The organism is Streptomyces sp. NPDC006510 (assembly GCF_040611955.1).
GTDB lineage: Bacteria > Actinomycetota > Actinomycetes > Streptomycetales > Streptomycetaceae > Streptomyces.
The window spans coordinates 1-43,992 of the sequence record NZ_JBEXPH010000063.1; the positions used below are offsets into that span (position 1 = coordinate 1).

Annotated in this window: 37 protein-coding genes, 1 tRNA gene and 1 pseudogene; 22 read left to right on the plus strand and 17 right to left on the minus strand. The window is 71.1% G+C overall.

Going from position 1 to position 43,992, the window contains the following annotated elements:
* The coding region (locus ABZY11_RS20170) for a helix-turn-helix domain-containing protein (RefSeq protein WP_356480434.1) at positions 1-351 on the plus strand (351 nt) is incomplete at its 5' end.
* Between the two features lie 98 nt (positions 352-449).
* Here the strand turns inward: ABZY11_RS20170 and ABZY11_RS20175 are convergent.
* On the minus strand, positions 450-809 hold the full coding sequence (locus ABZY11_RS20175) for a VOC family protein (protein ID WP_356480435.1): 360 nt from the start codon (positions 807-809) through the stop codon (positions 450-452).
* Positions 810-1,031: 222 nt separating this feature from the next.
* Between ABZY11_RS20175 and ABZY11_RS20180 the strand changes: the two genes are divergently transcribed.
* The 4 genes from ABZY11_RS20180 to ABZY11_RS20195 all read left to right on the plus strand — a co-directional run bounded on the left by ABZY11_RS20180 (position 1,032) and on the right by ABZY11_RS20195 (position 4,719).
* Positions 1,032-1,421: a peptidase inhibitor family I36 protein gene (locus tag ABZY11_RS20180; RefSeq protein ID WP_356480436.1), complete on the plus strand. Its 390-nt coding sequence runs from the start codon at positions 1,032-1,034 to the stop codon at positions 1,419-1,421.
* A gap of 212 nt (positions 1,422-1,633) precedes the next feature.
* A complete protein-coding gene (locus tag ABZY11_RS20185) occupies positions 1,634-2,791 on the plus strand; it encodes an acyl-CoA dehydrogenase family protein (protein ID WP_356480437.1) in 1,158 nt (385 codons plus the stop codon).
* A 19-nt stretch (positions 2,792-2,810) separates the two neighbouring features.
* The gene (locus ABZY11_RS20190) at positions 2,811-3,686 is read left to right on the plus strand and encodes an acyl-CoA thioesterase II (RefSeq protein ID WP_356480438.1); all 876 of its coding nucleotides are present in this window, start codon (positions 2,811-2,813) and stop codon (positions 3,684-3,686) included.
* Between the two features lie 52 nt (positions 3,687-3,738).
* Positions 3,739-4,719, plus strand: coding sequence for a cation diffusion facilitator family transporter (locus tag ABZY11_RS20195; RefSeq protein ID WP_356480439.1), 981 nt, complete (start codon positions 3,739-3,741; stop codon positions 4,717-4,719).
* Here ABZY11_RS20195 and ABZY11_RS20200 read toward each other — a convergent pair whose 3' ends face one another.
* The 6 genes from ABZY11_RS20200 to ABZY11_RS20225 form a co-directional block, all read right to left on the minus strand.
* Positions 4,720-6,312: an NACHT domain-containing protein gene (locus tag ABZY11_RS20200; protein ID WP_356480440.1), complete on the minus strand. Its 1,593-nt coding sequence runs from the start codon at positions 6,310-6,312 to the stop codon at positions 4,720-4,722.
* A gap of 166 nt (positions 6,313-6,478) precedes the next feature.
* Complete coding sequence (locus ABZY11_RS20205; protein WP_356480441.1) at positions 6,479-7,264, minus strand: phosphatase; 786 nt, start codon at positions 7,262-7,264, stop codon at positions 6,479-6,481.
* A 75-nt stretch (positions 7,265-7,339) separates the two neighbouring features.
* Entirely contained in the window at positions 7,340-8,854 is a 1,515-nt protein-coding gene (locus ABZY11_RS20210) for a DUF6056 family protein (protein WP_356480442.1), read from the minus strand.
* 64 nt (positions 8,855-8,918) lie between these two features.
* On the minus strand, positions 8,919-10,388 hold the full coding sequence (locus ABZY11_RS20215; RefSeq protein WP_356480443.1) for a glycosyltransferase: 1,470 nt from the start codon (positions 10,386-10,388) through the stop codon (positions 8,919-8,921).
* A gap of 195 nt (positions 10,389-10,583) precedes the next feature.
* Positions 10,584-11,189 carry a TetR/AcrR family transcriptional regulator gene (locus tag ABZY11_RS20220; protein WP_356480444.1) on the minus strand — a complete coding sequence of 202 codons (606 nt, stop codon included), beginning with the start codon at positions 11,187-11,189 and terminating at the stop codon, positions 10,584-10,586.
* 33 nt (positions 11,190-11,222) lie between these two features.
* The gene (locus tag ABZY11_RS20225; RefSeq protein WP_356480445.1) at positions 11,223-12,437 is read right to left on the minus strand and encodes a DUF418 domain-containing protein; all 1,215 of its coding nucleotides are present in this window, start codon (positions 12,435-12,437) and stop codon (positions 11,223-11,225) included.
* A gap of 277 nt (positions 12,438-12,714) precedes the next feature.
* On the opposite strand from ABZY11_RS20225, the gene ABZY11_RS20230 reads away from it, so the two are divergent.
* Genes ABZY11_RS20230 through ABZY11_RS20245 form a run of 4 tightly spaced genes read left to right on the plus strand, consistent with a single transcriptional unit; the run spans position 12,715 to position 18,581 of the window.
* The gene (locus ABZY11_RS20230) at positions 12,715-14,322 is read left to right on the plus strand and encodes a carboxyl transferase domain-containing protein (RefSeq protein WP_356480446.1); all 1,608 of its coding nucleotides are present in this window, start codon (positions 12,715-12,717) and stop codon (positions 14,320-14,322) included.
* A gap of 13 nt (positions 14,323-14,335) precedes the next feature.
* Positions 14,336-16,447 (plus strand): biotin carboxylase N-terminal domain-containing protein, encoded by a 2,112-nt coding sequence (locus ABZY11_RS20235; protein WP_356480447.1) that lies wholly within the window; start codon positions 14,336-14,338, stop codon positions 16,445-16,447.
* A complete protein-coding gene (locus ABZY11_RS20240; RefSeq protein ID WP_356480448.1) occupies positions 16,444-17,385 on the plus strand; it encodes a hydroxymethylglutaryl-CoA lyase in 942 nt (313 codons plus the stop codon). Before ABZY11_RS20235 ends, ABZY11_RS20240 begins: the two co-directional genes overlap by 4 nt.
* Before the next feature lie 29 nt (positions 17,386-17,414).
* Complete coding sequence (locus ABZY11_RS20245; RefSeq protein WP_356480449.1) at positions 17,415-18,581, plus strand: acyl-CoA dehydrogenase family protein; 1,167 nt, start codon at positions 17,415-17,417, stop codon at positions 18,579-18,581.
* 644 nt (positions 18,582-19,225) lie between these two features.
* Here the strand turns inward: ABZY11_RS20245 and ABZY11_RS20250 are convergent.
* Positions 19,226-20,674, minus strand: coding sequence for an MFS transporter (locus ABZY11_RS20250; RefSeq protein WP_356480450.1), 1,449 nt, complete (start codon positions 20,672-20,674; stop codon positions 19,226-19,228).
* Between the two features lie 171 nt (positions 20,675-20,845).
* Between ABZY11_RS20250 and ABZY11_RS20255 the strand changes: the two genes are divergently transcribed.
* The 4 genes from ABZY11_RS20255 (at position 20,846) to ABZY11_RS20270 (ending at position 23,383) form a co-directional block, all read left to right on the plus strand.
* On the plus strand, positions 20,846-21,301 hold the full coding sequence (locus tag ABZY11_RS20255) for a MarR family transcriptional regulator (protein WP_356480451.1): 456 nt from the start codon (positions 20,846-20,848) through the stop codon (positions 21,299-21,301).
* Positions 21,302-21,419: 118 nt separating this feature from the next.
* Positions 21,420-22,061, plus strand: coding sequence for a GNAT family protein (locus ABZY11_RS20260; RefSeq protein ID WP_356480452.1), 642 nt, complete (start codon positions 21,420-21,422; stop codon positions 22,059-22,061).
* Positions 22,058-22,417: a hypothetical protein gene (locus tag ABZY11_RS20265; RefSeq protein ID WP_356480453.1), complete on the plus strand. Its 360-nt coding sequence runs from the start codon at positions 22,058-22,060 to the stop codon at positions 22,415-22,417. Before ABZY11_RS20260 ends, ABZY11_RS20265 begins: the two co-directional genes overlap by 4 nt.
* 105 nt (positions 22,418-22,522) lie before the next feature.
* The gene (locus tag ABZY11_RS20270) at positions 22,523-23,383 is read left to right on the plus strand and encodes a siderophore-interacting protein (RefSeq protein ID WP_356480454.1); all 861 of its coding nucleotides are present in this window, start codon (positions 22,523-22,525) and stop codon (positions 23,381-23,383) included.
* 71 nt (positions 23,384-23,454) lie between these two features.
* On the opposite strand, the gene ABZY11_RS20275 is transcribed toward ABZY11_RS20270, so the two are convergent.
* Positions 23,455-25,083 (minus strand): beta-N-acetylhexosaminidase, encoded by a 1,629-nt coding sequence (locus tag ABZY11_RS20275; RefSeq protein WP_356480455.1) that lies wholly within the window; start codon positions 25,081-25,083, stop codon positions 23,455-23,457.
* A 135-nt stretch (positions 25,084-25,218) separates the two neighbouring features.
* Between ABZY11_RS20275 and ABZY11_RS20280 the strand changes: the two genes are divergently transcribed.
* From ABZY11_RS20280 to glmS, 3 genes are all read left to right on the plus strand, one after another.
* Positions 25,219-26,178, plus strand: a complete 960-nt coding sequence (locus ABZY11_RS20280; RefSeq protein ID WP_356480456.1) for a DUF4429 domain-containing protein — start codon at positions 25,219-25,221, stop codon at positions 26,176-26,178.
* Positions 26,179-26,287: 109 nt separating this feature from the next.
* A complete protein-coding gene (locus tag ABZY11_RS20285; protein WP_356480457.1) occupies positions 26,288-26,563 on the plus strand; it encodes a hypothetical protein in 276 nt (91 codons plus the stop codon).
* Positions 26,564-26,606: 43 nt separating this feature from the next.
* Positions 26,607-28,436 (plus strand): glutamine--fructose-6-phosphate transaminase (isomerizing), encoded by a 1,830-nt coding sequence (gene glmS, locus ABZY11_RS20290; protein ID WP_356480458.1) that lies wholly within the window; start codon positions 26,607-26,609, stop codon positions 28,434-28,436.
* A 357-nt stretch (positions 28,437-28,793) separates the two neighbouring features.
* Here glmS and ABZY11_RS20295 read toward each other — a convergent pair whose 3' ends face one another.
* On the minus strand, positions 28,794-29,315 hold the full coding sequence (locus tag ABZY11_RS20295; protein ID WP_326765726.1) for a universal stress protein: 522 nt from the start codon (positions 29,313-29,315) through the stop codon (positions 28,794-28,796).
* A gap of 946 nt (positions 29,316-30,261) precedes the next feature.
* Between ABZY11_RS20295 and ABZY11_RS20300 the strand changes: the two genes are divergently transcribed.
* From ABZY11_RS20300 to ABZY11_RS20310, 3 genes are all read left to right on the plus strand, one after another.
* A complete protein-coding gene (locus tag ABZY11_RS20300) occupies positions 30,262-31,491 on the plus strand; it encodes a helix-turn-helix domain-containing protein (RefSeq protein ID WP_356480459.1) in 1,230 nt (409 codons plus the stop codon).
* A 9-nt stretch (positions 31,492-31,500) separates the two neighbouring features.
* Positions 31,501-32,103 (plus strand): oligoribonuclease, encoded by a 603-nt coding sequence (gene orn, locus ABZY11_RS20305; protein ID WP_356480460.1) that lies wholly within the window; start codon positions 31,501-31,503, stop codon positions 32,101-32,103.
* 126 nt (positions 32,104-32,229) lie between these two features.
* Positions 32,230-32,302, plus strand: a tRNA-His gene (locus ABZY11_RS20310).
* 379 nt (positions 32,303-32,681) lie between these two features.
* Here the strand turns inward: ABZY11_RS20310 and ABZY11_RS20315 are convergent.
* The gene (locus tag ABZY11_RS20315) at positions 32,682-33,515 is read right to left on the minus strand and encodes a TetR/AcrR family transcriptional regulator (protein WP_356480461.1); all 834 of its coding nucleotides are present in this window, start codon (positions 33,513-33,515) and stop codon (positions 32,682-32,684) included.
* Between ABZY11_RS20315 and ABZY11_RS20320 the strand changes: the two genes are divergently transcribed.
* On the plus strand, positions 33,497-34,084 hold the full coding sequence (locus ABZY11_RS20320) for a hypothetical protein (protein ID WP_356480462.1): 588 nt from the start codon (positions 33,497-33,499) through the stop codon (positions 34,082-34,084). The two genes, ABZY11_RS20315 and ABZY11_RS20320, sit on opposite strands and share 19 nt — an antisense overlap.
* Positions 34,085-34,145: 61 nt before the next feature.
* On the opposite strand, the gene ABZY11_RS20325 is transcribed toward ABZY11_RS20320, so the two are convergent.
* From ABZY11_RS20325 to ABZY11_RS20350, 6 genes are all read right to left on the minus strand, one after another.
* Positions 34,146-35,177 (minus strand): LacI family DNA-binding transcriptional regulator, encoded by a 1,032-nt coding sequence (locus ABZY11_RS20325; RefSeq protein ID WP_356480463.1) that lies wholly within the window; start codon positions 35,175-35,177, stop codon positions 34,146-34,148.
* A gap of 214 nt (positions 35,178-35,391) precedes the next feature.
* The gene (locus tag ABZY11_RS20330; protein ID WP_356480464.1) at positions 35,392-36,861 is read right to left on the minus strand and encodes a GH1 family beta-glucosidase; all 1,470 of its coding nucleotides are present in this window, start codon (positions 36,859-36,861) and stop codon (positions 35,392-35,394) included.
* Positions 36,862-36,996: 135 nt separating this feature from the next.
* A complete protein-coding gene (locus ABZY11_RS20335) occupies positions 36,997-37,914 on the minus strand; it encodes a carbohydrate ABC transporter permease (RefSeq protein WP_356480465.1) in 918 nt (305 codons plus the stop codon).
* 15 nt (positions 37,915-37,929) lie between these two features.
* Complete coding sequence (locus ABZY11_RS20340; RefSeq protein ID WP_356480466.1) at positions 37,930-38,928, minus strand: sugar ABC transporter permease; 999 nt, start codon at positions 38,926-38,928, stop codon at positions 37,930-37,932.
* A 179-nt stretch (positions 38,929-39,107) separates the two neighbouring features.
* The gene (locus ABZY11_RS20345; RefSeq protein WP_356480467.1) at positions 39,108-40,439 is read right to left on the minus strand and encodes an extracellular solute-binding protein; all 1,332 of its coding nucleotides are present in this window, start codon (positions 40,437-40,439) and stop codon (positions 39,108-39,110) included.
* A gap of 631 nt (positions 40,440-41,070) precedes the next feature.
* Positions 41,071-41,763 (minus strand): FCD domain-containing protein, encoded by a 693-nt coding sequence (locus ABZY11_RS20350; RefSeq protein WP_356480469.1) that lies wholly within the window; start codon positions 41,761-41,763, stop codon positions 41,071-41,073.
* Positions 41,764-41,936: 173 nt separating this feature from the next.
* Here ABZY11_RS20350 and leuA point away from each other — a divergent pair, with 173 nt between their 5' ends.
* Positions 41,937-43,703, plus strand: a complete 1,767-nt coding sequence (gene leuA / locus ABZY11_RS20355; protein WP_356480468.1) for a 2-isopropylmalate synthase — start codon at positions 41,937-41,939, stop codon at positions 43,701-43,703.
* A gap of 176 nt (positions 43,704-43,879) precedes the next feature.
* Positions 43,880-43,992: pseudogene (locus ABZY11_RS20360) on the plus strand (hypothetical protein); the annotation flags it as partial.

The following is a 43,992-nucleotide window of genomic DNA, read 5'->3' on the forward strand; positions in this document are numbered from 1 at the left end:
CTCGGCCTCGCCGACGACCAGGCCGCCCGGGCCCTGGGCCGCGCCGCCGCCACCCGCACCCCGCTGGCCCACCACCACACCGGCGGCGGGGCCGGCCTGGCCGCGCTGATCCCTCCCGACCGCGCCGAGGCGCACGCCCGCGCCCTCCTCGCCCCGCTCACCGAGCCGCTGACCGAGACCCTGCGGTGCTGGCTGAGCCTGCACGGCAGCTGGGACCGCACGGCCACGGCCCTGCGGATCCACCGCAATACGGTCCGCCAGCGCATCGCCCGCTGCGCGGCCCTGCTGGACGCGGACCTGGACGACATGGACGTACGAACGGAGCTGTGGTTCGCGCTGCGGGTGCGGTGAGCGGCGTCCGCTACCGAAGGCCGAGGCAGGACAGCCGGTCGCGCGAGGTGTCGTGGGTGGCGGTGAGCAGGGCGGCGAGGGCGCCCGGACGACACGCCCTACGGGCCTTCGATGCCGATGACCGTGCCGAACGGGTCGCGGAGCTGTGCGATGCGGCGGCCCGGCTCGATCGCCAGGGGCCCGCGGTGGTGCTCGCAGCCTGCGGCCAGCAGCCGCTCCCGGACCGTGTCGAGGTCGGCCACGTTCCAGTACACGACCGGGCTGCCGCCCCTCGGGTTGCGCGCGTCGTCGGCGGGGTGGAAGCCGAGCTCGACCCCGCCGGTCTCCACCCAGGCGTAGACCGCGCCCGTGTCGCCGACATCGACCCGCACCGGGACGCCGAGCAGCTCCCCGTACCACCGCGCGGACGCCTCGGGGCTGTCCGCGAAGACCATCACGGTGCGTACGCCCTCGAACATGATCCACCCCCGAAAAGGCTCACCCTATGCGCGCGACCCGGGGCGCCCGCGGCCGATCATGCCGGGCGGGCGTTCGCGCCGGTGTGCACGGGAGCGCCGCGATCTTCGCAGCGGGCTTCGAGCGCCCCCGATTCCGCCTGTCTGCGCAGGTCGCGGCCGTGCCACGCTGCTGATGACCAGGGCACGGAACCCTGGTCACCGTCAGGAGAAGAGGTTTCCGCCATGCATCGCATCAGCGCGCTCACCGTCACCTCGATCGCCTTGGCCCTGGGACTCGGCGCCGGACCCGTCGCGGTCGCCGCCGCCGAGAACGCCGCGGTCGGGGGCGCCAGGGCTTCCTACAGCTGCAGCCCCGGGTATTTCTGTATCTACAGCGACTGGAACGGAGGTGGCACCCGCTGCCAGTGGTCGGACAAGCGGCGGGCGAATACCGCCGACGACTGCTCCTTCATCCAGCGCGGCCAGAACGTCCGCTCCGTGTGGAACGCGACCGGGCACAAGGTGCAGTACTACACCCAGACCAACTACAACTCCCGGGTCGGATCCACCCCTGCCGGAAAGGGCGGCAACCTCCAGGGGAACTACCAGATCCGCTCCTTCAAGCCCCAGTAGACGGCGGCAGACACGACAGGAGTCCTTCCCGGCCGGTGGCCGGGGAGGACTCTTCGCGTGTCCGCGGCCGGACGGGCCGGACGGGCCGCGCGGGCGTGCTGCGCATCACCCTGGACAGCGCCGGTGACTCTTGGGTAACTTTTAAACCATCTGAGCAAGCGCTTAGCCAGTCCGGCCGAAGCCCGCCCGAAGCTGACCAAGGAGGCACCCCCGTGCGCCGTACGGTATTCAACGAGGACCACGAGGCGTTCCGGGAGACCATCCGCGCCTTCATCGAGGCCGAGGTCGCCCCCGTCTACGACGAGTGGTTCGCGGCCGGCCAGGTGCCCCGCGACTTCTACTACAAGCTCGCCGAGCTGGGCATATTCGGGATCGAGGTGCCGGAGGAGTTCGGCGGCGCCGGGGTCGAGTCCTTCAAGTTCGAGGCGATCATCTCCGAGGAGTGCGCCCGCGCGGCCGTCAACTTCGGCGGCTCCGGCGTGCATGTGCTGCTCTGCCTGCCGTACATCAAGGCGTACGCCACCGAGGAGCAGAAGAAGCGCTGGCTGCCGGACTTCGTCACCGGCAGGACGATGTACGCCATCGCCATGACCGAGCCGGGCACCGGTTCCGATCTGGCCGGCATGAAGACCACCGCCAAGCTCTCCGAGGACGGCACGCACTACATCCTCAACGGCGCCAAGACGTTCATCACCGGTGGCGTCCACGCCGACCGGGTCATCGTCTGCGCCCGTACCGACGCGCCCAGGGCGGACGACCGCCGGCACGGCATCTCGCTCCTCGTCGTCGACACCAAGGCCGAGGGCTACTCGGTCGGCCGCAAGCTCGACAAGCTTGGCCTGCGCACCTCCGACACCGCCGAGCTGGCCTTCGTCGACGTCAAGGTGCCGGTCGAGGACCTCCTCGGTGAGGAGAACAAGGGCTTCTCCTACCTCGGCCAGAACCTGCCGCAGGAGCGCCTCGGCATCGCCGTCGGCGCGTATGCCCAGGCCAAGGCGGCCGTCCGGTTCGCCCAGAGTTACGTGACCGAGCGCACCGTCTTCGGCAAGACCGTCGCGTCCTTCCAGAACACCAAGTTCGAGCTGGCCGCCTGCCAGGCCGAGGTGGACGCCGCCGAGGCCGTCTGCGACCGCGCCATCGAGGCCCACGACGCCGGCGAGCTGACCGCCGCCGAGGCCGCCTCCGCGAAGCTGTTCTGCACCGAGGTCGCGCACCGCGTCATCGACCGCTGCCTCCAACTGCACGGCGGCTACGGCTACATGAACGAGTACCCGATCGCCCGCCTGTACGCGGACAACCGGGTCAACCGCATCTACGGCGGCACCAGCGAGGTCATGAAGTCGATCATCGCCAAGTCCATGGGCCTGTGAGAGCGGCTACGTTCGTTCCATGAGCGCAGCACTCGACTCCCTGCTCGATCTGCTCGACCTTGAGCAGATCGAGCGGGACATCTTCCGGGGTACGAGCCGTTCGGCGGTCGTGCCCCGCGTCTTCGGCGGCCAGGTCGCGGCCCAGGCCCTGGTCGCCGCGGGCCGCACCGTCCCCGCCGACCGGACCGCCCACTCCCTGCATTCCTACTTCCTGCGGATGGGCGACCCGGGCGCGCCGATCGTCTACAGCGTCGACCGCATCCGCGACGGCCGCTCCTTCACCACCCGGCGGGTCGTCGCCGTCCAGCACGGCCAGCCGATCTTCCACCTCTCCGCCTCGTTCCAGACGTACGAGGAGGGCCTGGAGCACCAGGCGGCCATGCCGCCCGCCCCGGACCCGGAGACGCTGCCCACGGCGGCGCAGCTGCTGCCCCGGTACGCGGACCGCTTCAGCGAGCCGGGGGTCGTGGACCGGCTGATCGAGGCGCGGGCCGCGGTCGACCTGCGGTACGTGGACGCCCCGCCCTTCGGCAGCGTCGGCGAACCGCGCGAGCCCCGCTCCCAGGTGTGGTTCCGCACCAACGGCAAGCTCGCGGACGATCCGCTGCTCCATGTCTGCATGGCGACGTACGTCTCCGACATGACGCTGCTCGACTCGGTGCTCCTCGCCCATGGGCGCGGGGGCTGGACGGTCGGCGACGTGGTCGGCGCGAGCCTGGACCACGCGATGTGGTTCCACCGGCCGTTCCGGGCCGACGAATGGCTGCTGTACGACCAGGAGTCGCCGTCCGCGTCCGGCGGGCGCGGGCTCGGTCAGGCCAGGATCTACACGCAGGACGGCCGGCTGGCGATCACCGTCATCCAGGAGGGTGTGGTCCGCGTCCCCCGGGACTGACGCGCCCGGCGCCGGCGGGCCGCGGACCGCCGGTTCGGACATACTCCGCACCATGAACGACGAGACCACCAGTGTCCGGAAAAGCGGTGGCGGGGAGTCCACGTTCACGGTCATCGTCGCGGCGGCCGCCAATCTCGGCATCGCCGTGGCGAAGGCCGTCGCCGGGCAGATCAGCGGATCGAGCGCGATGCTCTCCGAGGCGGCGCACTCGGTCGCCGACACGGTCACCGAACTGATGCTGCTCACCGCGCTGAAACGCAGCGGGAAGCCCCCGGACGAGGAACACCCGCTGGGCTACGGCCCCGAGCGCTACATCTGGGCGTTGCTCGCCTCCGTGGCCACGTTCATCGGCGGTGCGGTCTTCTCCGTCCACGACGGCATCCACACCCTCACGGCGGGCGAGGAGCCGGGCGATCCGCTCGTCTCGTACATCGTGCTCGGTGTGGCCTTCCTGATGGAGGGCTACTCACTGCGCACCGGGCTCCGGCAGGTCCACGGCGAGGCCGCGCGGCTCCGGGTGCCCGTCCGGCGCTACCTCCGCCAGACGCCCGACACCGCGGTCAAGGCCGTGGTGATGGAGGACTCGGCGGCGCTGGCGGGTCTGCTGCTCGCCGCGGGCGGACTGCTCGGCGGCCAGCTGACCGGTTCCGGGGTCTGGGACGGCATCGCGTCGATCCTGATCGGTCTGCTGCTGGTGTACGTCGCCTGGGTGCTGGGCCGGTCCAACGCCCAGCTGCTGATCGGCCGTCCGGTGCCGAAGCCGGTGCGCGCCGGCATCCGTGAGGAACTGCTCTCCGTCCCGCACATCGTCGACGTACTGGAACTCACCACGCTCGTCCAGGGCCCGGCCGAGGTCCTGGTCGCCGCGAAGATCGACTTCCGGGACGCCTCGACCGCCGAGCAGATCGAGTGGGCGTGCGAGGAGGCGGACGAGCAGCTGCGGGAGCGCTATCCGTCGATCCGCCGGGTGTACCTGGACCCGACCCCGGGCCTGAAGCAGCGGCGGCGCGGGGCGGGCGGGGCCGGTACCTGATCAGTTCGACCGGGCCAGTGTCCGCAGTTCCTCGGCGGACATGCGCTCCGCGCGGGCGGCGAGGTGGTCCTGGACGGTCTTGTGCAGGAAGGCGTGGCCGTCCCCCGCACGGCGCATGATCGCCCGGTCGGTCGCGTAGTCGAGGAATCCCCGCTGGAGGTGGTTCACCACCGGCGACCCCAGGAGCGGGACGGGCGTCTGGGTGGCGCGGACCATGGCCCGATAGAACAGATTCGGCCTGCTGTCGGGGTTCCCCGCCTCGTACCCGCTCATCCACCGCATGGCGCGGAACATCCTGTACATCCATGACGGCAGGAGTTGCCTGACCACGTCGTCCGGTGCCTGAAGGACGACGTGCGAGGGATCGTGCGCGTAGTACACCGTCGCGTGGACCAGGCTCAGGGTCCGGGCGAGCCGCAGCAGATCGGCCAGCACCTGGCCGGCGGGGCGTTCCGGCGTGATCGGCCGGCCGCGCAGGGTCCGGTCGCGGTGGATCATGCGCTCGATGTAGGCGTCGAAGATGCGGCCCCTGCGCTCCCCCGCGTCGCCGGAGGCCGCGACCTCGTTCTCGTCCACTCCCTCGTAGGCGAAGACGGCGACGCCCAGCATGAGCGGTGTGGTCAGCAGCCGGGCCAGCACCGGATCCGCGGCCGCCGCTGCCGCCAGGCCGCGCAGCTGTCCGCCCGCGCTGTTGAGCAGGGCGTGCACGGCCGCGACTTCGAGGGGCTGTACGGAGACCGCGCCGTTGACGGTGAGCCGTTCCGCCAGTTCGTCGTAGTCGGCCGAACGGCACGAGACGGCGACCGGGCAGCGCGGGTACTGCTCGGCGGAGAGCAGCTCGTTGATCGCGCGGACGCAGTCGGCGCGCAGGTGCGGGGCGGCCTCGTCGAGCCCGTCCAGGACCAGGGTGATGCCGTTGTCCCGCAGCAGCGCGAGGCCGGTCGCCCGGGAGACCCGGTACCGGCTGTGCAGCTCGTCGAGGACCCAGCGCGCGAGCGGTCCGCCGTGCCAGTCCGTCAGCAGCAGGAAGGCCGGGACGGGTGCGGTTTCGTCCCGCTCGGCGGCCTCGACCAGCTTCTCGGTCAGTTCGAGCATCCGCGAGGTCTTGCCGGCGCCGGGGGCGCCCAGGACGAGAAGCTGAGCGTTGTGGCGGTCGAAGACCTCGTCGATCCGGGTCCCCGCGGCCAGCGGCACCCCGCTTTCCTGCCCGCCGGTGATGAGCCGGGGCGCGCCCCAGGGGTCGTGCACGGCCGCCTGCTGCTCGGCCAGGCCCAGCTCGATCCGCACCGACCGCTCCCAGCTCCGGTCCGCACCGTCCGTCCAGCTGCGGCGCACGGCGTGCAGCAGGGCCGCGCGCGCCCTGGTCCGTTCGTCGGCGCCCGGCTCGGGGGCCTCGTCCGTCGGCACCAGGCTGCGCAGATACACGATGTAGAGGAGCAGACCCACCAGCACGAAGGCGACGCCCGCGCCCACGACGAGCGTCCGGCGGTCCTCGCCGGCGAAGCCCTTGTAGATGTCGGGCAGCAGTCCGGCGGCGAGTTCCTGAAGAAGGAAGAGAGCCAGCAGGATGAACAGCCCGGCGAGAACCGACATCGGCCCGCTCCTGCGGGGCCGCTGCCCCGGTGTAAACATGCGCCCCCCACGACACTGGACATTCGTGGCGCAGAGTAGCAACTGTGCGGGCGGGTCGTGGAGTTACGGACCCGGGTCCGGGCCGGGGAACGCGCCCGGCCCGCGTCGTACGCCCGTACCGCCCGGATCAGCCCTGGCTCAGCCCCGCCGCGTCCAGCAGGTACTCCGTCATCGGGTCGTAGAACCGCGGGTCCAGCACATGGTCGTCCAGCGGGACGGCCACCTGGAGCGTCCCCTCCGCCTCGCCGAGGAAGAGCGCCGGGTCGTTGCAGTCCGCGTACCCCACCGCGTCCAGCCCGCGCTGCGCCGCGCACCCCGCCCAGCCGTGGTCGGCGACGACCAGGTCCGGCAGCGGGCGGCCCTCGCGCTCCAGGCCGTCCAGGATCGCGGCCATCGGGGCGGGCGAGTGCGTGTGCCAGAGGGTCGCGCCGCGCTCCTGCACCGCGACGTCCGCGAACTGGAACACCATGCCCTCGTCGGCGATCAGCCCCGAGGGGATCCGTACGATCTCGCATCCGGCGGCCCGCAGCGCGTCCGCGGTCTGCCGGTGCACATCGAGGAGCCCGCCCGGGTGCCCGGTCGCGAACAGCACCCGCTCCGACCCCGCCGCCGCCTTCCGCAGCCGCGCCGCCATCCGCTCCAGGGCGTCGACCGTCAGCTCCGGGTCGATGGTGTCCTGCCCGAACCGGTGCTCCGGGTCGTCGCTGACCCCGCAGCGCTCGGCCATCACCGCCAGCACGTCCTGCTCGTCGCGCCACCGGTCGCCGAGCTCCAGACCCAGCCAGTAGTGGCGGTCGCCGTTGGCGAGCTTGCGGTAGTGGGAGAGGTTGTTGTCGCGCGGTGTGGCGACGTCTCCCGCCACACGCGTGCGGACGAGGTGTTCGACGAGGGCGGCGCGGCTGGGTATCGGCATGAACCCATTGTGCCGTCAGGTGTGCGCAGTGTGCCGGGTGTCTCGCACGACGGACCGATCGGCCCGGCCCGCCGGTCAGGGCAGCCGGGTCGAATTCGTGATCTTCTTCAGGTGGTAGTACTGGGCGACGCACTGCGCCGGCCACGCCCGCCGGCCGTCGTTGCCGAACGGCTCCAGCATCCCGCTGACCGATACCGGCGTGTACGGGAGCACCTGGGCGCCGCGCGCCGCCCCGTCCCTCAGCGAGCGGTCCTGGCGGTCCCAGCGCTGGGCGCGCACGTCCATCTGCCGTTCCAGCCGGAGCAGCGGGACGGCGAGGCCGACGCAGGTCGCGGCGCACACGACTCCGGCGGCCGTCGCCGTCGCCGCGCGGATCCCCCACCTGCCGGCCCGCAACGCCCGTCCCGACAGTGCGCCGACGCCGACCAGGAGCAGCACGTACAACAGGAGGAAGTCGCCCCAGACGCGCGACGCGGTCCCCACGCTCGCCCCGAAGGCGGGGTAGGCGACGACGATGCAGAGGTAGCCGGAGACCAGGAAGGCGAGGAATCCGACGAGAACCAGGAGGAGCGGCCTGCGGCGCAGGGACCCGTCCGGCCCGTCCGTTCCCCGCTCGCCTCCGCGCACCAGCAGGCCCAGCAGCACGCCGACGGCGACCGCTCCCAGGTACTGCCAGGTCGTGAAGATCGTCCCCAGGACGTGCCCGAACGCCCGCAGCGTCGTGGTCAGCGCCTCCGGGCCGAACATGGAGGCGCTGTCGGCGCCGAACCGTTCACGCCGGGCACGTGCGCCGGGCGACAGGTACAGGATGGCCGTCCCGACGGCGACCCCGGCGAAGGCGACCACGCACCAGACGCGCGTACGGGTCCGGTCGGCCCCGGGAAGGGCCCACCGGCTCATCAGAAGGACGGCGGCAAGCACGACGAACGCGACGACCGACGTCTCCTCCGACAGGGTGCCGATGAAGATCCCCGCCAGGTACGCGACGCCCAGCGCGAAGTCGCGTCCCCGCCGTGTCCGTGCGCGCAGCAGCGGGATCACGGCGGCGCAGGCCAGCACCGGTGCGACGGTGTGCGAGACGGAGGAGGCGGGCCAGTAGAACGCCTTGTACGGGTTGGGCGACGCGAGGAAGAAGATCGCCGCCGCCGTCGCGCCCACCAGCAGCGCCAGCCCGCGTGGCGCGGTCAGCCCGGCCCTCTTGAGCGCGGCGGCGATCAGCGCCCAGAGGATGCCCAGCATGAGCACCCCGCTGACCAGGGCGAACCATCGGTGGCCCGGGACGCCGAAGGATCCGTACCCGATGACGAGCAGCGCGTTGGCGACGCGTCCGTTGTCGTGGAGGAAGAACTTCCCGATCATCCCGGAGGCGCCCTCGTCCCGTACGACCGGGAGGAAGCACCAGTCGTCCCCTCCCGGGCGGACCAGCCGGCCGATCCAGAAGGCCGCGCCGAGCAGGGCGAGCGGCAGCAGGGCAAGGCCCGACGTCCCGATCGCCGCCCACCGCCGCGCGGGGCCCGGACGGGCTTCCGGCTGGGGGGATTCCTCACTCTCCGCCTGTGTGCCGGCGGATTTCGACGTGTCCATGGTCATGTGCACTGGTGCCCTCCGTACGTTGCTCGCGTCCTGCGCGCCAAGAAGCTCAGGCGGTGTGGGTTCACGGTGTGGTGTGTCCGGTACTGCTCTCGGCCGGGCCGCCGCCCTGTCTGGCGAGGGCGGCACCGGAGTCGATGGCCCAGCGGGCGAGCAGGAACGAGAAGGGGGTGGCGAGGATCCCCGCGGCCACCGCGGCGATGTTCTTGTCCATGCCCAGCCCGCTCACGCCGAGGTAGAGCAGAATTCCGGTGAGTACGAGATTGACGACGCTCGACAGGGGATACCGGACGAAGGCGTGCCAGGTCGGCTTCGTGCGGCAGGTGATGCAGGAGTTGAGCAGGAATGATCCCACGACGCTGACCGCGTATCCGATGACATGCGCGGCCAGATAGGGAATCCATGCATTCAGCGAGGCGTATACCGCCAGATATACCGCCGTATTGATGATTCCGATCAACCCGAATTCGATGAACTGGCGTACGGTGCGCCTCCTCGATACCCCGAGCGCGGTCGCCCCGGTGCGTCGCGCCGACGATCTCCCGCCCCCGGGGGCGGACGGCCCCGAACACACCCCTGCCGGAATATCGACCGGGAGGACGTGCGGAGATTCGTTCGTCTCCCGCACCAGGTAGTGCGGGCGGCGTTTCGACTCGGAGTAGATCCGTCCCACGTATTCGCCGATGACGCCGAGCGTGGCGAGCTGGATTCCGCCGAGCGCCACGACGGCGGTCAGCAGGGTGGTGTAGCCGGGTACGACGACACCGTGGAGCACGACGCCGACGATGGTCCACACGGCGTATCCCAGTGCCGCCAGCGCGAGCGCGAGGCCGATGTGGATGGCCAGGCGCAGCGGATGACTGTTGAAGGAGATCAGCCCGTCGATCCCGTAGTTGAGCAGGCGTCTGCCGCCCCACTTCGAACGTCCCGCCGCGCGCTGGATGTTCCGGTAGGTGAAACCGACGGTGTCGAAGCCGATCCAGGAGAAGATCCCCTTGGAGAACCGGTTGGTCTCGGGCAGCGCGAGCACGGCGTCCACGGCGGTGCGCGACAGCAGCCTGAAGTCGCCCTCGCCGTCGACGACCTCGACGTCCATGCACCGGCCCATGGCCCGGTAGTAGAGGGCGCTGAGAAAGGTACGCAGGGCGCCTTCTCCCGCGCGGTCGCGCCGCGCGACGACCTGGTCGTAGCCGCGCTGCCGCAACTCCAGCATGCGGGGCAGCAGTTCGGGCGGGTGCTGGAGGTCGGCGTCCATGAGGACGACGGCGTCGCCGCGGGACATGCGCAGTCCGGCGAGCAGGGCGGCCTCCTTGCCGAAATTGCGGCTGAAGGAGGTGTAGCGGACCCGCCGGTCCGCGGTGGCGAGCGAGCCGATCCGGAGCCTGGTCCGGTCGCTGCTGCCGTCGTCGACATAACAGATCTCGAAGGTCCGCCGAGTCGGTTCGAGGGCGGAGATCAACGCACGGTGGAATACCTCGATGACCTCGTCCTCATTGAAACAGGGGACAACGATCGAAACCTGACATGTTTTCATTTAAATTCCCCATCAGGCGTGGGCGGGACAGCTCAAACCATAAGCCTGGGGACCTCGCGGCAATGCGACCGACGGAGCTCATCGAGGAAAAGGAAAGGGAATATGAGGAGACACCTCACCCCTTTCACATCAATTCATATATTCAAGGCCGAGCGGAAATCACGGACACACCCGCCGGACGCCCGCCGACACGCCCTACGCGCGGGCCGCCGCCTCGAACGCCCCGCGCGCCAGCCGGTGCAGCAGCGCCGCCGTGTCCGCGCGGTCCGGCTGCGCGCCGGGGCGGCCCAGGTGCGGGGTCGAGTTCAGCAGGCCGAAGACGGCATGGACGGCGGCGCGGGCCTCGTGCTCGGGCAGGTCCGGGTACATCTCGCGGACCACCTCCACCCACACCTCGACGTACTGCCGCTGGAGCTGGCGGACCCGCTTGCGGTCGGCGTCCCGCAGACGGTCCAGCTCGCGGTCGTGGAGGGTGATCAGAGGGCGGTCGTCGAGGGCGAAGTCGATGTGCCCCTCGATGAGCGCGTCGAGCAGGGCCTGCGGGGAGCTGCCCTCGCAGGCCGCGTCCTCCGACACGCGCAGCTGCCCGCCCGCCAGCAGCCGCTCGCTGATGCCGACCAGCAGCTCGGCGAGCATCGCGTCCTTGCCGGGGAAGTGCCGGTAGAGCCCGGGGCCGCTGATGCCGACGGCGGCACCTATCTCGTCGACACCGACGCCGTGGAAACCGCGCTCGGCAAAGAGGCGGGCGGCCTCCTTGAGGATCTGCTCGCGGCGCGTGGGGGCGTCCGTCCTCGTGGTCATGGATTCGATTCTAGACAGTCCGGTTAGCGAACGTTAACCAGCACGTGGCCGCGCCCACAGCGTCACCGCGCGCAGCAGCCACTCCACCGGCCCGAGCCGGTACCGGCGCATCAGCCACCCGCTGAGCGCGAGCTGGCCGGCATACAGCACGAGCGCCCCGCAGACCGCCGCCGCGGCGCCCGTGCGGCCGTACAGCCCGAGGCCGTACCCGGAGAAGACGAGGGCCATGACGAGGGACTGGGCCAGGTAGTTGGTCAGCGCCATCCGCCCGGCGGGCGCCAGGACCCGGGCCGTCGCGGCACCGCGCGGTGTGGTGAACCACAGCAGCAGCCCGGTGGCGTACGCGGCCGAGAGCGCCGGGGCCGCGACCGTACCGACCGCCAGGCCCAGCAGCACCCAGCGCTCCGACAGCGGCCCCACGAGCCCCGCGGCGGAGAAGACCGCCCCGGGAACTCCGATCGCGAGACCCGTCAGGCAGATGCGGCGCAGCCGCGCCCGGTCGGCGAGCGCGGCCGGGCCGAGCCACTGCCGCCGACCGGCCACGAATCCCATGAGAAAGGCGGCGACGACGAACCCGCCCATCAGCGGAACGGCCGCGAGCAGGTCGGGCAGCGCCCGGACGTTGGCGCCGACGACCTCGGCAAATCCGCCCCGGTAGGCGGCGGTCGGCTCGGCCTTCACCGTGGCGGATTCGCCCAGCTCACCGGGGTCGAGCAGCGACACCCCGAGCCCGAGCAGCAGCAGGAGGCCGCCGGCGACGCCGAACACCCACAGCGCCGCCCGCCGGACCGTGGCGGGCCCGGCGTTCCGGACGGCCGACAGGACCAGTCCGAACAGGGCGTAGATCATGAGGATGTCGCCGGTGTACAGCAGCACCGCGTGCGCGAACCCGAGCACGAGGAGCGCGGCCAGCCGCCGCGACATCCGGGGCGCGAAGCGTGCCCCGGCTCGGGCGGCCGAGTCCATCTGGAGGGTGAAGCTGTACCCGAAGAGGAAGGAGAAGAGCAGGTAGAACTTCGACTGCGCGAGAAGGACGACCAGCCATTGCACGGCTCCGTCCACCGCGTGCACCCCCGCGAGTCCGTCCCTGGCGCCGGGAGGTCCGGCGGTCGTCATGAGATTCACGACCAGGATCCCGGCGAGCGCGAACCCTCGTAGGGCGTCCACTTCGAGAATGCGCGGCCTCCCGGCCGCTCCCCCGGCCGCCCCTCCGTCCACACCCGGCACCGTCTGCGACTGCTGCGTCATCCGCCGTTTCCCCCGCCCGAAGCCCTTCGCCGGTCGGCGACCGGCTCCGCTCCGGGTCAGCGAGCGGTGCGGGCCATTATTCCGGCCGCTCCGCGCGGGCCGCCGCCCGCGCGTCGGTCGTACTTGGCCGATACCCGCCGAAAGCACCGCGGACAGCTACCGAAAGCGCCGCGGGCACCGGCCGAGCGCCCTGGACAAGGCTGTTAGCGCTCGTTAACCTGAAGTCGGACGTTAACGTTCACTAACTACTGCGGTACGGGCAAGGGGGCTCGACACGATGCAGCAGGCACCGGTGCTGGCGAGCGCGGCCGATCCCGCCTCCGAGGCCTGGAAGGCCAACGAGGCGGCGCATCACGCGCTCGCCGACGAGCTGCGTGAGCGGCTCGCCACGGCCAGGCTCGGCGGGGGTGAGAAGGCCCGCGCCCGGCATGTGGCGCGCGGCAAGCTGCTGCCCAGGGACCGGGTGGACACCCTGCTCGACCCGGGTTCCCCCTTCCTGGAGCTGGCCCCGCTGGCGGCCGAGGGGCTGTACGGCGGCGCCGCCCCGGCGGCCGGGGTGATCGCCGGGATCGGCCGGGTCAGCGGCCGGGAGTGCGTGATCGTCGCCAATGACGCGACCGTCAAGGGCGGCACGTACTACCCGATGACGGTGAAGAAGCACCTCCGGGCCCAGGAGGTGGCGCTGGAGAATCGCCTCCCCTGCCTCTATCTGGTCGACTCGGGCGGCGCGTTCCTGCCGATGCAGGACGAGGTCTTCCCGGACCGGGAGCACTTCGGGCGGATCTTCTACAACCAGGCCCGGATGTCGGGGGCCGGCATTCCGCAGATCGCGGCGGTGCTGGGTTCGTGCACGGCGGGCGGGGCGTACGTCCCCGCGATGAGCGACGAGGCCGTGATCGTCCGCAACCAGGGCACGATCTTCCTGGGCGGTCCGCCGCTGGTGAAGGCCGCGACCGGCGAGGTCGTGACGGCGGAGGAGCTGGGCGGCGGCGAGGTGCACTCCCGCACGTCGGGGGTGACCGACCATCTCGCCGAGGACGACGCGCACGCACTGCGGATCGTGCGGAACATCGTGGCCACCCTGCCGGACCGGGGCGCGCTGCCGTGGTCCGTGCGCCCCGTCGACGAGCCGAAGGTCGACCCTGCGGGGCTGTACGGCGCCGTCCCGGTCGACTCCCGCACCCCGTACGACGTACGGGAGGTGATCGCCCGGGTCGTCGACGGCTCGCGGTTCGCCGAGTTCAAGGCCGAGTACGGGACGACGCTGATCACCGGCTTCGCCCACATCCACGGCCACCCGGTCGGGATCGTCGCCAACAACGGCATCCTGTTCTCCGAGTCCGCCCAGAAGGGCGCCCACTTCATCGAGCTGTGCGATCAGCGCGGCATTCCGCTGGTCTTCCTGCAGAACATCTCCGGCTTCATGGTCGGGCGGGACTACGAGGCCGGCGGCATCGCCAAGCACGGCGCCAAGATGGTCACGGCGGTCGCCTGCACCCGCGTACCCAAGCTGACCGTCGTGGTCGGCGGTTCGTACGGGGCGGGCAACTACTCCATGTGCGGCCGGGCCTACTCCCCCCGCTTCCTGTGGATGTGGCCCAACGCGAAGATCTCCGTGATGGGCGGCGAGCAGGCCGCGTCCGTCCTCGCGACGGTCAAGCGCGACCAGCTGGGCGACGACTGGAGCACGGCCGACGAGGAAGCCTTCAAGGCCCCGATCCGCGAACAGTACGAGACGCAGGGCAACGCGTACTACGCCACGGCCCGGCTCTGGGACGACGGGGTGATCGACCCGCTGGAGACCCGGCAGGTGCTGGGACTCGCCCTGACCGCGTGCGCCAACGCTCCGCTGGGTGAACCCGGCTTCGGCGTCTTCCGGATGTGAGGAACAGATGACGATGTTCGACACGGTTCTGGTCGCCAACCGCGGCGAGATCGCGGTACGTGTCATCCGCACGCTGCGGGAGCTGGGCGTCCGCTCGGTCGCCGTCTTCAGCGACGCGGACGCGGACGCCCGGCACGTCCGGGAGGCCGACACGGCGGTACGGATCGGGCCCGCCCCCGCCGCCCTGAGCTATCTGAGCGTGCCCGCGCTGCTGGACGCGGCCCGCCGCACCGGCGCACAGGCCGTCCACCCCGGATACGGATTCCTCGCCGAGAACGGGGGCTTCGCGCGGGCGTGCGCCGAGGCGGGGCTGACCTTCATCGGCCCGCCCGCCTCCGCCATCACTCTGATGGGCGACAAGATCCGGGCCAAGGAGACGGTCGCGGCGGCCGGGGTCCCGGTGGTGCCCGGCTCGTCCGGGAGCGGGCTCACCGACGACCGGCTGGTCGACGCGGCCCGCGAGATCGGCATGCCGGTGCTGCTGAAGCCCTCGGCGGGCGGCGGCGGCAAGGGCATGCGGCTGGTCCGTGACGAGGCGCTGCTCGGGGACGAGATCGCGGCCGCCCGGCGTGAGGCGCGGGCCTCGTTCGGCGACGACACACTGCTGGTGGAGCGGTGGATCGACCGGCCCCGGCACATCGAGATCCAGGTGCTGGCGGACGCCCACGGCAACGTGGTCCACCTCGGCGAGCGCGAGTGCTCGCTCCAGCGCCGCCACCAGAAGATCATCGAGGAGGCGCCCTCGGTCCTGCTCGACGAGGAGACCCGGGCGGCGATGGGCGAGGCGGCCGTCCAGGCGGCCCGCTCCTGCGGCTATGTGGGCGCGGGCACGGTGGAGTTCATCGTCCCGGGCAACGACCCCGCCTCGTACTTCTTCATGGAGATGAACACCCGCCTCCAGGTCGAGCACCCGGTCACCGAGCTGATCACCGGCCTGGACCTGGTGGAGTGGCAGCTCAGGGTCGCGGCGGGCGAGCGACTCCCGTACCAGCAGCGGGACATCGCGCTCACCGGCCATGCGATCGAGGCCCGGATCTGCGCGGAGGACCCGGCACGCGGCTTCCTTCCCTCCGGCGGCACGGTCCTCGCGCTGGACGAGCCGCAGGGCAACGGGGTGCGGACGGACTCCGGGCTCGGCGCGGGCGGCGAGGTCGGCAGCCTGTACGACCCGATGCTGTCGAAGGTCATCGCGTACGGCCCCGACCGGGCCACCGCCCTGCGCAGGCTGCGTGCGGCGCTCGCGGACACGGTGATCCTCGGCGTCCCGACCAACGCCGGATTCCTGCGCCGGCTGCTCGCCCACCCGGCGGTGGTGGCGGGCGACCTGGACACGGGCCTGGTGGAACGCGAGGTGGACGGGCTGGTGCCGGAGGGGGTGCCCGAGGAGGTCTACGCCGCGGCGGCGCTGCTGCGGTGGTCCGCGGGCGCGGACGGGGCCCGGAGCGACGCCGCCGCCGACCCGTCCGCCGGTGCCTCCGGCTGGGTCGACCCGTTCTCGGTGGCGAGCGGCTGGCGGCTCGGCGGCACCCCGGCCCGCACGGTGCTCGACTTCCGGCTGCCGGGCCACGACCCGGTACAGGTCTCACTGCGCTCCTGCCCGGCCGGCACGGAGCTGACGTTCGGCCATGTCGGCGAGGGCGCACAGCCGCCGGAGCCCGTGACGGGGGCCTGCGGCCCGCTGGCCCCGCTGCCCGGCGGCAGGGAGACGGCCAGGCTGGTCGAGGTCTCCGGGCACCGCCTCACCCTCGAACTCGCCGGTGTCACCCATGCGTTCACCCATGCCGCCTCCCCGGACGGCGTGTGGCTCGGCCGGAACGGCGACAACTGGCACGTACAGGATCACGACCCGGTGGAGGCGTCGCTGGCCGGCGCGGGCCGCTCCGGGGCGGACACGCTCGCCGCGCCCATGCCCGGGACGGTCACCGTGGTGAAGGTGGCGGTCGGGGACGAGGTCGTGGCCGGGCAGAGCCTGCTGGTGGTGGAGGCGATGAAGATGGAACACGTCATCTCCGCCCCGCACGCCGGGACCGTGACCGAACTGGACGTCAGCGCCGGTACCACGGTCGCCATGGACCAGGTCCTGGCCGTGGTGGCCCCCGTGGAGACCCCCGGGGAGGAGGCATGACGACGCCCCGCACCCTGCCCATGACCGTGCCGTCCCAGGATCTGCCCGCCCGGGTCCGCATCCACGAGGTCGGCGCCCGCGACGGGCTGCAGAACGAGAAGGCCGTCGTACCGACCGAGGTGAAGGCGGAGTTCATCCACCGGCTGGCCGCGTCGGGCCTGACCACCGTCGAGGCGACCAGCTTCGTGCATCCCAAGTGGGTGCCCCAACTGGCCGACGCCGAGGACCTGTTCCCCCGACTGGCCGACATCGCGGGCGTCGCCCTGCCCGTCCTCGTACCGAACGAACGCGGCCTGGACCGGGCGCTGGCGCTCGGTGCCCGCCGGATCGCCGTGTTCGGCTCGGCGACCGAGACGTTCGCCGCCCGCAATCTCAACCGCACCGTCGACGAGTCGCTCGCCATGTTCGAGCCGGTCGTCGCCCGCGCCAAGGCCGACAAGGTGCATGTCCGCGGCTATCTGTCGATGTGCTTCGGCGACCCGTGGGAGGGGCCCGTCCCCGTCCACCAGGTCGTCCGGGTCGCCAAGGCGCTGATGGACCTCGGCTGCGACGAACTGTCCCTCGGCGACACCATCGGCGTGGCCACGCCCGGCCATGTGCAGACCCTGCTCGCCGAGCTGAACGAGGAGGGCGTGCCCACCGACACCATCGGTGTGCACTTCCACGACACGTACGGGCAGGCCCTCTCCAACACCCTTGCCGCGCTCCAGCACGGGGTGACCACCGTGGACGCCTCCGCGGGCGGCCTCGGCGGCTGCCCGTACGCGAAGAGCGCGACCGGAAATCTCGCCACCGAGGACCTCGTGTGGATGCTCCAGGGCCTCGGTATCGAAACCGGGGTCGATCTCGACGCGCTCACCGCCACCAGCGTGTGGCTCGCCGATCAACTGGGCCGACCCAGCCCGTCCCGTACCGTCCGCGCGCTCTCGGTGCGATAGACACCGTCCCACAAGGAGTGACCCCTGCCATGGCCCTGGACCACCGGCTGACCGCCGAACACGAGGAACTGCGGCGCACCGTCGAGGAGTTCGCGCACGACGTCGTCGCGCCGAAGATCGGCGACTTCTACGAACGGCACGAGTTCCCGTACGAGATCGTGCGGGAGATGGGACGGATGGGCCTGTTCGGGCTGCCGTTCCCCGAGGAGTACGGCGGCATGGGCGGCGACTACCTCGCCCTCGGGATCGCCCTGGAGGAGCTGGCCCGGGTCGACTCCTCCGTGGCGATCACCCTGGAGGCCGGGGTCTCGCTCGGCGCGATGCCCATCCACCACTTCGGCACCGAGGAGCAGAAGCGGCAGTGGCTGCCGAAGCTCTGCTCGGGCGAGGCGCTCGGCGCGTTCGGCCTGACCGAGCCGGACGGCGGCTCGGACGCGGGCGGCACCCGGACGACGGCGGTGCGCGACGAGGCCACCGGCGAGTGGGTGATCAACGGCTCCAAGTGCTTCATCACCAACTCCGGTACGGACATCACGGAGCTGGTCACGGTGACGGCGGTGACCGGCCGCAAGGAGAACGGCGCACCGCTCATCTCCTCCATCATCGTGCCCTCCGGCACCCCCGGCTTCACGGTCGCGGCCCCCTACTCCAAGGTCGGCTGGAACGCCTCGGACACCCGCGAGCTGTCCTTCTCGGACGTCCGCGTCCCGCTGGCGAACCTGCTCGGCGAGGAGGGCCGCGGCTACGCCCAGTTCCTGCGCATCCTGGACGAGGGCCGGGTCGCCATCTCCGCCCTGTCCACGGGCCTGGCGCAGGGCTGCGTCGACGAGTCGGTGAAGTACGCCAAGGAGCGCCACGCCTTCGGCAGGCCGATCGGCGCCAACCAGGCCATCCAGTTCAAGATCGCGGACATGGAGATGCGCGCCCACATGGCCCGCGTCGGCTGGCGCGACGCGGCGTCGCGCCTGGTGGCGGGCGAGCCCTTCAAGAAGGAGGCCGCAATCGCGAAGCTGTACTCGTCGACGGTGGCGGTGGACAACGCCCGCGAGGCGACCCAGATCCACGGCGGCTACGGCTTCATGAACGAGTACCCGGTCGCCAGGATGTGGCGCGACTCCAAGATCCTGGAGATCGGCGAAGGCACGAGCGAGGTGCAGCGGATGCTGATCGCCCGGGAGCTGGGGCTGCCGGCCTGACTTACGGGTGTCGGCGGGGCGGGCCCGGATTCCGGGACCCGCCCCGCCGTCGTACGGGAGGCCCGGGTGCCGGGCCCGCCCCGGCCCGCACGCTCCTGCCGGCGGGCCCCATCCTGGACGAGCGCCTGGTGATCGACATGCTCGTCGGTGCGCTGCAACGCCTGGTGACGTCAGTACCAGTAGCCGGGCCAGTGAGGGTCGTCCCAGCGGGCATCACCGGTAAGGCCCAGGAGCCGTATCCGGTCGAGCAGTTCGTCGGACACTCCGTGGGCGACGAGCCGGGGCCGGGCGTGGCCGATCAGCCAGGCCGTCAGTTCGGCGCACTTCTCCTGTCTGTTCTCCCATGCGACGGCGGGTGGGCTGCGGCACGGATTGTGTCATGGGCGTTCGCCTTCGGGGCTCCGGAGGCTGAAGCCGACCGAAGGTTGCCACCTTACTGGGAGGGCCGACGGTGCCGTCGGCCGGCCCGGCATGAGGTCCCGGACCGGCCCCGTCAACCAGCGGCAGTGCAACGCTGGTTGACGGGGCCGGGCTGCCGAAGCGATGCCGTCGGCTCGCATGTCGTCCGGGGCGGGGATCCGCCCGTTCCGCCCGTTCCCCGCAGGCTCGGGTGCGGGTGCGGGGCGGCTCATGCGGGGCGCGGGTCAGGCCCTGGCCGTGGCCTGTTCTGCAGTGGCGTCGGTGCCGGTGCCGGACTCGACGCGGCGCGCGGCCGGGATGGCGGCGGCGATCGCCGCCGCGACCAGGGCGACGCCGCAGCCGATCAGCAGTCCCGTACGGAAGCCCTCCTCGGAGGTGAGGCTGTAGCCGCCCATGGTGACGTTCATGTGGGAGAGGACCACGCCGATCACCGCGGCGCCGAACGATGTGCCGAGGGAACGCATGAGCGTGTTGAAGCCGTTGGCGGCGGCGGTCTCGGACAGCGGGACCGAGCCCATGATCAATGCGGGCATCGCACCGTACGCCAGGCCGACACCGCTGCTGGTCACCATGCCCACCACCATGAGGCCCCACGCGGAGCCCATGAGCACCAGCGCCAGGCCGTAGCCGACCGCGATGACCAGGACGCCGCACACCAGGGTGAACTTCGGGCCCCGGGCGTCACTGAGCTTTCCGCCGAGCGGGGAGACGAGCATCATCATGATGCCGCCGGGCGCCAGCCACAGGCCCGCCGCGAGCATCGACTGGCCCAGGCCGTAGCCGGTGGCGGAGGGGAGCTGAAGAAGCTGTGGCGAGATCAGCATGCTGGCGTACATGCCGAAGCCGACGAAGACGGAGGCGAGGTTGGTCATCAGCACCCGGGGACGCGCGGTGGTGCGCAGGTCGACCAACGGGTCCCGGGTGCGCAGCTCCCACAGGCCCCAGGCGAGCAGCACCACGACGGCGGCGGCGAACAGGCCGAGCGTGGTGACCGAGCCCCAGCCCCAGTCGGCGCCCTTGGAGACCGCGAGCAGCAGGCAGACCAGGCCCGCCCCGAGACCGAGCGCACCGAGCACGTCGAATCGCTGACCCTTGGCTCCGGCCGGCACGTCGGGGATCAGGAACCAGATCAGCACCGCGACCACGGTGGCCAGGCCGGCCGAGCCCCAGAACAGCACCCGCCAGTTCGTGTACTGGGCGACCGCCGCGGCGATCGGCAGGCCGAGCGCGCCGCCGATGCCCATGGAGGCGCTGACCAGCGCGATGGAGGAGCTGAGCTTCTCCGCCGGGACCACGTCACGCAGCAGGGCGATGCCGAGTGGCAGCACGCCCATACCCATGCCCTGCAGACCGCGGCCGACGATCATGGGGACGACGGACGAGGAGAGCGCGCACACCACCGAACCGACCACCAGCGGCACGGAGCACACGAGAAGCATCCGGCGCTTGCCGACCATGTCGCCCAGACGTCCGGAGACGGGCACGCAGACGGCCGACACCAGCAGGGTGACGGTGATCACCCACGCCGCGTTCGAGGGGGTGGTGCTCAGGATCTGAGGCAGCTCCGCGATGAGCGGGGTGACCAGGGTCTGCATGATCGCCGCCGTGGTGCCGGCGATGGCCAGCGTGGCGACGACGCCGCCGCTGCGGGTTGATGGCTGGGGGGCACCCATCCGGGACTCCTCGGGTGTGCATCGGAAAAGGGTTCGAATGAAGACTATGCATCGTACACACCCTATGTATCGAGCATGCTATATGTACGTTGCATTGATCTATGGGAGAATGGAAGCCGACATTCGGAAACACGCCGGGACGCCCGGACGACAGCAGGAGGCGGCAGGCGCATGACCAGGCCCACCCACGAGGTCGAGTACGAGCAGATGCTCCTCAGCCGCCACGGCCTCCTGCAGAACAAGGGCGGTCGGCGCAAGGACGGCCTGATGGACCACAGCGCCTATATCCTGCTCAGCCGCGTCCGCATCCAGGGGCCGATGTCGATCGGTGAGCTCAGCTACGCCTTCGGGCTCGACGCCTCCACCCTCAACCGGCAGACCGCGGCGGCCATGCGCGCGGGACTCGTGGAACGCATCCCGGACCCCGAAGGCGGCATGGCCCGCAAGTTCCGGATCACCGACGAAGGCGCCCGCATGCTCGACGCGGAACGCGAGGGCCTCGTCCGCTCCCTGGAGCGGGTCATGGCCAACTGGTCGGACGAGGACATTTCCGGCTTCGCCGCCTACCTCAGGCGCTTCAACACCGACATCGAGCGCCTGGGCGGCCGCCCCTGGCCGCGCCCCTGACCGTTCGCGGCACATGGTCCGTGCCCGACTCGCGCGACCGCGGCGCCTCAGGGTCCGCGGTGCGGCCGACCGGAGAATCCGTTCGACAGTGTGCCGCGCCGCGCGGCAGAGTCCGTCCATGAAGCCGCAGCACTGGCCCCTGTACGGTCTCCGCCTCCGCACGCCCCGCCTGGAACTCCGCCTTCCGGACCTGGAGTTGCTGGACGATCTCGCGTCGGTCGCCGCCGACGGGGTGCATGCGCCGGGCGAGATGCCGTTCACGGTTCCCTGGACCGACGCGTCGCCCGGCGAGTGCGGCAGGGCCGTGTTCCAGCATGTGCTGGGCACCATCGCCGACTGGTCGGTGCGGGACTGGGCGCTGAGCCTGGTCGTGCTGTGCGAGGGCACCGTGGTCGGGCGGCAGGACGTGATGGCGAAGGAGTTCGCCGTGACCGGTGAGGTGAGCACCGGGTCGTGGCTGGGCCTGGCTCACCAGGGCCGGGGCATCGGCACCGAGATGCGGGCCGCCGCGCTGCACCTCGCCTTCGCGGGCCTCGGGGCCCGGACCGCGGTGTCGGCCGCGATGACCGACAACCCGCGCTCGCTGGGTGTCTCGCGCCGGCTCGGCTATCTGCCGGACGGCCTGGAAGTCGCGACCGTACGGGGAGTTCCCGTCACCCTGCAACGGCTGCGGATGGACCGTGCGCGCTGGGCGGAGTACCGGACCGTCGAGGTCACCGTCGAGGGACTCGGCGGCTGCCGGGAGGAGTTCGGGGCATGACGCTGCTGGTGCACACCTTCGTCTACGACGAGCCGGAGAAGTGGCGGCTGCTCGACGACCCCGACGACGGAAGCGACATGGCCGGGTTCGAGAGCAGCCGGACCAAGCTCTGGGGTTCGGAGCACGCGCGGGCGATCGGGGCCCGGTTCTTCCCCGAGCTGGCCGCCGGCGACCTGTACGTACAGCCGGAGGACGTCGAGGACTTCCTCGCCGAGTGCGAGCTGCTGCGCAGGCACACGGCGCAGCTCGGCGCGCACAGCGGCTACGGGGAGGACTACGTGGCGGACCGGCTCGCCAACATCACCCGTGCCGCGCTGCGGGCCCGGTCGGTGGGTGGCGGGGTGCTGGTCTGGTGAGCGGGCCCCGGGCACCCTCGAAACGCGAGTGAGGTCAGGCTAACCTTCCCATCAACGTGCCGGCGGCCGGTTCCGGCTTCGTTTCCGGTTCCTGGGAGGCCCCGCATGACGACGTCCGCCGCACCCCCCATAGCCCCGTTCCGGTTCTTCGGCCTGACGGTCACACGGACCCGGCGGCTCGGACCGTCCATGCTCCGGATCACCTTCGGCGGCCCGGGACTCGACGGCTTCGCCGCCGGGGGCCGCGACCAGAGCCTGTCGTTGTTCCTCCCGCACCCGGGGCAGCCGGAACCGGTCGTGCCGGTCGGTGAGGACGGCAACTGGTTCGACGCCTGGCGGGCACTCCCGGAGGACGTACGGGCGGTGATGCGCTCGTACACCGTGCGCGCCCAGCGCACCGCGCCCGACGGGGCGACCGAGATGGACATCGACTTCGCGCTGCACGGGGACGGCGGCCCCGCTTGCCGGTGGGCATCGGACGCCTCCCCGGGCGACCGGCTCAAGGCGCTCGGCCCGGCCGTCGAGGACAACACCGCCGTACGCTTCCGCCCGCCCGAGGACACCGACTGGGTGCTCATCTGGGCCGACGAGACCGCGCTGCCCGCCGCGTCCGCCGCCCTGGAGTGGCTGCCCGCCGGCATGCAGGCCCGGGTCTGGCTGGAGGTTCAGCACACCCGGGACCGTCAGGCCCTCGACACCGCCGCCAGGGCCAGGATCACCTGGCTGGTACGGGACGAGGGCGCACCCGCCGCCCTGGACGCCGTCAGCGCGGCCGAACTGCCCGAGGGGACCCCGTACGTCTGGATCGCGGGCGAGTCCTCGCAGGTACGGGCGCTGCGCCGGCATCTGGTGCGCGAGCGCGGGTTCGACCGCGGACGGGTGACGTTCGTCGGGTACTGGCGCCGCGGGATGAGCGAGGAGCAGCTGCGCGAGGCGGCAGCGACGACGGCGACCGAGGACGAGTAGGACCGCCCCGGGCCGAGCGGGACGGTCCGACCGGACGGGCCGGAACCGACCCGGCCCGTCCCGCCGTCACCTCACTCCGCGGCCCACGGGACCTCCGGCGCCCGGTAGTAGTGGACGCCCAGCGCCGAGAGCCTCGGCCCCTGCGCGCCCAGCCGCACCTTGTACGCGCCCCAGTCGTGCGTGGCCGCGGGCGACCAGCCGAGCTCCGCGACCCCGGGCAGCCGGGGGAACGCCATCTGCTCGACCTCGTCGCTGTTGGTCAGGGTCTCCGACCAGAGCGGCGCCTCGATGCCGAGGACCGAGTCCTCCGGGGCGCCGGCCAGGTACGTCGCCGGGTTCCAGTCGTACGAGCGCTGGACCGAGACGTAACCGGCCCAGGCCAGTCCCAGCTTGGTGTCCTTGTCGTACTTCATGTCGAGGTAGCTGCGGTCGGCCGGGGACAGCACCAGCTTCGTGCCGTTCACGGCGGCGTTGGCGACCTGCTTGCGCTCGGCGGCGCCCGTCCGGTCGTAGCCCCAGTACTGGGCGACCGCGCCCTTCACCGGCGTACCCCCGGTCAGCTGGTGCCAGCCGATCACGGTCTTGCCGTACTTGCCGACGATGGCCTGCGCCTTGTCCATGAAGGCCACATAGTCCTCGTGGCTGGTGGAGTGCGCCTCGTCGCCGCCGATGTGGAGGTACTTGCCGGGGGTGAGCGCGGCGAGCTCACGGATCACGTCGTCCACGAAGTCGTACGTGACGGCCTTCGGGACGCAGAGCGAGCTGAAGCCGACATCGGTGCCGGTGTACAGCGGCGGCGCGACCCCGTTGCAGTTCAGCTCGGCGTACGAGGCGAGTGCCGCGTTGGTGTGGCCGGGCAGATCGATCTCGGGCACGACCTCCAGGTAGCGGGAGGCCGCGTACCGGACGATCTCCTCGTAGTCGCTCTTCGTGTAGTAGCCGCCGGGGCCGCCGCCGACCTCCGTCTGCCCGCCGTACGTGGCCAGCCGCGGCCAGGAGTCGATGGCGATCCGCCAGCCCTGGTCGTCGGAGAGATGCAGATGGAGCTTGTTCATCTTGTAGAGGGCGAGCTGGTCGATGTAGCGCTTGACCTCGGTGACGGAGAAGAAGTGCCGGGAGACGTCGAGCATCGCGCTGCGGTACTCGTAGCGCGGCGCGTCCGTGACCGTGCCGCCCGCGACCGTCCACGGACCCTTCTGGAGGCTCCTCTTCTCCACGTCGGCCGGGAGCAGCTGCCGGAGCGTCTGGACGCCGTGGAAGAGTCCGGCGGGGCCGCGTGCGGTGATGGTGACGGAGCCGCGGCTCGACTTCAGGTGGTAGCCCTCGGCGCCCAGTTCGCCGTCGTGGGAGTCGAGGCGCAGCCGGATGCCGTTGCCGGCGTCGCCGGTGACCGGCAGCGCGTATCCGGTGGACGGGCGCAGCACGCCCGCCAGGTAGTCGCCGACCCGCCGGGCCTCGCCGGAGCCGTAGACACGGATCCTGGTGTCGGCCGTGATGGTGTACGGGGAGCCGCCGGGCTCCGCCTCGGCGGGGGCGGGCACTATCTGGCCGAGCGGGCGGGGCGAGGCGGCGGCCGGGCCGCTGTCCGCCACCGGTCTCTCCGCTGCCGCGCCGACGCTGGAGATCCCGGCCGCCGTGACGAGCAGCAGCGAGCCGAGAAGGCGGGGAAGGGCGGTGCGCTGTGTCCTGTGCAGTCTCACAAGCCGGGTCCCTTTCGACGGGTTCACACCTGTGGATCTCCTGAGCAACCGAACCATCACCATGCGTATCGCGCACCTCACGGATGGTCAAGGTGTAGACCACTCCCCCGCTCCGGGGCTGACAGAATCTGCCGCATGGCGGAAATAATCCAGCGGGACGGAACCTGGACCTTCGACGGCGAAGCGGTACGGATCGTGCCGGGCCGGGGCAAGGGCGTCCATCCACTCCGGCAGGAGCTGGGTGAATGCGTCGTCCCGCTGCGGGCACTGGCGGGCATCTCCTTCGAGCCGGACCGCAAGGGCGGCCGACTGCGACTGCGGCTGCGCGACGGCGCGTGCCCGGTCCTGCGCGCCGCCGACGGCAGGCTCAAGGACGCCTCGGACCCCTACCAACTGGCCGTGGAGAAGGACCGGAGCGGGGCGGCGGAGTACTTCGTCGGCGAGGTGCGCAACGCCCTGCTGGTCGAGCAGGTGCCGACCGGCGCGGTGGACGGCTTCCTGCTGCCGGGGCCCGCGGTACCGGTCGCCGGTGGCGGCGGGGACGGCACGGCCTCGTTCGACGGGGAGACGGTCCGCCTCACCTGGAACTGGAAGGCCAAGGAGGTCAAGATCTCGGGCGGCCCGGTCACGTTCCCGGTGTCGGAGGTGACCGGCGTGCGCTGGATACCCGCCATCGGCCTGGAGAACGGGCATCTGAGCTTCGTACGGGGCGAGGGCCCGAAGCCGGCCCCGGCGGCCGAGTACGACCCGTACTCGCTGGATCTGTGGGGGCTGTCCAAGAAGGAGTACACCGCGGTCCTGGTCGCGGCGGCGGTACTGGTACGGCTGCCCGCTACGGCGGGGGCGGGGCCCACCCCCGGAAGCGCCGCGCCCGCGGAGATCGCCGCCCCGGCCCCGGACATCGCTGCCGCGCCCGCGGAGATCAGCGCCCCGGCCGCACCCGCCGCGGCACCCGCACCGGCATCCGCGCCGCCCGGCGACGATCACGACGTGCTGCTGCGCCGACTGCGCGAGCTCGGCGAGCTGCACCGGTCCGGGGTTCTCACCGACGACGAGTTCACCGCCGCCAAACAGGCCGTCCTCAAGCGCCTGTAGGCACCCATGGGCCGGTTCCGGGTCGGACCGAGAGGGTAATCACACCCGAGCCTGCCCGATATCGGGCAGAATTGTTGCGTAAGCGCCCCGATCACCGCAATATCAACGAGTGCTCGAACGCCGCCCGTCGCATGACGACCTCGTCGATCACCTGGTGCGCAGCACCGCGCTCCAGCGCGGTGAAGCCGCCCGGGTGATTCTCGACGTGCTGGCGTACTTCGACGAGACGACCGACGCCTTCGTCCGCCGCCGCCACCGCGAACTGCAGTCCGGCGGCCTGGTCAACGCGGAGATCTTCGAGCGGATCGCGGCAGAACTGCCGCACCGGGCGGTCGCGCCGCCGGAGCTCTCGCTCCGCCAGCTGCGCCGCATCGTCTACGGCTGAACAACGGGCACCACAGGTACGTCGATGGAGGGGCAGAGACCTTATGTGCGGAATCGTCGGATATATCGGGAAGCGTGATGTGGCTCCGCTGCTGCTGGAAGGGCTGCAGCGGCTGGAGTACCGGGGTTACGACTCCGCGGGCATCGTCATCACCGGCAAGGCGTCGGCCGGCAAGCCCGCCGCCCTGCGGATGGTCAAGGCGAAGGGCCGGGTCCGTGAGCTGGAGGCCCGCGTTCCCAAGCGTTTCACCGGCACCACCGGTATCGCCCACACCCGCTGGGCCACCCACGGCGCCCCGAGCGACGAGAACGCGCACCCGCACCTGGACGCCGACAACAAGGTCGCCGTCGTCCACAACGGCATCATCGACAACGCCTCCGAGCTCCGTGCGAAGCTCGTCGCCGACGGTGTCGTCTTCCTCTCCGAGACCGACACCGAGGTGCTGGTCCACCTGATCGCCCGCGCCCAGGCGGACACCCTGGAGGAGAAGGTCCGCGAGGCGCTGCGCTCGGTCGAGGGCACGTACGGCATCGCCGTCATGCACGCCGACTTCAACGACCGCATCGTGGTCGCCCGCAACGGCTCCCCGGTCGTGCTCGGCATCGGCGAGAAGGAGATGTTCGTCGCCTCGGACGTCGCCGCGCTGGTCGCCCACACCCGCCAGGTCGTCACCCTGGACGACGGCGAGATGGCCACCCTCAAGGCCGACGACTTCCGTACGTACACCACGGAGGGCTCGTCCACGACGGCCACGCCGACCACCGTGGAGTGGGAGGCCGAGTCGTACGACATGGGCGGCCACGACACGTACATGCACAAGGAGATCTCCGAGCAGGCCGACGCCGTCGACCGGGTGCTGCGCGGCCGGATCGACGACCGGTTCGCCACCGTGCACCTGGGCGGCCTCAACCTGGACGCCCGCGAGGCGCGCGGGGTGCGCCGGATCAAGATCCTGGGCTGCGGCACCTCGTACCACGCGGGCCAGATCGGCGCGCAGCTGATCGAGGAGCTGGCCCGTATCCCCGCGGATGCCGAGCCCGCCTCCGAGTTCCGCTACCGCAACCCGGTCGTCGACCCGGACACGCTGTACGTCGCGGTCTCGCAGTCCGGTGAGACGTACGACGTGCTGGCCGCCGTCCAGGAGCTCAAGCGCAAGGGCGCCCGGGTGCTCGGTGTCGTCAACGTGGTGGGTTCGGCGATCGCCCGGGAGGCCGACGGCGGTACGTACGTCCACGCCGGCCCCGAGGTCTGCGTCGTCTCCACCAAGTGCTTCACCAACACGGTCGTCGCGTTCGCGCTGCTCGCCCTGCACCTGGGCCGGATCCGGGACCTGTCGGTCGCCGACGGCAAGCGGATCATCGAGGGGCTGCGCAGGCTGCCCGCCCAGATCAGCGAGATCCTGGCCAACGAGGACGAGATCAAGAAGATGGCGGCCGAGTACGCGGACGCCAAGTCGATGATGTTCATCGGCCGGGTGCGCGGCTACCCCGTCGCCCGTGAGGCCTCGCTGAAGCTCAAGGAGGTCTCGTACATCCACGCCGAGGCGTATCCGGCCTCCGAGCTGAAGCACGGGCCGCTGGCGCTGATCGAGCCCGCGATGCCGACAGTCGCGATCGTGCCGGACGACGACCTGCTGGAGAAGAACCGCGCCGCGATGGAGGAGATCAAGGCGCGCAGCGGCCGCATCCTCGCCGTCGCCCACCAGGTGCAGGAGAAGGCCGACCACACCATCGTCGTACCGAAGAACGAGAACGAGCTGGACCCGATCCTGATGGGCATCCCGCTCCAGCTCTTCGCGTACCACACGGCGCTGGCCATGGGCCGGGACATCGACAAGCCGCGCAACCTGGCGAAGTCCGTCACCGTCGAGTAGGCCCCGCGCACGGAGAGCGGCCCCGTACCCACCGCCACCGCGGGTACGGGGCCGCTCCGGTGCCTGCCCCGGCCCCGGTGTGACCGATACCGAACGCCAACAGGGTGAGTCCCAGGGCGAGATGACCGAGGGTGGAGGTGCTGGTGCTCCCCGCGGAGACGTCGTTGTCCACGGCGGGCTCCCTTCACATGCGTTGGTCCTGCTTCCCAGTGACCGACATGCACCCTTCACAAGCACCCGATCCACCCTGCCCGGACATGAACTGCCGGTTTACGCAGGTGATTTGACGCCATGTCGAACGAGGGCGTCACACCGGATCACCGGGGTGACGGAAGGGGTTGCCGGGGCGTCGGGCGCTCAGGGAATGACGACGACCGGGCGCTGCGCACGGCGCGCGAGGCGCCCCGCCACCGAGCCGAAGATGCGGCCGACGATGCCGTGCGTGGAGCCGACGACGATGGCGTCGGCCGAGTACTCCCGACCGACCTCCTCCAGCTCGTGGCAGATGTCCCCGCCGCGCTCGACGAGGACCCAGGGAACCTCGGAGAGGTAGTCCGCACAGGCGAGCTCCAGGCCGAGCACCTCGGTGCGGTGATCGGGCACGTCCACGAAGACGGGCGGCTCGCAGCCTGCCCAGACCGTGGTCGGCAGCCGGTTGGCGACATGGACGATGATCAGGCCGGAGCCCGATCTGCGGGCCATTCCGATGGCATAGGCGAGGGCGCGCTCGCTGGAGGTCGAGCCGTCGAAGCCGACCACGACCCCGTGGCGGAACGCGGGATCGCATGAATGACGTGTTTCTTCGACCGTCTGCGGGTCCGACACGTGGTCGGCCACCTGCTTGCGGTCGGCGGGTTCGGGGATTTCGTGACCGGCCATCGGTGTCTCGGCGAAGAGAGTCCTCGTGAGGAGAGCGGCTTGGGGAAGCTGCGTCAGCGGGCGGTGTTGCGGTGTCCGGGAATCATCTTCCCAACCCCTTACCCCCAAGGGTACGGCGCCACTCCTCCACTGCCCAGACCCGCGCAAAGCGCGCGCGACGTTTCACGGAGCATGCCCGAGGCGGACCCGTATGGCAATGCCGCTTGTGCTGTACACCGACGCTGCCGGACCCGGTCGGCTGCCCTCGGTGACCGGACGGGCCGTATCCGTCACCTCCGCGGGGCGCCGAACGACCTCCGCTCCCCCGGGCCGCCGTCGGACGGATCACCGTCGCCGACTCCCGGAGCCGGCAACCCGATCCCGTGAGTCACACCGCACCCGTTCCGGACCGCCCGCCCCGTTCCCGGTGACGCACCCCACAGGGAGCCGACACCGGCCCGCCCGGCGGAATTCGATCGCAGCCGGTTGCCACCGGACCGTTCCGTACGATCAGTCGTCCGACCTGCCCAGGGGGCGCAAAGAAGCGGTTGATCACCCGGGTTGTGCGCCGGTTCAATGACTGAATCACACATGCACAACCGTCTATTTTCGGCCAACTTCATACCCATGCCGACACCTTGCCGAATTGGCCGGTCAACCCCCTTGTCGCCAGGCAGGAAGAGACCGCGCGGTACGCTTCGACCCAACGGGGACGGGCCATGAACGCCAGACGCACTTCCCTGCACGGCTTCCGGATGAAACGCTTCGTGATCGAATGCTTCCCGCCAAGTTGCCTTGTCGACATAACGCCGCTTGGTGAACTTGTCACGCCGGCACCACGGGACGCAGTAGATTCGATCTTGGGTATCGAAGTCTGGGGAACTCGTGCAGGACCGAGGGGAAAAGTGCAGGAGCGACAGGCCCGTAAGGACCAGGGAGACGCGAACACCGAGGGGGGCTTAGCGTCATGAGCCAGGACTCCGCCGCCGCAACGGAGGCTGTACGGAAGCTCAGTGGCCGTCGACGACGAGAGGTCGTCGCCGTGCTGCTGTTCAGCGGCGGCCCCATCTTCGAGAGTTCGATCCCGCTCTCCGTGTTCGGAATCGACCGCCAGGACGCGGGAGTTCCGCGCTACCGACTCCTCGTCTGCGGCGGGGAAGACGGGCCGCTGCGGACCACCGGTGGACTCGAACTCACCGCGCCCTACGGGCTGGAGGCGATCAGCAGGGCCGGCACCGTCGTGGTGCCCGCCTGGCGTTCGATCACCTCGCCGCCGCCCGCCGAGGCACTGGAGGCGCTGCGCCGCGCCCATGAGGAGGGCGCCCGCATCGTCGGGCTGTGCACGGGCGCGTTCGTGCTCGCCGCCGCCGGCCTGCTGGACGGCCGCCCGGCGACCACGCACTGGATGTACGCACCGACGCTGGCCAAGCGCTACCCGTCGGTCCATGTCGATCCGCGTGAGCTCTTCGTCGACGACGGCGATGTGCTCACCTCCGCCGGGACGGCCGCCGGGATCGATCTCTGTCTGCACATAGTCCGCACGGACCACGGCACGGAGGCCGCCGGGGCACTGGCCCGCCGGCTCGTCGTGCCGCCGCGGCGCAGTGGCGGTCAGGAGCGCTATCTCGACAGATCTTTACCGGAGGAGATCGGCTCCGACCCGCTTGCCGAGGTCGTGGCCTGGGCGCTGGAGCATCTGCACGAGCAGTTCGACGTGGAGACGCTGGCCGCGCGCGCCTACATGAGCAGGAGGACCTTCGACCGCAGGTTCCGCTCGCTCACCGGCAGCGCACCGCTCCAGTGGCTGATCACCCAGCGGGTGCTGCAGGCGCAGCGGCTGCTGGAGACGTCCGAGTACTCGGTCGACGAGGTGGCGGGCCGCTGTGGCTTCCGCTCGCCGGTCGCGCTGCGCGGACACTTCCGGCGTCAGCTGGGCTCCTCCCCCGCCGCGTACCGGGCCGCCTACCGGGCCCGCCGTCCGCAGAGCGGTGGCTCGGAGCCCGTGACCGCGGTGACCGAGCCGGTGGTGCCCGCCCAGGGCACTGCGGGGATCCGGCGCGCCACGGCCACCCCGTCGGGCCCGCATGTCATCACGTCGTCGGCCCCCGGCACGGGCCAGTCGGAGCCGGGGAAACCCGGCCCCGACGCTTACACGACCGGACGCCCGACCCTGCCGGGTCAGCGGAGTGCCCCGTAGGGTGGGGCCATGAACGATCGCATGGTGTGGATCGACTGCGAGATGACCGGGCTCTCGTTGACGGAAGACGCACTCATCGAGGTGGCCGCACTGGTCACCGACTCGGAGCTGAACGTGCTCGGCGAAGGGGTGGACATCGTGATCCGCCCGCCGGACGCGGCCCTGGAGACCATGCCCGAGGTGGTGCGGCAGATGCACACCGCCTCGGGCCTCCTCGACGAGCTGGCCGGGGGCACCACCCTGGCCGACGCCGAGGCCCAGGTGCTGAACTACATCCGCGAGCATGTGAAGGAGCCCGGCAAGGCCCCGCTCTGCGGGAACTCGGTCTCCACCGACCGCGGTTTCCTGGCGCGGGACATGTCGGCTCTGGAGAGCTACCTCCACTACCGGATCGTCGACGTCTCCTCGATCAAGGAGCTGGCGCGCCGCTGGTACCCGAGGGCGTACTTCAACAGCCCGGCCAAGAACGGCAACCACCGGGCGCTCGCGGACATCCGTGACTCCATCACGGAGCTGCGCTACTACCGCGAGGCGGTCTTCGTACCGCAGCCGGGCCCGGACTCGGAGCGCGCGAAGGCCATCGCGGCACGCGTCGCGCGGCCCGCACCGTAGGACCTTGTGAAGCCGCTGGTCATAGCCCTTTCGGGGGCTGGGATCAGCGGCTGAACAACTGGGGCGCGAGCACCCTCTCGGACCCTGTACACTTTTTCTCGGCCGGTCAGAAAAAGACCGGGCATGGTGGGTATAGCTCAGATGGTAGAGCACCTGGTTGTGGTCCAGGATGTCGCGGGTTCGAGTCCCGTTACTCACCCTGAATGATCAAGGCCTGACCCGTGAAAACGGGTCAGGCCTTCTTCATGTCCAGGAACTTGGGAACACAGTGGGAACACAGGTTTCCGAACCGGGCCGTGTCGTCCCCTCCTGGCGAGCATCGTGGACGGCCCAAGAAGGACGGCACCCTGCGCCGGGGCGAGGCACCGCCCTCCGGGTCCGCGAACTCAACCTCACCTCCGCCCGCCCCACGGCGTCGATCCCAGCGGGCGTGGAAGAAGGCAGAGAAGGGCTCGGCGGGCGGGACGTTCCACCTCGGGCCGCCGAAGACCGGGCGAGCGCGCCGGCTGAGCACTGCGTTCGGCGGCGGGGAGTTCCGGCCCGCGCGGTACGGGGCCCCGGAGCGGCCGGCCCGGAGTTCAGGCGTCGATGCCGCGTCGCGCGAGATCGGCCGCGATGCCGTCCAGGACACCGGCAAGGCCAGAGGCGAACAGCGCGTCGAGATCCCAGGGGTCGGCGCCCGCGCGCATCGCGCGGGCGAGCCGGGGATACGCGCCGGGTGCGTACAGCGGGTTCGGTACGTGGTCCGGGGCCTTCGCCCCCTGCTTCGCGGCGGCGTTCGCCTGCCGCTCCGCCTCCGCGTCGCTGACGAGGATCAGCGCCACGCCCTGGATGTAGGAGGCGAACATGAACATGTACCGGAAGGCGTCGGCGGGTTCGAGGGCGAGACCGTCGAACGAGGAGAAGGCGCTCTCGCTGTCCGCCGCGAGCGCCGGGCTGAAATACGCGCGGGTCGTCACCATGACCCTCGGCAGGATCCACGGGTGGCGGTGGTACAGCTCCCAGTCGCGGTACGCGGCGCGTTCGAGGCCGTGACGCCAGTTCCGCGGTGGTGATTCGGGCAGCGGCACGTCGGTCATCGCGGCCTCGACCATCAGGGTCACCAGGTCGTCCTTGGATGCCACATGCCGGTACAGGGACATCGCGCCGGTGCCGAGCTCCGTGGCGACCCTGCGCATGGACAGCGCGTCGAGCCCCTCCGCGCCCGCGATGACGATCCCGGCCCGCACGATGCGTTCGACGGTGAGATGCGGTGCGCCGCCGTCGCCCTCCGGGACGTCGGCCGGCGTTTCCGCCCTGCGCGCCCGGTAGGCCCTCGCCTGGCACGCACGGGAGCAGTAGAGCCTCGGCCGTCCCCGGTCCGCGGGCTCCAGCGCCCTTCCGCATGAGGCACATGCCGGCTGCACGGACATCGAGCTACGTCGTGCTGGCCCTGCTCCGGGCCGATTCGGGAATCGTCCACCTCGTCGGCGGCATGACCGTCGTCTCGATCGGCATCGGAGCCGTCTCCGCGGTCGTCACCGAGGTGATCCTGTCCGCCGCACCGCCGGAGCGGGCCGGGGCTGCCTCCGCCTTGACCGAGACCTCTGCCGAGTTCGGCGGGGCGCTGGGCATCGCGCTCCTGGGCAGCATCGGCACCGCCGTCTACCGTTCGGAACTGGCGGCCAAGGCTCCTGACGGCCTCGGGCCCGAGGAGCTGGAGGCGGCGAGGAGCACCCTCGGCGGCGCCGTCGAGACCGCCACCACCCTCCCGGGGAGCACCGCCGAATCCCTGCGGAACGTGGCCTTCGAGGCCTTCGCCCGGGAGGCCCGGATCGCCTCGGTGGTCAGTGCCGTCCTGATGGCGGGCGGGGCGATCCTCATCGCCACCCTGCTCCGCACCGCACGCACCCGGCCCGGACCCGAGTCCCCGCGATCCGCGGCGGAGCACCACGACAGGGACCGGGCGGGAGACCCGCACTCCGGGGCGGCTCTGCACTGAGCGGCGCTCCCGCTCTGCCGCACCGGCGCCCGCGCCGGTGCGGCAGAGCGCTCGCTCGCCGTCACGAGGAGTCGCGGACGACCAGTTCGGTGGGGAGCACGGTCTGCGGACGCTCCTGGTGCTCGCTCGCGATCTCCTTGAGCAGTACGCGGGCCATCGTGCGGCCCATCTCCTCGATCGGCTGGCGCACGCTGGTGAGGGCCGGGTCCATGTGGCGGGCCACCGCCGAGTCGTCGAAGCCGATGAGGGCCACATCGTCCGGGATGCGCCGGCCGGCCTCGCGCAGCACCTGACGGGCACCCGCGGCCATCACGTCGGAGGCGGCGAACACCGCGTCGACGTCGGGGCGCCGGGCGAGCAGCTCGCGCATGGCCCGCGCACCGCCCTCCTCGGTGAAGTCGGCCGGGGCGATCAGCCCCTCGTCCGGTTCGAGACCGGCCTCGGACGCCGCCTCGCGGTAGCCGTCGAGGCGGCGCTGTGCACCGTAGACGTCCCGGGGCCCGGTGATCGTGGCGATGGCGCGGCGCCCCCGGGAGACCAGGTGGTCGACTGCGGCGCGGGCGCCGCCGAAGTTGTCGGAGTCGACCGAGGCGAGCGTTTCGGAGGCCCACCTGCGACCGCTCATCACGGCCGGCATACCGAGCTGCTCCAGCAGATCCGGCAGCGGGTCGTCGGCGTGGACGGAGACCAGCAGCACGCCGTCGACACGGTGCGCCGTCAGGTACTGGGCCAGCCGACGGCGCTCCCGGTCGTTGCCGACGAGGGTGAGCAGCAGCTGCATGTCGGTGTCGGCGAGCGCCGCGCCGACCCCGCGGACGATGTCGGAGAAGTACGGCTCGGCGAAGAAGCGGGTCTCCGGCTCGGGCACCACCAGGGCGATGGCGTCCGTGCGGTTCGCGGCGAGCGCGCGGGCCGCGCGATTGGGTACGTAGCCCAGCTCGGCGACGGCCGCCTCCACCGCCTCGCGGGTCTGCGCGCTGACCCGCGGCGAGCCGTTGATGACCCGCGAGGCCGTGCCGCGTCCCACCCCTGCCCGCGCCGCGACTTCTTCGAGCGTGGGCCGGCCACCGCTCCGTACTCGCGCTGCCGCCATGGCTGCCTCCCGTTCGCGGTCAATTTCTCACAGCCGGATAGCCAAACCAAGTCCTGGGTATCGGCTCCCCCGGCGCCCGTACGGGCCGGGCGGCCGCTCCGTATCACCGTTCTGGGAGCGCTCCCAATTCTATGGCGGGGACGGGCTCGGCGAGAGAGGCGAGAGAAAGCGGAGATCTGGCGCGGACGGCCGGGTCCCGGTGGGCAGGGGGCGGTCAGCCGAGGGTGGTGGCCGGGGACGGGGGCAGCGCGTGGTGGCGGATGACGTCGGCGTACCAGTGGGCGCTCGCCTTGGGGATGCGGAGCTGGGTGGCGTAGTCGACGTAGACGGCGCCGAAGCGCTTGGAGTACCCGTACGCCCACTCGAAGTTGTCCATCAGGGACCAGAGGAAGTAGCCGCGGACGTCCGCCCCGTCGGCCACGGCCCGCTGTACGGCGTCGAGGTGACCGCGCAGGTACGCGATCCGCTCGGGGTCCTCGACCCGGCCCTCGGGTGAGACGTAGTCGTCGAAGGCCGCCCCGTTCTCGGTCACCATCAGCGGCAGGCCGGGGTGGTCCCGCGAGACGTCGACGAGCAGGTCGTACAGCCCGCCGGGGTCGATCGCCCAGTTCATCGCGGTGCGCCTGCTGCCCTCGCGGATGTGGAAGGCGACGTGTTCGGATCCGGGCCACGGGGAGTGGTCGCTGTTGCCGTGCCCGTCGTCGCGCGAGTCGCCGGAGCCGTCGGCGGGCGTGGAAACGAGCGTCGGTGTGTAGTAGTTGACGCCCAGGACGTCGACCGGCCGGGAGATGGCGGCCGGGTCGCCGTCGTGGACCAGCTCCGACCAGTCGACCAGGTGCGCGGTGTCGGCGATCAGGTCCTCGGGGTACGCGCCGTGCAGTATCGGGCCGGTGAAGATCCGGTTGCCGACCGCGTCGATCCGGCGGGCGGCGTCCGCGTCGGCCGCGCTGCCGGTCAGCGGGCGGACGTGGTGGAGGTTGAGGGTGACCGAGATCTGCGCGGTGGCGGGGAGGCGGTCGCGCAGGACCTCGGTCGCCCGGCCGTGGGCGAGGTTGAGGTGGTGGGCGGCGCGCAGCGCGGCGGCGGGCTCGGTGCGCCCGGGGGCGTGCACGCCGGAGCCGTAGCCGAGGAAGGCCGAGCACCACGGTTCGTTGAGGGTGGTCCAGGTGCTGACGCGGTCGCCGAGGGCTCCGGCCATGATGTCGGCGTAGTCGGCGAAGCGTTCGGCGGTCTCCCGCTGGGGCCAGCCGCCCGCGTCCTCCAGTTCCTGGGGCAGGTCCCAGTGGTAGAGGGTGGCGACGGGCGCGATGCCCGCTTCGAGGAGTTCGTCGACGAGCCTGCGGTAGAAGTCCAGTCCGCGTTCGACGGCGGGGCCGCGGCCGGTGGGCTGCACCCGGGGCCAGGAGACGGAGAAGCGGTAGGCCGTCAGACCGAGCCGCTTCATCAGCGCCACGTCGTCGCGGTAGCGGTGGTAGTGGTCGGCGGCGACGTCCCCGGTGTCGCCGTTGCGGACCTTGCCCGGAGTGTGGCTGAAGGTGTCCCAGATGGAGGGGGTGCGGCCGTCCTCGGCGGCGGCGCCCTCGACCTGGTAGGCGGCGGTGGCCGCCCCCCAGACGAAACCGGTCGGGAATTCCGCTGCCTCGGGTGCGGCCTTCGGGGCGGTGTCGGGTCGTACGGCAGTCATGCGGGAGCGCTCCCAGGGGTGGTCGGGCAGGGGCTGGTGAGGTGTGGGTGAGAGGTGTGGGGCTCCGGGGCCCGTGCGGCCTGCGGTCAGGGCTTCAGGACGTTCGGGCCCGGGCGAAAGGCGGGTGACGCGGTGTCATCCCTTGACGGCGCCGGACATGATTCCGCCGACGATCCGCTTGCCGAAGATCACGAACACCACGAGCAGCGGCAGCGTGCTGATCAGCGCACCGGCCATCACGATGCTCTGGTCGGGGGTGTACGAGGCGCTCAGCCGGCCGAGGGCCACCTGGAGCGTGGGATTCTGCTGGTTCAGGGCGAGGTAGGGCCAGAAGAAGTCGTTCCACGCCTGTACGAAGGTGAGCATCCCCAGCACCATCATCGCGGGGCGGGCCACCGGCAGGACCACGCTGCGCACGATGCGGAAGTTGTTCGCGCCGTCGATCTTGGCGGCCTCGACGAGCTCGTAGGGCAGCGCCTCGCTCAGGTACTGCCGCATGAAGAACACCCCGAACGCGCTCACCAGGGTCGGGAAGATCACCGACTCCAGCCTCCCGCCCCAGCCGATGTCGGACATCATCATGAACAGCGGGACGACGCTGAGCTGCGGCGGGATGGTCAGCGTGGCGATGACGCCGGTCATCAGCGCCCCGCGGCCCCGGAAGCGCATCTTGGCGAAGGCGTAGCCGGCCAGGGTGCAGAAGAAGAGCGTCGCCGCGGTGATGCAGCCGGCGACGACGAAGCTGTTGACGATCGCCCGGCCGAGGTGTGCCTGGGTCCAGGCCGCGTCGAGGTTGTGCAGCAGCCGCCCGCCCGGCAGGAACGGCGGTGTGGTGGCGAGCACTTCGTCCTGGGTGCGGGACGCGGCCACCAGCGTCCAGTAGAGCGGCAGCAGCGAGCCGATGCCGACGACGGCCAGCGCGATGTAGGCGAACGGGCCACCCTGCAACTGCTTGCCCGCGCCCGGCCTGAACCGGCTCGGGCGCCGTGTGTCCCGTCGGCGGGCGGGCGGGGCGGTGGCCTCCGGGGCTTCGATGGGACTGATCATGGTCATGGAAATCGCTCCCGGTCAGACCGCGGATGTGCGTACGAAGCGGCCGATGAGCCGGTTGACCGCGGCGATGATCAGCAGGAGGGCGAGCATCGCCCAGGCCACTGCGGCGGCCGGGCCGAGATGCCCGAGATTCCAGCCGTAGTTGTAGAGGTAGACGCTGAGCGTCTCGTACTGGTGCTCGTTGCCGCCCGTCGCTCCGAGGACGCCGCCCTCCAGCAGTAGCGGCTCACCGAACAACTGCATGGAACCGATGGTCGAGATGACGATCGTGAAGAGGATGGTGGGCCGCAGCGAGGGGATGGTCACCTTGCGGAACTGCTGCCAGCGCGATGCGCCGTCCAGCGCGGCGGCCTCGTACAGATCGGTCGGCACGGCCTGCATGGCGGCCAGATAGATCAGGGCGTTGTAGCCCGTCCAGCGCCAGATGACGATGACGGAGATCGCGATCTTCGACGTCCAGTGGCCGTTGACCCAGTTCGTGTCGCCGAGGCCGACGAAGTGCAGCACCCAGTTCAGCAGGCCGCCGTCGGCCCGGAAGACCAGGGCGAAGACGAGGGCGGCGGAGGCCACCGAGGTGGCGTACGGGGTGAGGACGACCGTCCGCCAGAAGGTGCTGGCCCGCAGCCGGTAGTTCAGCAGATGGGCCAGGCCGAGCGCGACCAGCAGCTGCGGAACCGTCGACATGACCCCGATCAGGAAGGTGTTGCCGACGGCCGTCCAGAACTCGGAGTCGTGCAGGATCCGGTCGAAGTTGTCCCAGCCGACCCACTCCATCCGGTCCAGCCCGGTCATCTCCACCCGGTGCAGGGCGATCCACCCGGTGTAGAGCAGCGGGTAGAGGCCGAACGCGCCGAAGACGAGGAAGAACGGGGCTGTGTAGGCGTACGGCGATGCCTTGTCGTCGAACCGCCACAGCCGGCTCCGCCGGGTCTGCCGACCGGATCGGGCCGACGCGTGCGGGGATCCGCCGGGTGGCGGGGCGTATGCGTCCCGGGTGGGTGTCGAGGTGGCCACGGGCGGGAGTCCTTCCCTGGGTGACGGGGGTGCCTGGCGGGGCGTGGCGCGTGGGCCGAGGCAGGAGTTGGGGCAAGTGGTGGGGCTGCGACAGGAGTTGGCGTGCGGGGGCGGGGTGGGTACGAGGGGTGCTTGTGCCGGTGCGGGCGGCTTCTGAGGGCCGCCCGCACCGGCGGCGGTCAGCCGATCGCCTTGTCGATCGCGTCGGTCGCGGCCTTCCAGGCGTCGTCGGGGCTGGTGCCCCGCTGCTCCATGTTGGTGATCTGGGTCGAGATGGTGTCCTTGATGACGCCGTCCTTCGGGCCGAGCACCGCCTCGGGGATGGACCTGGCCTCGTCGGCGTAGATCTGTCCGATCGGGGCGTCGTTGAAGTACGGCAGCTTCGCGTTCTTCACGTCCGGCAGTTCGTACGCGCCCTTGTTGGACGGGAACACACCGATCGCCTTGAACACGGCGGCCTGCTGCTCGGGCGCGGTCAGCCACTTCACGAGCTTGCCCGCCTCCACCACGTTCTTCCCCGACTTGGGCACGGCGAGGAAGGAGCCGCCCCAGTTGGCGGCGGTCGCACCGGGCGCGGTGGTGATGTCCCACTTGCCCCTGTTGGCCTCACCGGCGTTGGCCGAGATCTGCCCGGCCATCCACGCGGGGCAGGCCACGGTGGCGATGGTGCCCTTGCGCAGCGCGGGGACCCAGGTGTTGGTGTCGAACTGGGCCAGGCCCTGGGAGAGCTTCTTGGCCGCGGCCTCGGCGGCCAGCTTCCAGCCCTGCTCGACGCTGGGGCTCTCCTTGTAGACCGGCTTGCCGCTCCCGTCGTAGTACTGCTCGGAGTTCGAGCTCACGACCGCGTTGAACATGGCGCTCGCGGAGTCCATGAAGTACGTGCCCGCGGGGGCCTTCTTCTTGTACTCCTCGCCGAGCGCGAGGTAGTCCTCCCAGCCGCCCGCGACCTTCTTGGCGACCTCCGCGCGGTCGGTCGGCAGGCCGGCCTTCTTGAACAGGTCGGTGTTGTAGCAGAGGGACATCGGGCCGATGTCGGTGCCCGCGCCGATCACCGCACCGCCCGGCGCGGTGGCCTGCTTCGCCTTCCAGGAGACCCAGTCGTCGACGTCGATCACCTTGCCGAGGTCGACGAAGGAGTCTGCCTTGGTGTCGGCGATCTCCTTGATCCGGCCGACCTCGATGCCCTGGATGTCGGCGAGACCGCTGCCCGAGTTCAGCTGCTGGAGCAGCTTGGGGTAGTAGACCTTCTCGTCGGCGGTGACGTCTTCCCTGACCGTGATGTTCGGGTGCAGCTCGTGGTACTTGGCGAAGAGTCCGGCCTCCTTGTAGCCGAACTGCCCGAAGTCGGCGACGGTCAGCGTGATGTTCCCGTTCGCGTCGGGGCCCGTACTGCCCGACGGGTCCGAGTCGCTGCTGCAGCCGGTCAGCAACAGGGCCGAGGCCGTCAGGGCCGTGGTGGCCAGGACCGCGACTCTGCGGGTCCGGCCGGCGGCGGTGCGGGTGATGCGCATTCCACTGCTCCTTGTTCCGGGGTGGGAGGTGCTGTTCCGGGGAGGTGCTGTCCCCGGGTGGGGCGTTCCGGGTGGGGCGTTCCGGGTGGGGCCGGCGTTCTTGCTGCGCGGCACGGTCGCCGGTGGGTGCGAGTGCCTCGTGGTTCGGGGAGGAGGGCACGGACAGCGCCGTACGGGCGGGAGGCCCACCCGATGTGGGAGCGCTCCCATGCGTCGATGTCGGAAGGTTCCTGCCTTGAAGGGGCGGGTGTCAAGAGTTGAAGACGCTTCCGTTGCCCGAGCGTGTCCCGCAAGTCACGGGACCGTGTCCCGCCGAGGTCTTGCCACAAGCCGTATACGCCGCCCGGGAATTCACGCCGTACGGAGAACGTGCAGGCCGGCGACCGGCGGGGAGGGATCACCCCGCCGGTCGCCCCGGACCGCCCCCGCCCCGCCGCATTTCGGCCCGCCACCGGGAGCGGCCTCGCCATCCCGCGTTCACACCGTCACGCCCGCCGAAAGGTGAACGGGGCATCGCACAGCGAGGGCGGTCGGGGACGCATCCACTTCTTCCTTCGAAGCCGGTCTCCCTTCGAAGCCGGTCTTCCTTTGAAGCCGGCCTTCCTTCGAAGCCGGCCCGGAGCGGCCCGTCCTACGCCGCCCGCAGCCGGGCCAGCGTGGATTCGAGTTCGGTCTGCGCGGCCCGGCCCGCCGATTCCGCGTCCCCGGCCACCACGGCCCGCACCAGCGCGTCATGGGTGGCGTCGCCGTGGTCCGGATCCTCGCGGCGCAGGCCGAACAGCTCCACGAGGTCGATGAGTCCCTGCCGCAGCGCGGGCGCGAACTCGCCGAAGAGATCGGTGAGTACGGGATTGTGTGCCGCGACGACCACGGCCCGGTGCAGCGCGATGTCCGCGTCCACGAACTCCGCGTCTCCCCCGGACCCGGCCGCCCGCCGCGCGCCGAGCGCCGCGTCGAGGGCGATCAGGTCCTCGTCCGTACGGCGCCGCGCGGCCAGCCGGGCGGCCTGCACCTCGATCAGCATGCGCACCTCGTACACATCGGTGATCGTGGCCCGGCGCAGCCGGGCCGGCCAGTCCTCCGTCACCCGGTCGGCGATGACGAAGACGCCCGCACCCTGCCGGGACCGGAGCAGCCCGAGCGTGGCCAGGGTGCGCACCGCCTCGCGGACCGTGGAGCGGCCCACGCCGAGCGTCTTGGCCAGGGTCGTCTCGCCGGGAATCCTCATGCCGACCGGCCAGTGCCCCTCGGTGATCTGCTCGCGCAGATGGTTCGTGGCCTGTTCGACCAGGGGGCTGGGGCGGAGCGGACCGAGCGAGGACACGATGTTCACCTGTCAGGTTGTCTGAGGACTTGCTTTCTGGCTACTCTACCGGCCATGACGCACAGCGGTCTCCTTCTTCTCGGCTGCCGCGGCGGGGCCTGAAGCGACCGGCACCCCGCCGCGGGATGCCGTGCTGCGCCGGTCGCGTCCGGCGATGCGAGAAGAGACCCTTCATGTCCGACCGTCAGTCACCGATGCACGGCTTCCCCACGATCTGCACTCCGCGCGGGCCCGTGCCCGCCGACGCGCCCCGCTGGAATCCGCAGCGGGCGAGTTCCATGCCCTCCCACCGCTATCTCTCCGCGTTCGACCGCGTCGAGGTCCCGGCGACCGGCCGCACCTGGCCGCAGGCCCGTATCGAACGTGCCCCGCTCTGGGTGCCCGTGGACCTGCGCGACGGCAACCAGGCACTGGCCGAGCCCATGGACACGCCGCGCAAGCGCCGGATGTTCGATCTGCTCGTCGCCATGGGGTTCAAGGAGATCGAGATCGGCTATCCGTCGGCGAGCCGCACCGACTTCGACTTCGTCCGGCACCTGGCCGTCGGCGGCACCGTGCCGGACGACGTCACCGTGGTCGTCTTCACCCCGGCCAAGCAGGATCTGATCGAGCGGACCTTCGAGTCCATCGAGGGGATGGACCGCGTGGTCGTCCATCTGTACATCCCGACCGCGCCCGTCTGGCGCGATGTGGTGCTCGGCCGCAGCAGGGCCGAGGTGCACCGCACGGTGCTGGAGTCCGCGCGGCAGATGGAACGGCTGGCGCGGGCGCGGCCCGGGGCGGACATCCGGTTCGAGTTCTCCCCCGAGGTGTTCGTCCTCACCGAGCCGGACTTCGTCCTGGAGATCTGCAACAGCCTCACCGAACTGTGGGACGCCTCCCCGGACCGTCCGGTCATCCACAACCTGCCCGCCACGGTGGAGATCGCGACGCCGAATGTGTACGCGGACCAGATCGAGTACATGCACCGCCATCTGGACCGGCGGGACTCGGTGATCCTCTCCGTCCATCCGCACAACGACCGCGGCACCGGCACCGCGTGCGCCGAGCTCGCGGTCCTCGCGGGTGCGCAGCGCGTGGAGGGCTGCCTGTTCGGCAACGGGGAGCGCACCGGCAATGTCGACCTGGTCAATCTGGCCCTGAATCTACACGCCCAGGGCGTCGACCCGATGATCGACTTCTCCGACATCGACGAGATCCGCCGCACGGTCGAGTACTGCAACCGGCTGCCGGTGCCGCCCCGCCACCCCTACGGCGGCGATCTCGTCCACACGGCCTTCTCCGGCACCCATCAGGACGCCATCAGCAAGGGCTTCGCCCATCACGCGAGCAGCGGCTCCGAGCTGTGGTCGGTGCCGTATCTGCCGATCGACCCGGCGGACGTGGGGCGTACGTACGAGGCGGTCATCCGGGTCAACAGCCAGTCCGGGAAGGGCGGCATCGCCCATCTGCTGCGGAGCAACTACGGGGTGGACCTGCCGGCCCGGCTGCGCGCGGACTTCTCGCGCACGGTGCAGGCCGCGACCGACGACAGCGGTCTGGAGGCCACACCGAAGGATCTGTGGGAACTGTTCGACACGGCGTACCTGGCCCCGGGCCGGGCCGGGAACGTGGCCCTGACCTCCTGGTCCACGGACCGGAACCCGGCCGGTGAGCACCGGTTCATCTGCACGCTGCGGGTGGACGAGCGGGAGGGCGACTACGAGGGCACGGGCAACGGTCCGGTGTCGGCGTTCACCCGTGCGCTGGCCGCCGCGGGCATCGAGGTGGACATCCTCGACTACACGGAGCACGCGACGGGGACGGGGCAGGGCAGCCCGGCAATGGCGTACGCGGAGTGCCGGGTGGGCGACGAGGTGTGCTGGGGTGCGGGCCAGGACACCTCCGTCCTCACCGCCTCGATCCTGGCGGTGCTGTCGGCGGTGAACCGGGCGGGCTGAGGGCGGTCGGCGGAAAGGGGCGCGCATCCCGGCCGGTGATGGGGGGTTGGGATGCGCGGGCGCGGGTTGGTCTGCGGGAAGCGAGAAGCCCTGCTCGTACGCGCCGAACGCCTTCGTGAACGCCAGTGGTTCCTGGACGACGGAGCTTCCCCGGGTCGGGATCGTCCGACCGGGCGTCACGCCCCGGCGCCGCCCCCGTTCTTGCGGGCCTTCTGTTGAAGGCTGAGGACGGGGTCCTCAGCTTCTCCAGCTTCGACTACGAGGTCTCGGCCCGGGTCTCGGTGGACGC

What these genes read in the sequence shown, in the direction of transcription:
- ABZY11_RS20200 (WP_356480440.1), bottom strand. Translation starts at nt 6,312, where the DNA reads ATGTCGGTTCTCGCCGGGCTGTTCATCCTGCTGGCTCTCTTCCTTCTT.
- ABZY11_RS20240 (WP_356480448.1), top strand. Translation starts at nt 16,444, where the DNA reads ATGACGACGCCCCGCACCCTGCCCATGACCGTGCCGTCCCAGGATCTG.
- ABZY11_RS20235 (WP_356480447.1), top strand. Translation starts at nt 14,336, where the DNA reads ATGTTCGACACGGTTCTGGTCGCCAACCGCGGCGAGATCGCGGTACGT.
- ABZY11_RS20330 (WP_356480464.1), bottom strand. Translation starts at nt 36,861, where the DNA reads ATGACTGCCGTACGACCCGACACCGCCCCGAAGGCCGCACCCGAGGCA.
- ABZY11_RS20210 (WP_356480442.1), bottom strand. Translation starts at nt 8,854, where the DNA reads ATGACCATGGACACGTCGAAATCCGCCGGCACACAGGCGGAGAGTGAG.
- ABZY11_RS20270 (WP_356480454.1), top strand. Translation starts at nt 22,523, where the DNA reads ATGACGACGTCCGCCGCACCCCCCATAGCCCCGTTCCGGTTCTTCGGC.
- ABZY11_RS20255 (WP_356480451.1), top strand. Translation starts at nt 20,846, where the DNA reads ATGACCAGGCCCACCCACGAGGTCGAGTACGAGCAGATGCTCCTCAGC.
- ABZY11_RS20325 (WP_356480463.1), bottom strand. Translation starts at nt 35,177, where the DNA reads ATGGCGGCAGCGCGAGTACGGAGCGGTGGCCGGCCCACGCTCGAAGAA.
- ABZY11_RS20315 (WP_356480461.1), bottom strand. Translation starts at nt 33,515, where the DNA reads ATGTCCGTGCAGCCGGCATGTGCCTCATGCGGAAGGGCGCTGGAGCCC.
- ABZY11_RS20335 (WP_356480465.1), bottom strand. Translation starts at nt 37,914, where the DNA reads ATGACCATGATCAGTCCCATCGAAGCCCCGGAGGCCACCGCCCCGCCC.
- ABZY11_RS20260 (WP_356480452.1), top strand. Translation starts at nt 21,420, where the DNA reads ATGAAGCCGCAGCACTGGCCCCTGTACGGTCTCCGCCTCCGCACGCCC.
- ABZY11_RS20180 (WP_356480436.1), top strand. Translation starts at nt 1,032, where the DNA reads ATGCATCGCATCAGCGCGCTCACCGTCACCTCGATCGCCTTGGCCCTG.
- ABZY11_RS20175 (WP_356480435.1), bottom strand. Translation starts at nt 809, where the DNA reads ATGTTCGAGGGCGTACGCACCGTGATGGTCTTCGCGGACAGCCCCGAG.
- ABZY11_RS20280 (WP_356480456.1), top strand. Translation starts at nt 25,219, where the DNA reads ATGGCGGAAATAATCCAGCGGGACGGAACCTGGACCTTCGACGGCGAA.
- ABZY11_RS20195 (WP_356480439.1), top strand. Translation starts at nt 3,739, where the DNA reads ATGAACGACGAGACCACCAGTGTCCGGAAAAGCGGTGGCGGGGAGTCC.
- ABZY11_RS20245 (WP_356480449.1), top strand. Translation starts at nt 17,415, where the DNA reads ATGGCCCTGGACCACCGGCTGACCGCCGAACACGAGGAACTGCGGCGC.
- ABZY11_RS20265 (WP_356480453.1), top strand. Translation starts at nt 22,058, where the DNA reads ATGACGCTGCTGGTGCACACCTTCGTCTACGACGAGCCGGAGAAGTGG.
- ABZY11_RS20320 (WP_356480462.1), top strand. Translation starts at nt 33,497, where the DNA reads ATGCCGGCTGCACGGACATCGAGCTACGTCGTGCTGGCCCTGCTCCGG.
- ABZY11_RS20220 (WP_356480444.1), bottom strand. Translation starts at nt 11,189, where the DNA reads ATGACCACGAGGACGGACGCCCCCACGCGCCGCGAGCAGATCCTCAAG.
- glmS (WP_356480458.1), top strand. Translation starts at nt 26,607, where the DNA reads ATGTGCGGAATCGTCGGATATATCGGGAAGCGTGATGTGGCTCCGCTG.
- ABZY11_RS20225 (WP_356480445.1), bottom strand. Translation starts at nt 12,437, where the DNA reads ATGACGCAGCAGTCGCAGACGGTGCCGGGTGTGGACGGAGGGGCGGCC.
- ABZY11_RS20205 (WP_356480441.1), bottom strand. Translation starts at nt 7,264, where the DNA reads ATGCCGATACCCAGCCGCGCCGCCCTCGTCGAACACCTCGTCCGCACG.
- ABZY11_RS20215 (WP_356480443.1), bottom strand. Translation starts at nt 10,388, where the DNA reads ATGAAAACATGTCAGGTTTCGATCGTTGTCCCCTGTTTCAATGAGGAC.
- ABZY11_RS20250 (WP_356480450.1), bottom strand. Translation starts at nt 20,674, where the DNA reads ATGGGTGCCCCCCAGCCATCAACCCGCAGCGGCGGCGTCGTCGCCACG.
- ABZY11_RS20300 (WP_356480459.1), top strand. Translation starts at nt 30,262, where the DNA reads ATGAGCCAGGACTCCGCCGCCGCAACGGAGGCTGTACGGAAGCTCAGT.
- orn (WP_356480460.1), top strand. Translation starts at nt 31,501, where the DNA reads ATGAACGATCGCATGGTGTGGATCGACTGCGAGATGACCGGGCTCTCG.
- ABZY11_RS20190 (WP_356480438.1), top strand. Translation starts at nt 2,811, where the DNA reads ATGAGCGCAGCACTCGACTCCCTGCTCGATCTGCTCGACCTTGAGCAG.
- ABZY11_RS20295 (WP_326765726.1), bottom strand. Translation starts at nt 29,315, where the DNA reads ATGGCCGGTCACGAAATCCCCGAACCCGCCGACCGCAAGCAGGTGGCC.
- ABZY11_RS20345 (WP_356480467.1), bottom strand. Translation starts at nt 40,439, where the DNA reads ATGCGCATCACCCGCACCGCCGCCGGCCGGACCCGCAGAGTCGCGGTC.
- ABZY11_RS20230 (WP_356480446.1), top strand. Translation starts at nt 12,715, where the DNA reads ATGCAGCAGGCACCGGTGCTGGCGAGCGCGGCCGATCCCGCCTCCGAG.
- leuA (WP_356480468.1), top strand. Translation starts at nt 41,937, where the DNA reads ATGTCCGACCGTCAGTCACCGATGCACGGCTTCCCCACGATCTGCACT.